Annotated in this window: 48 protein-coding genes and 5 pseudogenes (1 of these 53 running past the window's edge); 19 read left to right on the top strand and 34 right to left on the bottom strand. The window is 45.6% G+C overall.

The features are described 5' to 3' along the window. Positions 1 to 191 precede the first annotated feature (191 nt). The 5 genes from DW769_RS07890 to DW769_RS07870 form a co-directional block, all read right to left on the bottom strand. Positions 192 to 1151 (bottom strand): carbohydrate kinase family protein, encoded by a 960-nt coding sequence (locus tag DW769_RS07890; protein ID WP_118697282.1) that lies wholly within the window; start codon positions 1149 to 1151, stop codon positions 192 to 194. 135 nt (positions 1152 to 1286) lie between these two features. Beyond that, entirely contained in the window at positions 1287 to 2771 is a 1485-nt protein-coding gene (locus tag DW769_RS07885) for a glycoside hydrolase family 32 protein (RefSeq protein ID WP_118697281.1), read from the bottom strand. Positions 2772 to 2796: 25 nt separating this feature from the next. Next, positions 2797 to 4476: an ABC transporter substrate-binding protein gene (locus tag DW769_RS07880; RefSeq protein ID WP_118750214.1), complete on the bottom strand. Its 1680-nt coding sequence runs from the start codon at positions 4474 to 4476 to the stop codon at positions 2797 to 2799. A 21-nt stretch (positions 4477 to 4497) separates the two neighbouring features. Further along, a complete protein-coding gene (locus tag DW769_RS07875) occupies positions 4498 to 5391 on the bottom strand; it encodes a carbohydrate ABC transporter permease (protein ID WP_118697337.1) in 894 nt (297 codons plus the stop codon). Between the two features lie 16 nt (positions 5392 to 5407). Beyond that, positions 5408 to 6346 carry an ABC transporter permease gene (locus DW769_RS07870; protein ID WP_118750213.1) on the bottom strand — a complete coding sequence of 313 codons (939 nt, stop codon included), beginning with the start codon at positions 6344 to 6346 and terminating at the stop codon, positions 5408 to 5410. A 222-nt stretch (positions 6347 to 6568) separates the two neighbouring features. On the opposite strand from DW769_RS07870, the gene DW769_RS07865 reads away from it, so the two are divergent. After that, on the top strand, positions 6569 to 7597 hold the full coding sequence (locus tag DW769_RS07865; RefSeq protein ID WP_118697278.1) for a LacI family DNA-binding transcriptional regulator: 1029 nt from the start codon (positions 6569 to 6571) through the stop codon (positions 7595 to 7597). A gap of 75 nt (positions 7598 to 7672) precedes the next feature. Here the strand turns inward: DW769_RS07865 and DW769_RS07860 are convergent, their stop codons facing one another. The 12 genes and pseudogenes from DW769_RS07860 to DW769_RS07810 all read right to left on the bottom strand — a co-directional run bounded on the left by DW769_RS07860 (position 7673) and on the right by DW769_RS07810 (position 16935). Then, on the bottom strand, positions 7673 to 8128 hold the full coding sequence (locus DW769_RS07860) for an Hsp20/alpha crystallin family protein (RefSeq protein ID WP_118750212.1): 456 nt from the start codon (positions 8126 to 8128) through the stop codon (positions 7673 to 7675). Between the two features lie 391 nt (positions 8129 to 8519). After that, the gene (locus DW769_RS17035; protein WP_274422184.1) at positions 8520 to 8648 is read right to left on the bottom strand and encodes a hypothetical protein; all 129 of its coding nucleotides are present in this window, start codon (positions 8646 to 8648) and stop codon (positions 8520 to 8522) included. A 20-nt stretch (positions 8649 to 8668) separates the two neighbouring features. Then, positions 8669 to 9837 (bottom strand): annotated as a pseudogene (locus tag DW769_RS07855) (hypothetical protein). Positions 9838 to 9846: 9 nt separating this feature from the next. Further along, positions 9847 to 10548, bottom strand: a pseudogene (locus DW769_RS07850) (ATP-binding protein); the annotation flags it as partial. A 275-nt stretch (positions 10549 to 10823) separates the two neighbouring features. After that, on the bottom strand, positions 10824 to 11540 hold the full coding sequence (locus tag DW769_RS07845; RefSeq protein ID WP_243105433.1) for a ParM/StbA family protein: 717 nt from the start codon (positions 11538 to 11540) through the stop codon (positions 10824 to 10826). A 10-nt stretch (positions 11541 to 11550) separates the two neighbouring features. Next, a pseudogene (locus DW769_RS16835) lies at positions 11551 to 11718 on the bottom strand (helix-turn-helix domain-containing protein); the annotation flags it as partial. A gap of 123 nt (positions 11719 to 11841) precedes the next feature. Further along, a pseudogene (locus DW769_RS07835) lies at positions 11842 to 12054 on the bottom strand (TnpV protein); the annotation flags it as partial. Then, positions 12053 to 13066, bottom strand: a pseudogene (locus DW769_RS07830) (fibronectin type III-like domain-contianing protein); the annotation flags it as partial. The pseudogenes DW769_RS07830 and DW769_RS07835, both read right to left, overlap by 2 nt. A gap of 45 nt (positions 13067 to 13111) precedes the next feature. Beyond that, positions 13112 to 13306: a hypothetical protein gene (locus DW769_RS07825; RefSeq protein WP_118750211.1), complete on the bottom strand. Its 195-nt coding sequence runs from the start codon at positions 13304 to 13306 to the stop codon at positions 13112 to 13114. Positions 13307 to 13322: 16 nt separating this feature from the next. Further along, a complete protein-coding gene (locus tag DW769_RS16830; protein WP_243105431.1) occupies positions 13323 to 14471 on the bottom strand; it encodes a cobaltochelatase CobT-related protein in 1149 nt (382 codons plus the stop codon). A 675-nt stretch (positions 14472 to 15146) separates the two neighbouring features. Then, positions 15147 to 16079: an AAA family ATPase gene (locus tag DW769_RS07815; protein WP_118750209.1), complete on the bottom strand. Its 933-nt coding sequence runs from the start codon at positions 16077 to 16079 to the stop codon at positions 15147 to 15149. A gap of 85 nt (positions 16080 to 16164) precedes the next feature. Beyond that, complete coding sequence (locus tag DW769_RS07810; protein ID WP_117762263.1) at positions 16165 to 16935, bottom strand: ATP-binding protein; 771 nt, start codon at positions 16933 to 16935, stop codon at positions 16165 to 16167. A 168-nt stretch (positions 16936 to 17103) separates the two neighbouring features. On the opposite strand from DW769_RS07810, the gene DW769_RS07805 reads away from it, so the two are divergent. Further along, positions 17104 to 17751, top strand: a complete 648-nt coding sequence (locus tag DW769_RS07805; RefSeq protein ID WP_019162593.1) for a TetR/AcrR family transcriptional regulator — start codon at positions 17104 to 17106, stop codon at positions 17749 to 17751. On the opposite strand, the gene DW769_RS07800 is transcribed toward DW769_RS07805, so the two are convergent. Next, on the bottom strand, positions 17673 to 18299 hold the full coding sequence (locus DW769_RS07800) for a DUF3786 domain-containing protein (RefSeq protein ID WP_118750208.1): 627 nt from the start codon (positions 18297 to 18299) through the stop codon (positions 17673 to 17675). The two genes, DW769_RS07805 and DW769_RS07800, sit on opposite strands and share 79 nt — an antisense overlap. A 230-nt stretch (positions 18300 to 18529) precedes the next feature. On the opposite strand from DW769_RS07800, the gene DW769_RS07795 reads away from it, so the two are divergent. The 7 genes from DW769_RS07795 to DW769_RS07760 all read left to right on the top strand — a co-directional run bounded on the left by DW769_RS07795 (position 18530) and on the right by DW769_RS07760 (position 24870). Continuing rightward, complete coding sequence (locus DW769_RS07795; RefSeq protein ID WP_055221751.1) at positions 18530 to 18979, top strand: Rrf2 family transcriptional regulator; 450 nt, start codon at positions 18530 to 18532, stop codon at positions 18977 to 18979. Between the two features lie 575 nt (positions 18980 to 19554). Beyond that, positions 19555 to 20448, top strand: a complete 894-nt coding sequence (locus DW769_RS07790; protein ID WP_118595257.1) for a DegV family protein — start codon at positions 19555 to 19557, stop codon at positions 20446 to 20448. 172 nt (positions 20449 to 20620) lie between these two features. Beyond that, positions 20621 to 21172 (top strand): stage V sporulation T C-terminal domain-containing protein, encoded by a 552-nt coding sequence (locus tag DW769_RS07785; protein WP_117801849.1) that lies wholly within the window; start codon positions 20621 to 20623, stop codon positions 21170 to 21172. Between the two features lie 257 nt (positions 21173 to 21429). After that, positions 21430 to 22374, top strand: coding sequence for an ABC transporter permease (locus DW769_RS07775; protein WP_022462693.1), 945 nt, complete (start codon positions 21430 to 21432; stop codon positions 22372 to 22374). Between the two features lie 77 nt (positions 22375 to 22451). After that, on the top strand, positions 22452 to 23255 hold the full coding sequence (locus tag DW769_RS07770; RefSeq protein WP_022462692.1) for an ABC transporter permease: 804 nt from the start codon (positions 22452 to 22454) through the stop codon (positions 23253 to 23255). Between the two features lies 1 nt (position 23256). After that, on the top strand, positions 23257 to 24135 hold the full coding sequence (locus tag DW769_RS07765; RefSeq protein ID WP_118750207.1) for an ATP-binding cassette domain-containing protein: 879 nt from the start codon (positions 23257 to 23259) through the stop codon (positions 24133 to 24135). A gap of 3 nt (positions 24136 to 24138) precedes the next feature. Beyond that, positions 24139 to 24870, top strand: coding sequence for an ABC transporter ATP-binding protein (locus DW769_RS07760; RefSeq protein WP_118750206.1), 732 nt, complete (start codon positions 24139 to 24141; stop codon positions 24868 to 24870). A 2-nt stretch (positions 24871 to 24872) separates the two neighbouring features. Here DW769_RS07760 and DW769_RS07755 read toward each other — a convergent pair whose 3' ends face one another. Then, positions 24873 to 25856: a dipeptidase gene (locus DW769_RS07755; RefSeq protein WP_118750205.1), complete on the bottom strand. Its 984-nt coding sequence runs from the start codon at positions 25854 to 25856 to the stop codon at positions 24873 to 24875. 286 nt (positions 25857 to 26142) lie between these two features. Here DW769_RS07755 and DW769_RS07750 point away from each other — a divergent pair, with 286 nt between their 5' ends. The 5 genes from DW769_RS07750 (at position 26143) to fucO (ending at position 32164) form a co-directional block, all read left to right on the top strand. Further along, a complete protein-coding gene (locus tag DW769_RS07750; protein ID WP_118750204.1) occupies positions 26143 to 27540 on the top strand; it encodes an alanine/glycine:cation symporter family protein in 1398 nt (465 codons plus the stop codon). Positions 27541 to 27710: 170 nt separating this feature from the next. Then, the gene (locus DW769_RS07745; RefSeq protein WP_118750203.1) at positions 27711 to 28799 is read left to right on the top strand and encodes a phosphoribosyltransferase; all 1089 of its coding nucleotides are present in this window, start codon (positions 27711 to 27713) and stop codon (positions 28797 to 28799) included. A gap of 66 nt (positions 28800 to 28865) precedes the next feature. After that, a complete protein-coding gene (gene codB / locus DW769_RS07740) occupies positions 28866 to 30110 on the top strand; it encodes a cytosine permease (RefSeq protein WP_118750202.1) in 1245 nt (414 codons plus the stop codon). Between the two features lie 136 nt (positions 30111 to 30246). Beyond that, positions 30247 to 30828, top strand: coding sequence for a TetR/AcrR family transcriptional regulator C-terminal domain-containing protein (locus DW769_RS07735; RefSeq protein ID WP_117510038.1), 582 nt, complete (start codon positions 30247 to 30249; stop codon positions 30826 to 30828). 187 nt (positions 30829 to 31015) lie between these two features. Then, the gene (gene fucO / locus DW769_RS07730; RefSeq protein WP_117510037.1) at positions 31016 to 32164 is read left to right on the top strand and encodes a lactaldehyde reductase; all 1149 of its coding nucleotides are present in this window, start codon (positions 31016 to 31018) and stop codon (positions 32162 to 32164) included. Between the two features lie 238 nt (positions 32165 to 32402). Here fucO and tig read toward each other — a convergent pair whose 3' ends face one another. Then, positions 32403 to 33638, bottom strand: a complete 1236-nt coding sequence (tig, locus tag DW769_RS07725; RefSeq protein ID WP_158579809.1) for a trigger factor — start codon at positions 33636 to 33638, stop codon at positions 32403 to 32405. 243 nt (positions 33639 to 33881) lie between these two features. On the opposite strand from tig, the gene DW769_RS07720 reads away from it, so the two are divergent. Beyond that, entirely contained in the window at positions 33882 to 34337 is a 456-nt protein-coding gene (locus DW769_RS07720; protein ID WP_022462142.1) for a hypothetical protein, read from the top strand. Positions 34338 to 34397: 60 nt separating this feature from the next. Here DW769_RS07720 and DW769_RS07715 read toward each other — a convergent pair whose 3' ends face one another. The 7 genes from DW769_RS07715 to ispE form a co-directional block, all read right to left on the bottom strand. Next, complete coding sequence (locus DW769_RS07715) at positions 34398 to 34850, bottom strand: DUF1934 domain-containing protein (RefSeq protein WP_022462143.1); 453 nt, start codon at positions 34848 to 34850, stop codon at positions 34398 to 34400. A 39-nt stretch (positions 34851 to 34889) separates the two neighbouring features. Next, entirely contained in the window at positions 34890 to 35714 is an 825-nt protein-coding gene (gene murI / locus DW769_RS07710) for a glutamate racemase (RefSeq protein WP_022462144.1), read from the bottom strand. 197 nt (positions 35715 to 35911) lie between these two features. Then, positions 35912 to 36658 (bottom strand): stage II sporulation protein R, encoded by a 747-nt coding sequence (gene spoIIR, locus DW769_RS07705; protein ID WP_117510034.1) that lies wholly within the window; start codon positions 36656 to 36658, stop codon positions 35912 to 35914. 96 nt (positions 36659 to 36754) lie between these two features. Continuing rightward, on the bottom strand, positions 36755 to 38491 hold the full coding sequence (locus DW769_RS07700; RefSeq protein WP_118750200.1) for a GerAB/ArcD/ProY family transporter: 1737 nt from the start codon (positions 38489 to 38491) through the stop codon (positions 36755 to 36757). 3 nt (positions 38492 to 38494) lie between these two features. Next, positions 38495 to 40027 carry a spore germination protein gene (locus tag DW769_RS07695; RefSeq protein ID WP_118742328.1) on the bottom strand — a complete coding sequence of 511 codons (1533 nt, stop codon included), beginning with the start codon at positions 40025 to 40027 and terminating at the stop codon, positions 38495 to 38497. A gap of 145 nt (positions 40028 to 40172) precedes the next feature. Next, positions 40173 to 40886, bottom strand: coding sequence for a GntR family transcriptional regulator (locus DW769_RS07690; protein ID WP_243033842.1), 714 nt, complete (start codon positions 40884 to 40886; stop codon positions 40173 to 40175). Next, the gene (gene ispE / locus DW769_RS07685; protein ID WP_118742329.1) at positions 40873 to 41754 is read right to left on the bottom strand and encodes a 4-(cytidine 5'-diphospho)-2-C-methyl-D-erythritol kinase; all 882 of its coding nucleotides are present in this window, start codon (positions 41752 to 41754) and stop codon (positions 40873 to 40875) included. Before ispE ends, DW769_RS07690 begins: the two co-directional genes overlap by 14 nt. 408 nt (positions 41755 to 42162) lie before the next feature. Between ispE and DW769_RS07680 the strand changes: the two genes are divergently transcribed. Continuing rightward, on the top strand, positions 42163 to 42906 hold the full coding sequence (locus DW769_RS07680; RefSeq protein ID WP_022462149.1) for an AzlC family ABC transporter permease: 744 nt from the start codon (positions 42163 to 42165) through the stop codon (positions 42904 to 42906). After that, positions 42896 to 43198 carry an AzlD domain-containing protein gene (locus tag DW769_RS07675; RefSeq protein ID WP_330425664.1) on the top strand — a complete coding sequence of 101 codons (303 nt, stop codon included), beginning with the start codon at positions 42896 to 42898 and terminating at the stop codon, positions 43196 to 43198. Before DW769_RS07680 ends, DW769_RS07675 begins: the two co-directional genes overlap by 11 nt. A gap of 60 nt (positions 43199 to 43258) precedes the next feature. Here DW769_RS07675 and DW769_RS07670 read toward each other — a convergent pair whose 3' ends face one another. Next, positions 43259 to 44788: an alpha-N-arabinofuranosidase gene (locus DW769_RS07670; RefSeq protein ID WP_118750199.1), complete on the bottom strand. Its 1530-nt coding sequence runs from the start codon at positions 44786 to 44788 to the stop codon at positions 43259 to 43261. Between the two features lie 245 nt (positions 44789 to 45033). On the opposite strand from DW769_RS07670, the gene DW769_RS07665 reads away from it, so the two are divergent. Both DW769_RS07665 and DW769_RS07660 read left to right on the top strand, forming a co-directional pair. After that, a complete protein-coding gene (locus tag DW769_RS07665; RefSeq protein ID WP_118750198.1) occupies positions 45034 to 46323 on the top strand; it encodes an L-cysteine desulfidase family protein in 1290 nt (429 codons plus the stop codon). 135 nt (positions 46324 to 46458) lie between these two features. After that, positions 46459 to 48129, top strand: a complete 1671-nt coding sequence (locus DW769_RS07660; RefSeq protein ID WP_118750197.1) for an AAA family ATPase — start codon at positions 46459 to 46461, stop codon at positions 48127 to 48129. A gap of 421 nt (positions 48130 to 48550) precedes the next feature. Here DW769_RS07660 and DW769_RS07655 read toward each other — a convergent pair whose 3' ends face one another. The 6 genes from DW769_RS07655 to DW769_RS07630 form a co-directional block, all read right to left on the bottom strand. Continuing rightward, positions 48551 to 49177 carry a GntR family transcriptional regulator gene (locus DW769_RS07655; RefSeq protein WP_117762094.1) on the bottom strand — a complete coding sequence of 209 codons (627 nt, stop codon included), beginning with the start codon at positions 49175 to 49177 and terminating at the stop codon, positions 48551 to 48553. A 215-nt stretch (positions 49178 to 49392) separates the two neighbouring features. Beyond that, positions 49393 to 49824 (bottom strand): RrF2 family transcriptional regulator, encoded by a 432-nt coding sequence (locus DW769_RS07650; RefSeq protein WP_055226207.1) that lies wholly within the window; start codon positions 49822 to 49824, stop codon positions 49393 to 49395. A 147-nt stretch (positions 49825 to 49971) separates the two neighbouring features. Continuing rightward, the gene (locus DW769_RS07645; protein ID WP_243038225.1) at positions 49972 to 50340 is read right to left on the bottom strand and encodes a prenylated flavin chaperone LpdD; all 369 of its coding nucleotides are present in this window, start codon (positions 50338 to 50340) and stop codon (positions 49972 to 49974) included. Then, on the bottom strand, positions 50334 to 50909 hold the full coding sequence (locus DW769_RS07640) for a UbiX family flavin prenyltransferase (protein WP_118640861.1): 576 nt from the start codon (positions 50907 to 50909) through the stop codon (positions 50334 to 50336). The genes DW769_RS07645 and DW769_RS07640 overlap by 7 nt, the downstream gene beginning before the upstream one ends. Positions 50910 to 50927: 18 nt before the next feature. Next, on the bottom strand, positions 50928 to 52328 hold the full coding sequence (locus tag DW769_RS07635) for a subtype B tannase (RefSeq protein ID WP_118750196.1): 1401 nt from the start codon (positions 52326 to 52328) through the stop codon (positions 50928 to 50930). Positions 52329 to 52402: 74 nt separating this feature from the next. After that, positions 52403 to 53306, bottom strand: partial view of a UbiD family decarboxylase gene (locus tag DW769_RS07630; RefSeq protein WP_055226200.1) — the 3' portion only. Its footprint extends 566 nt past the window's final position; 904 of the gene's 1470 nt are visible here — the last part of the coding sequence; the start codon falls outside the window, past its right edge — the gene reads right to left on this strand; the stop codon is at positions 52403 to 52405.

The raw sequence follows: 53306 nt of genomic DNA, 5'->3' as shown, positions 1-53306 counted from the left end.
CGTGTTCGGGACTTTCACCCATTAGAGCGCGCCCATGGCGCGCAAACCAAAAAGGCCGGGATCCTTTCGGATCCCGGCTATATATGGGGAGAATAAGCAATGGAAGTTAACCTTCAATTGCGATATAACCATCTTTTTCTTCAACGACTTTCGGTGCTTTCTTCGGAACAGAAAGTTTCAGAATGTCATCTTCACATTTCACATGTTTTCTGAATTTCATCCCTCGTCGGCATTACACGCAATGCTCCTTTTCTTGTTGTGATCACAGATGCTGCTGCATTTGCAAAAGTCAACATTTCCTTTAGTTTATTTTCATCTAAACCTTCCATTCCGTGTTCACAAATATAATGTAATACACAACCACAGAATGTATCTCCTGCTCCTGTTGTCTCAATTGTATTTTTCTGAAGGAACGGTTTTACTTCTACCATCGTTCCGTTATAGTATGCACGACTTCCTTCTTTCCCCATAGATACAAGAATCAACTGAATCTGATATCTTTCTCTGATCCAGTTTACCCCGGCAGTATAATCTTCTTCACCTGTCAGCCACTGAATCTCATTATCTGAAATTTTCAGAATATGACAGTGTGCTAATCCATATAATACCTGTTCCTTTGCCTCATCCAAAGAATTCCAAAGAGGTGGACGTAAGTTCGGATCAAAAGAAATAACTGCACCAGACTCTTCTGCAATACGGATTGCTTCTTTTGTTGCTTCACGTACTCCTTCATGTGTCATAGACAATGTTCCGAAATGGAAGATTTTTGTTTCTTTAATAAGTTCTGCCTGAACTTCCGTTTTATTCAACATCATGTCTGCTCCCGGATTTCGATAAAATGAGAAATCTCTGTCTCCATCCGGATAAGTATGCACCATTGCCAGTGTTGTATGGATTTCCTTGTCTGTACATAATCCTTTTGCATCAATCCCTACTTCTGTTATCACATCTCTCAGCTGTTCTCCGAAAAAGTCTTCACCTACTTTTCCGATGAATGCCGTCTTATGTCCTAGTTTCGTCAGCATTGCAAGTACATTGCAGGGTGCGCCTCCTGGATTTGCCTCAAAAAGTGGGTTTCCCTGATTACTTTTTCCATTTTCTGTAAAATCAATTAACAATTCTCCAAGTGCCACTACATCATATTTTTTCATCATATTCTCCATTCTGCCGCAAAAAACGACATTTCTTCTATCATTGATACTATGCTCCTATATGCAAAAGGGATTCCCGTTTCAGGAATCCCCTATCATTATCCATGCATCTTCAATTTCAATATAATTTTTGTCCTAAACCAGATTGTATTTCACTATATCGATTTTAGCTGCACCTTCAGCAAAGAATGAAATTCCTTTTGCCTCTTGTTCTGTAAATATAACAGCAGACATAACCTGCTCACCGTCATTAATAAATATTTCAGCACTGAATCTATCCAAGATCACACGAAGCTTTAATTCATTGGCATCGCCATTTACCAGACACCTTCTCTGATGAACTAATGCTCGTTCGGTTCCTGAAAATTTTCTGTCAATTTTCAGGACAGACTCATCCGGGCGGAAACTTAATTCTGTATAAAACTTCTCATTTTGTGCAAAACGTAATACAAATTTCTTATACACATTTTCTTTATCTTCCGGACGTATCACAAGTTCCATATCTATAGTTCGTCCTTCGATTTTGTCTAATGTGATCGCATCATTATCTATTACTACATCGTTGTACTCAACTCTGTCTTTACGCATTGCATCGAGTTCTTTGATCGGAGTCTGATAAAGTCTTCCGTTTTTGACAGACACTTCTCTCGGCAGACTCATTTGCGCAAACCATTTTGAGTCATTACAACGATGAGCAGTCGTATCCCAGTTCTGCATCCAGGCAATCATAATTCTACGGCCATCCGGTGCAAGCAAAGTCTGCATTGCATAATAATCCATTCCATAATCGACGCTTTGTACTGTCTCTTCTTTTAAGGTATGTGTCTCCGGATCCATCTCTCCGATGATACATAAGGTCCCATTTCCATTATGGAACTCCAGTCCTTCCGGCAACATGTCCTGTGGACTTGTCAGAAGAACATGTTTTCCATCTAATTCGAAAAAGTCCGGACACTCCCACATCTTTCCATAACGTTTTTTATTTTCTGCCAGTACACTGACAAATTCCCATTCAAATCCATCTGCACTTTTATAAAGAAGAATCTGTCCACTTCCATCTGCCGGACGGCTTCCGATCACACAATAGAAGTACCCATCTTTTTCTTTCCAGATCTTTGGATCCCGGAAATCCACTTTACTTGCACCTTCCGGCAAGTCTTTAGCTGTCAGAACCGGATTCTTTTCATATTTCTTATAATTTTTTCCATCTCCAACAGCCACTGCCTGTGTCTGAATATCCCTTGCCGTTCCATCTTCAAGCGTCTCCTGATCTACAGCAGTATAAATCAGCAGCTGTCTGCCGTCGTCCAGTTCTATTGCACTTCCTGAAAAACATCCTATCTTATCATAATCTTCATCCGGTGCCAGAGCTGCCGGAAGATATTCCCAGTGAAGCAGATCTTTACTTACCACATGGCCCCAGTGCATACTGTTCCAATGTGTATCATATGGATTATACTGGTAAAACAAATGATACTCTCCCTGATAGCAGGAAAAACCATTTGGATCATTCATCCATCCAACATATGGACTCACATGAAAAGCCGGTCGATCCTCTGCTTTTATCTGCAGCCCCTGTTCAGCTTCATATTTTCTAGCCTTTTCTAACATCTCACTCATGAAAATTCTCCTGTTGTTTGTATCGTTATTTTTCTTCACTCAACGACTTCTGATACTCATCAAAGTATTTCTGTTTAATTGAAATATAATCAGAAAGTCCATACTGTTCCATTTTCTTCAGATAAGAATCCCACTCTTTTTCAATTCCGCCATTCAGGATCCAGTCTGCTTTCTTCTGTTCTGCATATTTTTTGATATCTGTATCATACTGAGATACTTTATTGGTATCATCAATGCTCATGAATACGTTTGGATAAACATATTTACTGTTCATATCCTGTAAATAAGTTTCATGCATATTGTCCAGACGCCATTTTGCATCCTCTGGCTGTGTTACATAGACGTCATAATATTCATTCAGAACTGCAAGAGGACCATTTACAGATTGTGCTTCACGTACTTCTACCGGAGACTGATCCCCCAGATCCATGTGTTTCAGCATTTCTCCACCATCTTTATTGGTAGACAGTTCAAAAATGTTAAAGGAATCCTTCTCTCCATAAGTTCCCCAGTTATTCTGCGGTGACTGAAGTGGTGCATACATCTGATCGATCCATGCAGCAGCAAGTGCTGTGTTACGGCAGCTGGATGTAAGAACACATCTTCCACGATCATATCCACTTGTTTCACTGTTATTCTGTCTTGTAATGTTCCGCATACCATCTGGTCCTGTCAGAGCCGGCAGCATAACATAATCTTCATTATTATCAATATTGGCGATATCCCATGTAAAGCAGAGACCATAGCGGTGATTCTTTCCTTTGGCGACATAAGTAGACCACTCTTGTGTAAATGCTTCCGGGTCGACCAGATCCTCTGTTACAAGTTTATGTAACCACTCAATTCCTTCTTTGTATCCTTCCTGAACGGTTGTATAAATAACTTTTCCTTCGTCCGTTACAGCGAAATGATCTCCTGTATCTCCATAGCCTTCTCCAAATCCATTGAGCAGAATTGCCGGATCCTGGTCACCATTATTGATGATAAATGACATTGGAATCACAGCACCTTCAATCGAAAATTCTTTTTCAAGCTCATCTGCATGATCACGGAATTGAATCAATACCTGTTCCAGTTCATCTGTTGTTGTCGGAATCTCGAGTCCTAGATAATCCAACCATTTTTTATTAATATACGGAATATCTCCGATTGCCTGAATGGCTTCTTTCCCAGAACCAAGCTGTTCAATCCATGGGAAGGAATAAATATGTCCATCTGGTGCGGTGCACATTGTCCTGTATTCTGGATATTTTTCAAACACTGCCTGTAAATTCGGCATATATTTATCTATCAGATTTTCCAGCGGAATGATAATCCCCTGTTTTGCATAACGCAGCAGATCATAATCACTCATTCCGGCATTGAATAATCCATCTGGCAGATTTCCAAATTGTGCAAGCGCCAGATTCTTCTTATCAGAGAACTGATCCGATACAAAACAAGTCCAGTCAATATGAACATTGGTCTGCTCTTCCATTCGCTGAAAAATTACTCGTTCATTCGGATCCTGTGTTGATGTAGCCGGTGCACTTGTAATAAAGGAAAGCTCTGCAGTTTCCTTTAATGGAAACTGCACCTCCGATACAGGTGTACCCGGATCAATTTCAGCCTCAAGCTGCTGCTTTTTTCCACATCCTGCAACTCCCACCATCATCGTCAGGGACAGTACAATTGCAAGCAATGCATTTACTTTTCTTTTCTTCATATCTGTATCGTTCCTTTCTTATTAGCCTTTTACCGATCCGACCATAATTCCTTCATCAAAGTATTTCTGGAAGAATGGGTACATTACTAACAGTGGTAAACTTGATACTACGATCGTTGCATATTTCAGCTGTTCTGCTACTTTTGCCATTTCTGCTGTACTCTGAATATCAGCGATCATTCCAGGCTGTGGTGTATTCTGTACCAGGATGGAACGGAGTACCAGCTGTAATGGCTGAAGATTTGCATCATTCAGATAAATCATTGCATCGAAATAACTGTTCCACATTCCAACAAAAGACCAGAGTGCCAGTACTGCGATGATTGGCTTACATACCGGAAGCATGATTTTAAAGAAATGCTGGATCTCATTTGCACCGTCAATCGCAGATGCTTCTCTTAATTCTGTCGGGATTGACTGATAATAAGTTCTGGCAAGAATCATATTCCATACATTAAATGCTCCTGGAATCAGGATTGCCCACACTGTATTAACCATGTGCAGCTGATTGATCAGGATAAATGTAGGAATCATTCCACCACCAAAGAACATTGTGATCAGGAAAATAACATTGAAAAAGTCTCTTCCTACAAATTCCTTCTTTGACAGTGGATACGCAGCCAGTAATGTCACAAAAACAGAAATTACTGCAAATGCAAGTGAATACAGGAAGGAATTCAAAAATCCACGCCAGATCATTTCGTTCTCTAATACTCTTCGATATGCGTCTAATGTCCAGTCCTTGGTGTTAAAACTCAATCCCTGGTTATTCAAAACAGTAGGATCCATAAAGGATGCGAGTACTACATAAATAATCGGTATCGCTATAGAAAGGACGAATAAACCAAGAATAGTAAATCCGATTCCAAGGATTACTTTGTCTGTCCTTGAATATTTTCTCTTTTTTTTCTCCATCTCTTCTCCCTCTTTTCTATAATCCTTCTCCATCATTCAGTTTCTTAACAACCCAGTTCACAAAGATCAGCAAGATAACATTTACAACTGAATTGAAAAGACCTACCGCTGTCGAATATCCATAGTCTCCATTCAGAAGTCCAATACGGTATACATATGTAGACAGGATTTCTGATGCCGGAAGGTTCATATCTGTCTGTAAAGCATAAGCTTTTTCGAAACCAATACTCATGATATTTCCAGCCTGCAAAATAAACTGAATTACAATGATATTCTTAATTGCCGGCAATTCTACATACCAGATCTGCTGCAGAAGATTCGCTCCATCCATGAGGGCTGCTTCTTCCAGCTCCTTGCTGGCATTCGCCAGTGCTGCTGTGTACATGATAGATGCCCATCCTGCGGTCTGCCAGATTCCACTTGCAATGTAAATTGTCCGGAATGCAGAAGGCATTGTCATCCAGTTTGTACTGATTCCTAATACTTTATTCAGTGGGCCTACAGGAGATAAAAGCATACGAACCATACCACAAAGCACGATGACTGAAATAAAGTTTGGCATATAGATCAAAAGCTGCACTTTCTTCTTAATTCCGGTCTTACGAATACGATTCAGAAGCAATGCAAGAATGATTGGAACCGGAAATCCCCACAGTAATCCATAGATACTCAATTTCAACGTATTCATCAGATAGTTCATAAAATCTGGTGAAGATAAGAATCGTCTGAAATGCTCAAGCCCTACCCAGGGACTACCAAGAACTCCTTTTATTACATTGTAATCTTCAAAAGCAATCAGAAGACCTCCCATCGGGAGATACTTAAAAATAATTGTCAGTAAAAGTCCTGGCATCAGGAAAAAAAGATATAACTGCCAGTTTTTCTTCACATAAGTCATCTTTTCTCTCCACGTTCGCTTGCTTACGGACTTTGCTTGATTTTGCATTCTTTTCATGCACTTCTTCCTCCATTCCATTGATTTTATGAGAACCGGTTACGTAACCGGTTATTTTATGATTTGATATTACTATATCCATTTCTTTCTGTCAACACTTTTGTATACTAAAATAACCGGTTACGTAATCAGTTATTTTATCGTTGCGTTTTTCCATCAAAATTGCTATACTGAAAAATATTATTAACCGTCAGCCATCATATTGAAGGAGATTCAACTTTTATGAGTAAAAAGAAACAGGTAACTTTTGCAGATATTGCGGAATACACCAATTTTTCAAAAACTACAATATCAAGATACTTCAATCATCCTGATTCTCTTACCTTGGAAAACCAGGAAAAGATTTCACAAGCTCTTGACACACTTGGATATAAAAAGAATAAGCTGGCAAAAGTTCTGGCAAATGGAAAAAGTGAATTTATTGGAATCATTGTTCCGAATCTTTACCTGCACTATTATTCTGAGATGCTGACACAATTCCTTTCCAGCTACCGTGATTATCATTATAAGTTTCTTGTTTTCGTCAGCGAACATGGCGCAGAAGAAGAACAACAGTATATTGAAGAACTTCTGTCTTATCAGATTGAAGGACTGATTGTTTTAAGTCACACTCTTCCATCTGAGAAACTCGCTTCCTACCAGATTCCTGTCATCGCAATTGAACGCGAAGCAGAACATATCAGCAGCGTCAATACTGACAACTATATGGGAGCACTTCAGGCTACTTCTCTGTTGATTCGAGATAAATGTGATATATTAATTCACATAAATGTCAATGTGAATAAATCCGCCCCGGCTTATGACCGAATCTGGGCCTTTCAGGCAACTTGTGAAGAATATCATGTGCCATATGATATAGATTTGAGTGTAAAAGGTGCTTCTTATCATGAGCTTTTGGATGTAATCCGAGAGATTTTCAATAAGATAGAATCAAAATACCCCGATCAAAAAAAAGGTATCTTTCTTGCGAACGATACCTATGCTAATATGTTTCTTAATTTAATTTTCCAAAAATACGGGACATTTCCTTCCACTTACGAGATTGTTGGATTTGACAATTCTCCGATTGCCAGCGAGGCAATCCTTCCGATCACAACCATCGGACAGCAGATCGATGTGATTGCAAAAACTGCCATGGATCTTCTGGTCCAGCAGATGGAGGAACAGAAAAAGCGTGTTCCCAAACCATTGGGTGAACCCATCCATAAACAGATTACACCTATATTAATTCGCCGCAATACAACAGAATAATTTATTTCTCATGTAAAAAAGGCCGGGATCCTTTCCGATCCCGGCTATATATGGGGGGAGAATAAGCAATGGAAGTTAACCTTCGATTGCGATGTAACCATCTTTTTCTTCAACGGCTTTCGGTGCTTTCTTCGGAACAGAAAGTTTCAGAATACCGTCTTCATATTTCGCATGGATATCTTCTTCACTGACTGCATCACCAACATAGAAGCTTCTGCTTAAAGTACCAGCATAACGTTCACGTCTGATGTAGTTGCCCTTCTTATCCTGTTCATCTTTATCAAGACCTTTGGCTGCTGACAGTGTCAGATAACCATCCTTCAGCTGAACCTTAATCTCGTCTTTCTTAAATCCCGGAAGATCCACATCCAGTTCATAACTGCCATCAGTTTCACGGATATCCGTTTTCATCATGTTCTGCGCATGTTTACCATAAAGCGGATTCTTCTTGCCCCAGAACTCATCTTTAAACGGGAAGTCCATCCAGTCATCATCAAATAAGTTTTCTCCAAAAATACTAGGCATTAACATAAGTCATCTCTCCCTTTTCTTTTATGATCTATCTTGAAATAAGTTTTAAGTTCTGAACTCGGTTGGTATGAAGGATATTCAAAAGATTTTCTTTCAATCTTTTTATCTCATATCCCTCTTCCTTTGTTCTAGTTGTAATAGAACACTTATTATTAGCACTATCAAGAGGCGAGTGCCAATTATTCTGTGAAAAATTTGTGAAGCCTTGATTTTACGGGCTTCACAGGGATTTTTCACTTGCTTTCGCACTCTATTTTCTTGATTTGACCACATTTTTACGACAAATCTTTGGAAAAATATATTCGTCTAATTTTCTTACCACATTTTACGACAACGACTTATGGTTTATACCACAGCAGGTACGGTTTCCGGCAGATTCATTTTAGACATCTCATTTTCCACGTGAGACTTCTTTAATTTTCTTTGTCAGGTCTTTCCGAACAATCTTACCGTCAAAGTTCTGACGGAGCTTGTTCTTTATTTCTTCATGGGTACTTTCACCCTCTGCAAATTGCTCCATCTTTCTCTCCTCCTGCGGCATTAACTAAAAAAATCAAACTCGTCCACCGCAAAGGCGATGTCAATCTGAAATGGCTCCCGCTGTGGCATCTGTAATCCCTGTTCATCTGCAATTACCAGATAATAAGTAGCTGTATTGCTGTATTTTAGAGATTTTAGATTAAACTGACAACGGAAAGTTCTTTCTGCACCGTTATCACTGGTCTTATCTGCAATAATCTTCTGAATATCACTAATCTGCTTGCCGTCCTCATCTGTAAAGTAAACCTGATGGTCACTAATCTCTGTCATTAGCTTTGTCAGAATTACTTCGTTAATACACGGAAAGCACTCTGTTCCTACCAAATCTTCTACTGTCAGCTTTTCAAAACGCTGATACAGACGAGCTTCATCCTCAACATAACGTGCCACATCATATAATTGCGGAATGTTGTCACTATGAAGCCATTCAGAAATAAAACCGTCCAGTCCGGCAAGATATTCCTGCCGCATGGTACGGGTCGCCGCGGTTAAAAGCAGATGAATTGCCAACCGCCCAAGATCTGGTTCTTCCTCCACAAATCCGCATCCCTGACGAACCATCGCCCAAAATGCTGCGTCTGCATGATATTTTACAAAATCCTGATAAACCGTATTATTATTCAAATCCAGTCCCGCCTGGAACACACTACGGAGAATCATATTAGGCTGTGCATCTTTCAATCCACAGATTGCCGCCATGACAGCCATGTGTAACTGTGCCGGTGTTTCCGGAACTTTATTCTGCGTGCTAGCTTTCAAACGACGGTCTTTCGCATTGAAATAAGCACGATAATTCTTAACCTGTTTCCTCATTGCTGGATTTGATATAAGTCCCATCTCATCCATCCAGATAGAAATCAGATCCGCCCGAAACTCTTCGCTGTAAAGCTCCACATCCAGAAGCCAGTTATCATCAGGGCGGTTATAGACACACGGACTGTAAACCAGATAATTTGTGCTCAAATCATCTACTGAAAGCAGTTTTTTACAGAAAACGCATTATTTCCAGTCAGTGCAATCACCTTTGCATTTTCTAAAACCACTTCATCCAATTTATCCTCAAATTCCTTATCTTCATCGTACCAGAAAATGATACGACGCTGATAAAACTCAGGAAGAGGTGCAGCAAACCTGCGATTTAAATCTTGTATTATTTTATCTGTATCCATGCTGTCCTCCTACCTTATAATTTTCCAATTTGCTTTTCGTTTTGTTCCGCTCTGTACCAATCTACCTTTTTCCTGTAAAGAAGCGAACATTCGAGAAACCGTTCTTTTCGATATACCCATTTTTTCTGCATAATAGGCCTGTGTTGCAGACGGATTCTTCTCTATAATCTGCAACAATTTTTCTATCTGCGTCTGTTCCTTATTAAGCGGCACTTCAGCGCCATTAGTGCCATTATCGGAGCCACATTTAACGCCATTAGCGCCATTTTTAGTGCCATTGGCGTTAATTATGGCGTTATTGGTATCAACCTGACCTCGATAAATATTAATACGCAAATCAACTTCGCCACCAATAAACTCCAGCTCCCGCAATCCGGCAGCTTTTACTTTATCAATAATTCTCGGGATGCCGCTTCCCCAATGCTCAATCAGGTTCATATAGGCAAACGCATGGGCAAGGGCTTCATTTCTGATTTTGGAATAGCCTTCTTTCATACGCTCCATCGTTTGTCCCATTGGCAGCTTTCCTGGAGAAGTAATTTCCAATCGGTTGTCATATACCGCTACCTGTATCGTACCATGATCCAGATAACTACGATGTACCATAGCATTTATAATCAACTCACGAATGGCATCCGGTGGAATCTCATAAACATCCTGGCGATAAATTCCCACAATTGTAGCACCCAGATGAATATTTCTCAGGTTCTTCGCCATAGCCATCGGAACGGATTCTTTTACTCCATCCCGGATAGCTGTTTCCACCCTTTCCTGAAAAGCATCTTCCTTTTCTCTGGTTTCCAGATACGGATCTGCTTCATTCCTGTACTCTCTGGAAAAATAATCGTTTAAAGCAACTACAACTGCTCTGGTGTACGATTTATATTTTTCCCTGTCCATCGTCTGCAAATATTCCCATGCCTGCCTGTCCTGTTCATCACAAAGGTTCAAACGGATATTGGTATTGATGATTTTCCGTTCTTTTCTCATCCAAGCATCCCTCCGTTTCTCTGGATCTTCCTTACGGTCATTGCTTCATAACCTTTCGCTGTGGCACAGATGTCCCGTACAATCGTCACTCGGTTCTTGTCATATTCTCCGAAGTTCTGTATCATACAACCGCCACCGCCCACTACATACAGACGCATCAGTTCTGGATTGTATTCCCGTTCCCTCAGCTTATGAAAGATTTCTTTCGTATAATCTCCGGCAGTTTTACGAATCACTGTCAGATATTTCTCACCAATATCTGCTGTACCGATACGGATCACCTGCTCAATCACTAGATCGTCCACTACTGTTCCCAGTTCTTTCAGCAGGGATTCCCTTACAGCAAGCACACACTGATGTGTTCCATATTTCTCTGTAAAGCATTTCTTCTCTAATGGACGGGAATTGTTGATATACATGATGTTCATAGTTCCGTTTCCAATATCCACAAGCATGTTGATTCCTTTGAAATCCTGTAAGCGGTAAAAGGCTGCTGCAAATCCCTGTGGGTAAATATCAGCACCTGCAAACTCCACATGATACTCTTTATTACGGAATGTAAAATCTACACATTCATTCTGGAGAAGATATTTCTGAAAGTCTTCTTTCTGTGTAGCTACCCAGGTAAGGGGAAGTCCGGCAGCGATATGTACCGTTGCCCGGTTCATACATTTCCCATCCAGTTCCCTTGCGATAGCCGCCAGTGTCAGCACATAATAGTCCTCTGCTCAATGTTGCCAGTACTTGCATATTGTAATTCCAGTCATCTGGCAAACTTAACATCAGCGATAATAGACCTTTCGCTTTCAATGTCAGATTCTTATTCTTGAAATGATGATTACTCATTACCGTAAAATTCTTAGTTCTCTCTACACGAAAAATCTGTGCCATGCTCCCATCCTCCTTTCCAGTTCAAAAGAAAAAGACGCAAGCCATATCTTATGACTCACGCCTTACTTCGCTCACAATATTCTATTTTTATCAGTTACCTGCCAGATTAGTTACTGGCAATCCTTATACATAAATCAATTCTTTCAGGATAATCTCTTCTGCAATCGCTCTGTGCTGATTGGCAGCTCTTACCCATGCCATCTGATCTTTCTCCTTATCCGGCAGTGGTTCTTTTTCTTCCAACTGTTTCAGAATCACTTCTTCCCGTTCCCTGGCTGCCTTGTCTACTTCCAGAAGATGCTCTCCAATGGTGTTCTGCAGAAGCATCACCTGATGTAGTCTTATCAAAGTTGCTGTTCAGATGATATTCAGAAATATATGGCTCACCCAGTTCTGCAGATGCCGGCGCTTTTGTAGCCTCTTCATAATTTGCAAAATGATCTGCTCGTGAAAGATATGTCACATCGCCTTTTGCATTTTCAAATACATTTGATGCTGCAATATCATCTGATGCTCTTTTATTTTCTCCCTTATATACTACATCATCACCTGCAGTATAAGTTTTCTGATCCAGCACAGTGTGTGAATCGCTGTTGATTGAAATCACATAATCCCCTTTTTCAAGAACATATGCTTTTGCATTATTCTCATCATAAGAAGCCATATCTTCTATACTGAATGTAACTGTAACAGTCTGAGTTTCTCCCGGCTGAAGCAGATCTGTTTTTGAAAACTCGATCAGATTTGCAGAAGATTTCTCGATTCCGCCATTTGTATATGGCGGTTTATAATACACTTCTACTACATCTTTTCCGGCAACATCTCCGGTGTTGGTTACTTCTACATCTACAGAAATCTGTCCGTCTTTCTCCTCCAGTTCACCCATTTTCTGTTCAAATTCCGTATAACTCAACCCATATCCAAATGGATACTGTACAGTCTTATCGTAATCAATCGAACCTTCCTGTGCAGCTGTTTCATAATACTTGTATCCTACATAAATGCCTTCCACATAATTTGTAAATGCCGGAGCATACACCTGAGCGGTTCCTGCGTTCATTCCTTCAACGGCCATATCTGCCAGATTTGTATACTCCGTTTTTTCTGCATTATTCCACCACGGTGCAGTCGTCATATCATAAATGAATGTATCCGGTGTTTTTCCGGAAGGATTGACTTCACCTGAAAATACTTTACCGAGTGCATTAAATCCCACATTTCCCGTTCCTGGGCACCATACAACAGATTTAATCTGAGGATATTCATCTACGAAACCAAGTTCAAACTGATTTGCTCCATTATAAATTACGATCACATTGTCAAAGTTTGAGCAAACCATATCCACCATATATGTCTATTTTGCCATTACATCAAATATCTCCTTAAATGCTTCTTACTCCACTTCCTCCAGTTCTGTTCCTTCTGGAAGAATATATCCGCAGTTATCACATACTCCGTCCTCTGCAAGTATCCCGTCTTTCACAAAGGCTTCAATGCCTCCCGGTTCATGACAGCGTGGACAATCTAATTCCTGTATCCTTTTCTGATTTCTTACATCCTGGCAATTGGCAAATTCAATTTTACCCATAGTGATTTCTCCATTTTCATTCCATATCAATTTGTCTTCGCAAAAAAGTTCCTACCATACGGGAAAAATCGCTGATATTACGAATATAGGCAAAGTCTTTTCCATAGATTCTCTTTTCCACGGAGAGCTCTTCTTCATTCCCTGCAAAAATACCAATTACGAAAATTCCCTGATTTCTAGCCCGACGTACCTCATATGCAGTATCTTTCACAGCTTTTTCTCCGTCATAGATCTTGGGCTGGCGGGTTCCTGGTCGTTGTATGCTCATATCACAGGGTTTTCCATCACTTAATACGATTAAAATCTTATTTTTTTCCGGTCGCTCCATGAGAGAGGAACCGACTGTTTTCAGAGCAAGCCCATCTCTGTTATTGGCATATGCACGAAATTGAAAGATTCTTTCATTTGTTTCCCTTGGATCTTCATAATCCCGAAATCTCTGAAGTACTGTATATCCCCAGAAAGCACAGTATCCTGTCACCCGATGAGGAATTCCTGCCTGGCTTAATGCTTCACTGATAATATATCCCTGCGCCGCTACCTGAGCCTGTCTGTCAGCCTGGGAACCACTGGAATCAATCAGGACGTCTATTACAAACTCAGAATCTTCTGCTCTCTTTTTTCTATTAAATAACTTGTCATCGTCTGTTCTTCCAATTTTCCATAATCTCTCAGGAACAAGCTGTCCTGCATCAGATCTGCTGACAAAATCATCCTTTCGGATTATAAAGGCCCGTTTCAGTGACTCTGCCAACACAGAAATATTTCTTTTAATGATCCAGTGATTATTTCCATAATAGGCTTTATTTTTTTCAAACTGAAGCTGAGAAAAACGGTATTGATTATTTTTAATCACAGGGCTCTGTAATATTCCATCTGTAAGATACAGGTTACAGTTTTTATGGATTCCTGTACAAAATTTCCGGTTGACTCTGGCCTGCTCCGATTCACTTAGATACGATTTTCCGTAATTCAGTTCCACATATTCCCGTATCCGTCGCACTGCCTGTGGATTTATATTCTCCGAGCTTTCCGGAACTTCTTCATTTTCCGGAGAGAAATAAAATCTTTTTTTCTTTTTGTTTCTGATATCCAGACTCATCATCTTTTTTTTGAGATTAGAAAGATATTTTTGAATGATGTCTTCCATCTGTTCATCTGTCATGCATTCCTGCCACGCGTCATTGGTCAATGCCATATCCGGTAAATTCAGAATCTTCTCCAGATTTCCATTCTTTTTTTCAAAAGAGGGATCCAGAACATGATTATAAATCTCATCTATCACGTTTATGACATCTTCCGTATTTTCTGCATCCTTCAGAGAAAGAATCTTGTACAATGCAATCTCTGCCTGTGGATCCATTCCCTTATCGTCTGTGTTCTCCAGAACATGCCTTATATACAGAAGCCTAATCCTGTGAATCAGGTCTGTTCCAGCTTTGTCTGATACCTGTTCTTCCTCGGCCTTTTCCAATTCTCTGAACGCCTGTTCTCTGATTTCCTTTGTTCCCAAACGTTCTCGAATGATAAAACGATTCACTGCAGCATCCATGCATAATCCAGCAAGAGGCAAAAGCATATCTTCTCCAGCAGAAAAATGTATTTTTTTCATCAAATACATGCCAAGTTTCTTCTGATCAAAATATCGTGCAAAGGCACCCTGCTTCACTGCCTCATACAGAACCGTTTGTTTTGAATAAACATATTTTTCTGTATCCGGTTCAAATTCCGTATCATAATCACCACTGACTGTCCAAAAAAGATTTCTGATACGATTGCTGATCTCCAGATGATGTTCTTCCAGTTGTTCCGCCGGCCATCTGACATCCTCCATACAAGTTTACCCCCATATGTCTTTTCCGGTCCAGGAAGATGGGATTCTGGTAGAAACCACATCTTCTACGATCTCTTTTTCAAATACATCAAAACTTTTATTTATGATTCCCATCTGGATTGCATCAATTGGAGAAAGTCCGCTTCTTGTTGCTTTTACAGCAGAAACCAATCCTCTCAGGTCAAGAGATTTTGTTGAGATTTCTCCATGATAAGCTTTGATCTGCAAATCCAGAAACAGTCCTGCAAAAGCTTTCAGTGCACTTTTTTCCCCATCCGGAAAATGTTGTCTTAATATAAAAAGGACACTATCCTCATCCATTTCAGGCATATCAATTACCATAAACCTTGAAACCAATGCTTCATTTAGCTCTCTGGTACCTGCGTAACCATAATTCATCGTGCCGATAAATCGTGTTGCCGGATGAAGTAAAATCCTGTTATATCCTGGAATATCAATTCTGCGCCGATGATCCAGTGTGGCATGCAGTACAGAAACCGCATCATTTTTTGTCATATTGATTTCGTCCAGGATTCCAAATCCTCCAAATTCCGCGCATTGGTAGATGGGGCCTTTCCGAAGGCGAACCTCATTATTTATAAAGGTATCCGTTCCAATCAGATCGGCACTGTCTGTATTTACATGAAAAGAAATATCATATTCCGGTCTTCCGAATATCCATGCCAGTGTCTCACATAGTACATTTTTTCCTGTAGCTTTCGCGCCGGAAAGTAAAAGGTTATCTCCCTGAAGAAGCGCTGCTATTGACATTTCCAGAATCTTTTTCCCATAAAATAAGATATCCGGTTTTTCTACTCGTTCCTTTACCTGATCCTCTACCGTATAACGCATGTGAAAATCTCTCAGTTCTCCAATCAGTTCCTGCGCTATCTTCTGGTCTTCTAAATATTTTTCTATTTCTGTCCAATGATTTCTCATGAAGATTTTCCTTTCTTTGCAATTGGTTATATCAAATCAGATAATATTTCTGTTTACTCAATCTTCAAACTTTCAATCCTCCAACTCACAATCCTAACTTCTTTACAATTTCTCCCAGTGCACTTCTTACAGGAGAATCTTTCGGAAGCCGTATGATCGGCTTTCCATCACAGTCATACTGATATACCTGGTCATCATGTGGTACAACGCCTAACAGTTCCAATCCCTGATTTCGAATTTCTTCCAGAGTTCCGGCATCCAGTTTTCCATCCGGAACACGATTCACGATTAATCCAGTTTTCTGTGGTTTAAAGTTTAATTCATTCATCAGCTTTGCAATACGTCCGGCTGCCTGAACACCTCTTCTGGAACAGTCACTCACAAGAATCGCAACTTCCATCATTGGCAGAATTCCTCTGCTGATGTGTTCCATACCCGCTTCGTTATCAACCACAATATATGGATAATGGCTTTGCAGTTTCTGAACCTGGGTCTGTACAAGGCCATTTACAAAACAATAGCAGCCCTGTCCCTGGGTTCGTCCCATTACCATCAAATCATAATCGTCTTCTTCTGCAATCGCATCAGAAAGACGCATTTCCAGATATGCCTGTTTTGTCATACCGGAGGGAATCTGATATCGTGGGTCTATGCCTGCCCGCTCAATTTCTTCTCTCAGCTCCCCAAGTGTGACCTCCGGCTCAACACCGAGCACTTCGTTCAAATTTGCATTTGCATCTGCATCCACCGCTAGGACCGGACGTTTTCCGCTTTCACATAAATACTGGATCAACAATCCACAAAGAGTTGTTTTTCCTACGCCACCTTTTCCTGATACTGCAATTACATGTCCCATGTTTTTCCTCCTAAAATTCTGAACAATCTGTTGACTTTTTCTTTAAACCTCATTATAGTTGTTACTATATAAATTACAATAATCAATCTGTGAGATTTGTATGGTTACTCAACACATCAGAAAAATTGTTGAGAAATTATATGATACTAACTAATACAGGAGTATATAATGTCAGAAAAAACGAGAAAACAAGATCGCCGTACCCGCTATACCAGGCAAACCATAAAAGATACGTTCTTAGAGTTGTTAAATCAGAAAAGTTTTACGAAAATTACAGTTACAGAGATCTGCAAAAATGCTGAAATCAACCGTGGCACTTTTTATCTTCATTACTACGATATCCATGATGTATTATCAGATATTTTTAATGATATGACTCAGGATATGTTAACAACTGTAGATCATTTATTCTGTCTAAATCAAAAAAGCTGTTCCTATCCGTTCTGTCAGAAAATACAGATGGAATCACAATACAGGGCACTGTTTCTGGATGATGCAATTGCCCCTATTCTTCTGGAAAAAATAGCAGAAAATACAAAAGAAGGCTATGTGACCTGGCTTATGTCACACAGCCTCCTGACCTTTGAACAGGCAGAATCGGTTTTTTATTTTCAAATGAATGGCTGCCTTTCCATCAACAGACTGATGCTCCGCAATCACTGTAATGACTGGAAACAGATTCAGACAGTAATCGACAAATTTATCAAAGCCGGGTTGGAAAGTTTTCTGATTCATGATCAGAGAGAAGAAAAGGCTTCCGATAATTTTTGCAGCAAAATTTCTCCAACTGTTACCGCATCTTCTACACTCAGATAACGATCGGCATGATCCTGAAGAAATATTTTGCCAGATGCAGGAAATTCTTCATCTGCAAACCATATCTTTAAAGTTACCGGATATCTTGGCAGAACTGGAAAAACAGCACACAGATCCGCCTTTGTCTCTGTGAATTCTGCACCCAGGTTTTTACATGCTTTCTGAATTTTCTCAGGATCTTTATCCTGCAAAAGCTTTTCCAGTTTCTGCTCTGCAGTCCGGTCAAACTTGGTTCCCCGTATCAATCCATCTTTCAGGTTACCAAAAGTAATGAGCTTCTGTGAGCCTTCTGTGCCATCGGCCATATCCAGATAATGCAGCAACGTCAGATAATGCCATTCATCTATGTCTGAGTTAATATAGAATTCAGGAAGTTGAATTTCAATCGTTTCATAAAAACTCATTATCTCAAGTACATTCCGGCTGCTATGAAAAACAGCCCCGCTTTTTGCAGCAATCTCCTCTCCGGAACGATTTTGCAGCCGTTTTACTGCTGCCTGCAACATTTCATGAAATGCACGATTTTCTGTTTGATTTTTGTATTCCATAAGTTCTCCTTTGTGAACATTTATAGTATCTGTGTTGACTTTTCCTTTAATCTCCATTATAGTTGTAATTATATTATTTACAATCATCAAAGCATTAAAAAATGTACAGTTTATCAACACATTAAAAAGAACTGTTGAGAACTTAGGATGTTTTAAACAAACCAGAAATATTTTCATCCCAAAAACGTGAAAACAAGATCATTATATCATACTACAAGGAGTTTCTTATCATGAAATATTCAACGAAATTAAGTGATACTGTTCATGTGATGGTTCTGATTGCTATCAACCAGGAAAAATCCCTCTCCAGTGCCTCAATTGCAGAAAGTGTCCATACAAATCCCGGCTTTGTACGCCAGCTTATGTTAAAACTAAAAAAAGCGGAACTTATGACAAGTGTAGCCGGACATGCCCGTCCTTCTCTTTCAAAACCAGCCGATCAGATTACATTGCTGGATATTTATAAAGCAGTTGAAGGTGATAAACCATTGCTTCATTTAGATACTCATACCAATCCAGATTGTGGCGTTGGCATTAACATTCAGTTATCTTTGCAGGGATTTTATAATGAAATTCAAAAGGCTGCCGAAGAAAAAATGAATACGATTACTTTGCAGGATATCATAGATACCTACTATCAGCGGATATCTATAGAAAATAACTTACAGAATATTATTTAACAGGAGAACACTTTCATGTACCTTCAGCAAATACGAAATGCTACCAAAACACTGTGGGAGAAGTAGACTATGAGAAAACAATCTGGTCAAGTTCATAGCAGGGAATCTTCTGCAACTCTCCAACTGACAGTAAGTTTACTCTATCCTTAATTGCTTAAGCTGGTTGTATATGAATAAAGAATGATGTATAGTATTTGCAAGAGGCACCTTCTTTCGTAAATGTTGCAAATGTTTGTTTCGTCACTTTCATTATACAACATCAAGAATCAAGGTGTCTTTCTTTTATGCAAAATCACGAACTTGCTCATTTATAGATAAAACGATTTTATTTCAAAAGCGGTTTTTACTAAAAATACGTCTGCTGTTTTTGGTCATTATTACTATGCATTGATACCTGGTCAAATTTCTTCCGAAAACAGATGATTTCAGGAATCAACTTGTCGGCACACTCCTTTGTAGTATGTTGTCTATCTTCCATTGAAATCTCTCTTCTTTGGTGATACAATGTGCTACAATGCTTATCAAAAGTTACATCATTTTGGGGGACATTTACACTACAAAGGAGAATTTTATTTATGTTTCAGGTTTTTGTTGATTCAGCGGCAAATCTGCCTGCTGTTACTGCGAAAAAATACGATATCCATGTCGTTTCTTTCGTCAATCTTGTGAATGGAAAAGAGCTGGTCTGCTTCGACCCGGATCTGTCACCGGAAGAGGAGCTTTCAAAAGGAAAAGAATATTACAATGCCATGCGCACCGGCTGTGAAATCAAGACCGGACTGATCAGCACCGCAAATTTTGCGGATGCGTTCCGCACCGCTCTTGAGGCAGATCAGGATGTCATCTATCTTTCCTTAAGCAAAAACATCAGCGGAACTTATAACTCCGCAAGACTTGCTGCCGAGGAGCTTCTTGAGGAATACGGCGGAAAACGTAAAATCCGCCTCGTCGATTCCCTGAATGCCTCTCTTGCACAGGGCATCCTCGCCATCTATGCCAGCGAAATGCGCGATCGGGGCATGAACGTAGACGAAGCGGCAGATCTTCTGGAAACCTACGTCGGCAAAATGAACGGCATTTTCACCGTCGGCGATCTGAAATATCTTTCCCGCACCGGAAGAATCAAGGGAAGTGTCGCTGTGGTCGGAAATATGCTGAAAATCAAACCGATTCTGCGTGGAAATGAAGATGGCTATATCGTTTCTTATAAGAATGTCCGCGGACGCAAGGCCGTTTTAAATGAACTGATTCGTCTTTTCTGTGAAACGATCGAAGACCCGGAAAACCAGATCGTCGGAATCGCACATGCAGATGCCTATGAGGAATCTCTTTATATGATGGAAGAAATCCAGAAAAGAGTGAAGGTGCGTGAATTTATCAATACTTCCTACGATTACTGCACCGGAAGCCACGTCGGACCGGATACGATCGCTTTGTTCTATCTCGGAAAAGACCGCAGTCTTCTGTAAAAGGAGCAACCAGACTAACCACTGCTGTTCCACTGTATTTTTTCCGAAATTGCTGCAAACAGCGGAAATACTGTTTCTTTTTTCCATGCATAATTCCACCTGTTTTTCCACATACTACCCATACAGTACAAATTATGGAAAGTACATTGCGGAAACAGGAGGAATTTTTCATATGAAAGCGACGGGAATTGTTCGAAGGATTGATGATCTGGGGCGTGTAGTGGTTCCCAAGGAAATCCGGCGCACGATGCGGATCCGGGAGGGACAGGCCATGGAAATTTATACCGGACGGGAAGGTGAGATTATCCTGAAGAAATACTCACCGATCGAAGAGCTGGCGGAATGCGCAGCAGGGTTTACAAAATCGATTTCAACGGTGACCGGATGTCTCGTCTGTGTTTCGGATCAGGAACAGATTGTAGCGGCAAACGGGCCGGAACAGAAAAATTATCTTGGCAAGTCCATCAGCAGCCGGCTGGAGGAGGCGATTCTGAACCGGAAAACAGTACTTGCGCGTCCCGGTGAAAAGGCTTATTTTTCAATTTTGGAAAACACAGACAATACTACTCCTCTGCCGGAGCTCATTTTTCCGATTCTCTCCTCCGGTGATGCCATCGGTTCGGTCATTCTCTGCGGCAAAGACAGGGAGTCCCTGCTGGGCGACACGGAAAAGAAGCTCCTCCAGGTAGCTGCAACGTACCTCGGACGGGAAATGGAAAACTAAACAGGGGATTTATCGAAGGCAATTTATCAAAGGCTTTTTGCATCATCCGCACCGGTTATGCAAGAGGCCTTTTCCTGTTATTCTGTAATTCGAGATATTCCAATTTTATCTTGCTATTTACACCTGCATTGTCTACAATAAAAATGACGTGCACGAAAACCTTCAGCCGATACGCCCGAAGCTTTTCTGTGCCTGCTTTTATAAGCCGGGAAAAATTCCCGGAGTATCCTACATTACACAAGGAGGAATTTCCATTCATGAAATACATTGCAAAGAAATTCGGCTCTCTCCTTCTTACGCTGCTTCTTGTATCCTTTTTATCGTTCTTTGCCTTTTCCGTCATACCCGGAGATGCGGCAAAATCGCAGCTTGGAACGGAGGCGACGCCGGAGCGGATTGAGGCTCTGCAGAAGGAAATGGGGCTGGATCGGCCGGTTCTGGAACGGTACGCTTCGTGGGTAACCGGCTTTTTTCATGGAGATCTCGGCACCTCGTATTCATACTCGATGCCGGTCGGAGAACTGATCCGCGATAAAGTTCCGATTACCATCGCTATCACCGTTATCGCATTCCTGATGATCCTTGTTGTCTCGATTCCCATCGGCATTTTCACAGCACAGCACGCCGGAGGCCATCTGGACCGGCTGATCATGACGATCAATCAGGTGATCATGTCTGTGCCGGGATTTTTCATCGGTATTCTGATCACGTATCTTTTCGGTCTGATTCTCAAATGGTTTCAGCCGGGCGCCTATGTGCCGATTTCTGAAAATTTTTCCGGTTTTATCGGTTATCTTGTTGCACCGTCTGCCGCCATTGCACTTCCGCGCTGTTCCATGGCTGTCAAAATGCTGCGCAGCTCTGTGCTCTCGCAGCTCGATGCCGACTATGTGCGCACCGCCTATTCCCGCGGAAACAGTACACGCCGTGTTATGTATCACCATGTGCTGAAAAACGCCCTGATTCCGGTACTGACCTTCTGGGGCATGACAATCGCAGATATTGTGGCAAACAGCATTATTCTGGAACAGGTTTTTTCGATTCCGGGCATGGGCAATCTTCTGATCACTTCGATCTCCAACCGCGATTACCCCGTGGTTCAGGGCATCCTTGTACTGATCGCCGCCCTCATTATTATCATCAATTTCGTGGTAGATCTGCTGTATGGCAGAATTGATCCGCGTATCCGCGTAAAAGACTGACGGGAGCTTTCGATCATCAGCTCCCGCGACCGAAAGGTCATGGGGAGCCGCCCACGACAAACGAAAGGGTTTTCATTATGAAAAAGAAACGCAATCTCACGCTGATCATCGGAGCTGTTCTCACCGCTTTTATGCTTCTGTTTCTTCTGATCGGCTTTTTCTACACACCGTACGACCCGGATGCAATGAACGGCGCAGCCAAGTTTGCTGCTCCCTCTCTGTCGCACCCGTTCGGCTGCGATCACTTTGGACGCGATATTTTCAGCCGCGTCTTAAAAGGAACCGGTACAACCTTCTTCGTCGCTTTCGCTACTCTGCTGCTCGGCGGAACCATTGGTGTCCTCGTCGGTGCGTTCACCGGGTATTTTGGCGGATGGATTGACGAAATCCTGATGCGCATAAACGATGTCATTGTTTCCTTTCCGGGAATTCTGCTGGCGCTGGTATTTATCGCGCTGCTTGGCCCCGGCAAATACAACGTGATCCTTGCACTCGGTATCGTATTCATTCCGAGCTTTGCACGTATCACCAGAAGCGAATTTCTCGCACGCAAAGATATGGACTATGTCAAAAGTGCCCGTCTGATGGGTGTTTCCCATCTTCGGATCATATTTGTACATATCCTGCCAAATACGGTCCCGTCCCTTCTTTCGATGGCAGCAATCGGTTTCAACAACGCCGTTCTCTCCGAGGCCGGCATGAGCTTTCTCGGCATCGGTGTCCAGCCGCCCGATGCCTCGCTTGGACGGATGCTCTCAGAATCCCAGACGTATCTGATGACTGCTCCCTGGGGCTCTGTTTTCCCCGGTCTTGCTGTCATTTTACTGGCGCTTGGCGTATCGCTCCTCGGCGACGGATTACAGAAGAAAGGCGGTAACTGATATGGCACTTCTCGATGTACGTGACTTAAAAATTGCATTTTACGATACCACGCCACCGACCGAAGTGGTAAAAGGCATCTCCTTTTCCTTAGAAGAAGGTGAGACGCTTGGCATTGTCGGGGAATCCGGTTCCGGCAAAACCCAGACGGCGCTCTCCATTCTGCACCTTTTAAAGGAAAATTCCGCCGTATCCGGCGGAGAAATTCTCTACGAAGATTCTTCCGTTGCGCACGCTTCCAGCCAGGATCTGCAGCGCATCCGCGGAAAAGAAATCAGCATGATTTTTCAGGAACCGATGACCTCTTTAAATCCGGTTCTGACCATCGAAGAACAGATTGCAGAAGGACTGCTGATTCATGAGAGCTGCACACCGGCAGAACGTCATGAAAAGGTTCTTGCCATAATGCATGAGGTCGAACTTCCCGACCCGGAAAAGCTTTGCAAAAAATACCCGCACCAGCTCTCCGGCGGTCAGCGCCAGAGGGTGATGATCGCTGCGGCACTCATTACAGGACCGAAGCTTCTGATTGCAGACGAGCCGACAACAGCTCTTGATGTGACGATTCAGTCGCAGATCTTAAAGCTGCTGAAAAAAATCAATGAACGCCATCACACGGCGATTCTTTTTATCTCACACGACCTCGGCGTCATCCGTTCGCTCTGTGACCGGGTCATCGTCATGAATCATGGGACGATTGTGGAATCCGGCAGTGTGGACGATGTCTTTTTCCACCCGAAGGAAGACTACACCCGCCGCCTGCTCGATGCAATTCCGAACCGACGAACATCGCTGCGAAAGCGAATCAAAATCGCTCCAACAGCTCAATGGCCGACAGGCTCTGACAAAAAAGCTGCTCCGCCTGCGGAAAAGGAGGAATAACCCATGGAAGAAATCAGTCCAAACAACATTCTGAAAGTCAGCCATATTTCTGCCTCCTATCAGGAGGGAAAGCAGAGAAAAACGGTGCTTCATGATATCTCTTTCGAGCTTCATGAAAATGAAATTCTCGGTCTCGTCGGAGAGAGCGGATGCGGAAAATCGACACTCTCCAAAGTGATCTTAGGATTTATCCGCCCAGATGAGGGCGAAATAATTTCGCAGGTCGACCATCCGCAGATGATTTTCCAGGATCCGTTTTCTTCCCTGAATCCTGCGAAGAAAATCTCCTGGATTTTAGAGGAGCCGCTTCGGATGCAGAAGGTTCCAAAAGAAGAACGAAAAAAACGGGTTCTTGCGATGGCCGAAAGAGTCGGCCTCTCCGCAGAGCACCTGAAACGCCGCCCGCATGAGCTCTCCGGCGGCCAGCGCCAGAGAGTCAGCATCGCGGCCGCACTGATCCAGGGCTCACGCCTGATCCTTGCCGACGAACCGGTTTCCGCTCTCGATGTGACGATTCAAAAGCAGATCATGGAGCTGATGGTTCAGCTTCAGGAGGAGCTTCAGCTCTCGATTCTCTTTATCTCACATGACCTCAACGTGATCTATCAGATATGCGACCGGGTCCTCGTGATGAAAGAAGGCCGGATTGTGGAGAACGCGGAGACGGAAGAACTGTTTGCGCATCCGCAGAATGATTATACAAAGGAGCTTCTGGCGGCATCACCGGAGCTGTAGTTTTATTTCCAGCATTCTCTAAACACCCGAAGTACATTCTTGGAAAAGACCTTCTCGATCTCTTCATCGGTGAAACCGTCGTGGCTCATCACATCTGCGAGATGCTGCATATACGCGGTATCCGGCACATCCGTCTCGCCGCTGAAGCCGTCAAAATCGGTTCCAAGGCCGATGATATCGATGCCGCCGACGTTGCGCAGATATTTCATATGGCGTACCATATCCATCGTCGATGCCTTTTTCGTTGCCGGCTCCTCCTCGCGCAGAAACGACGGACAGAAATTGATACCGGTGACGCCGCCACGCTCTGCGAGCTGACGAATCATTTCATCTGAAAGGTTTCGCAGATGGAAGCACGCACCGCGCGCATTGGAATGGGATGCAATGACCGGACCTCTCGTATGTGCAAAAACATCGCGGATTCCGGCATCATTTAAGTGTGATAAATCGATCACTATGCCGAGCCGCTCCATCTCCTCGACAAAGGTAATACCGGTCGGTGTCAGCCCGTTTTCAAGATCCGGAAGATATGGCTTTCCCTCTTCCTGCGCCGGGTTCGGGAATCCAAGCTCATTCGGAAAGTTCCAGGTCAGCGTGGAAATCCGCACACCGAGATCGTACAGTGTGTGCAGTTTTTCGATACTGCCTTCGTAAACACCACCCTCTTCGACGGTCATCACCGCACCTATTTTTCCTTCCTTCTGTACCTGCATCAGATCCGCATACGTTTTGATCTGACAAATGCGGTCCGGATACCGTTCCACCTCTGATTTCCAGAGATCAGCCAGCTTTCTCACATGCTCAAACGGTGTTTCGTCTTTCAGTCCCTTCAGGAACGTAAACAGAGAAAAGCACTGGCAGAGGCTGCCGCCCTTTTCCAGCTTATCCAGATTGATCTGAAGATCCGCATCCGCAAGATGCTCCTGTTTTTCCTTCCACTGCAGCGCCGGGATGGTGTCGCAGTGCATATCAATTACCTGAAACATGGCAATAATCCTCTTTTCTGTTTTTTTTCTATTCTATCATATTTCGCTGCATTCCTTCACAAAAACTGGAAGAAAACGTAAAAAACCGCCTGGCTCATGGTAAACCCATAAGGCTAGAGAAAATATATCTTTCCGGAATCGCAAAAAATTTGGGGGTTCCGCGTTTTTTCTCGAAAAAAACTTGCAAATCTCGTCTGAGATGATATACTTTTTGCATTGTGTTACTTTATGAAAGCACTGATCTTCCAAAAAAGTGCTTCTGCTTATGAAAAAGAAAGAGGTATCTATGCTCCAACTGATTGAAACCATCAACAATGCCGTGAACAATTTTATCTGGGGTGTTCCGGCTATGATCTGTATTTTCGGTGTCGGTCTTTACCTGAGTCTGCGCACCCGTTTTCTCCAGATTCGAAAATTCCCGTATGCGATCCGCACAACGCTCGGAAGAATGTTCCGCAAACGAGATGCTTCCGATGGCGCAATTACACCGTTCCAGGCGGTCTGTACAGCACTTGCCGCCACGGTCGGTACCGGTAATATTGCCGGTGTTGCCGGCGCTATCGCCATCGGCGGACCCGGTGCCGTGTTCTGGATGTGGATTTCCGCCCTGCTCGGCATGTGTACGAAATTTGCCGAGGTAACACTGGCTGTTTTCTATCACGAGAAAAACGCCAACGGAGAACTCGTCGGCGGACCGATGTATTACATCAAAAACGGTCTCAGCAAAAAATGGCATTTTCTGGCCTATCTTTTCGCTGCTTTCGGTGTACTGACTGTGTTCGGAACCGGAAATGCAACGCAGGTCAACACCATCACAACCGCAGTCAACTCCGCACTGATGAATTACCATGTGATCTCAAAGGACGCGATCCCGACCTCCAACCTGATTCAGGGTATCATCATTGCGGCACTCGTAGCGCTGATCCTGCTCGGCGGTGTCAAACGGATCGCACAGGTAACAGAAAAGCTCGTTCCGTTTATGGCTCTGTTTTATATTGTCCTTGCCATCGGTGTAATTTTGCTGAATCTCAACCGGATTCCGTCTGTTTTCGTATCGATCCTTGAGGGCGCCTTCCGTCCCTCTGCTGTTACAGGCGGTATCGTCGGAAGCATGCTCATGAGTGTGAAAAAAGGTGTGTCCCGCGGTATTTTCTCAAACGAGGCAGGTCTTGGTACCGGTTCGATCGCGCATGCCTGTGCCGACACAAAAAAGCCGGTCAAACAGGGTATGTTCGGTATCTTTGAGGTATTTACTGATACGATTGTGATTTGTACCTTAACTGCACTTGTTATTCTCTGCAGCGGTACTTCCATCACCTACGGACAGGCTGCCGGCGCAGAGCTGACCATCAGCGGTTTTACCCTTACATACGGAAACTGGGTTTCGCTGCTCACCGCGTTCGCGATGTGCTGCTTCGCCTTTTCCACGATTCTCGGATGGGGACTTTACGGTGCACGCTGCATCGAGTTTTTGTTCTCCGAAAGAATCACAAAATATTTTATGGCCGCCTATGCGCTGGTTGCCATCCTTGGCGCCACCGCAAATCTTGGCCTGATGTGGAGCATTGCCGAGACCTTCAACGGCCTCATGGCAATCCCGAACCTGATTGCGCTCTTCCTGCTTTCGGGCAAGGTTGTGGAGCTTACAAAGGAATACTTTTGCGGAGAAGGCAAAACCCGGTAAAATTTCTTTTCTCGCGGCGCATTCCCTTCTTCTGCAAGAAAATCATGTAAATTCGCCTTTTCCCTTGACAATCAGGTTGCTACACCTTACACTGTTAAAAGTTTATAGCAAACAGAATGAACTACCTATATGATGTTTACCAAAGAGGGAAAATCGGGAGGAACTTTTGAATGGAAAAATGGAATGAAGTAAAACTGGTGCCGGAGTTTTCGGAACAGGGCGTGGACTGCTACCGCCTCGCAGGCGGCGATTATGAAAACGAATACTATGTCGTTTCCGAAGCAGAGACAAGAAAACTTCTGAACACACCGGAGGTTGTCGGGTATGAGGTTTATCACTGCCTGATCCCGTCCACTTCACAGATGCTTTATTATTTTAAAGAGCAGGGAAAAGTAACCGCAGCCAACATCCTTTCCATCCTGCGCGGCGCTTTGAATTATCCGCTGGAGGAAAGCTGCTACCGCGAACACATTCGTGTACATGACATCAGCTTTCTGTCAAGTGAGCGTGTCTTTAAAGAGGAAGAAATCGCAGGACTGGAAATCAAGTACAGCAAGCTGACGATGGTTCCGGGAAGCACACTTCTGATCGGCGATATCATCGCAACGGGTGAGACGCTGATCCACTGCCTGCGCTACGTAACCGATTTCTATCGTGAGCATGGTGCTTCCCTTCGCAACATTATCATCTTTACGATCGGCGGCACAACCGGAATCAAGATTCTGGAACGTCTCACCAAAGAAATCCGTGAGTTCTGGCCGGAGTTTGAAGGCTTTATCACCGTATATTACGAAGGAATCTTCAGCACCTATCAGGACAAGGGCGTATCCGGAATCAATCTGCCGGATGTCGATTTCTACTGGAAAGACGGTATCATTGCACCGGAGTTCCGAAGAGAAACTCTTTCCATGCGTGATCCGCTGTTTGAAAAATGCATCATCTACGACGGCGGTGCAAGACGCTATGAAATCCATGAGCATGTCGAGGAGGTTCTCGACTTCTGGAATAAAATGCTGGAGAGGGCCGACCGGATCGACTTTACCAGACTGCTCGAGGAGAAGCTCGGCTGCCCGCTTGACGCATCCTACGAAGAGTGGATTCACATCAATCACTACGAAGAAATCGACGAACGCGTAACCAAATGGCTGTACCGCCAGGAAAAAGGCTATATCGCAAGTCTTGGCGACGCTGCTTTGAAAGAAATTGCGACGGAACGAATCGAAGAGTTCACCGCAGCACTTCGCAAATACATGCTGTAACAAAAAACCATTTCTTACGGTTCGCTGAACTTCGGCGAACCGTAATCACAGTTTTCAGGAGATATTATGGAAAAAGAAAAGAAAGTAAAAGATGTTGACTTCGCGGACAGCGCGGTTCCGGCTTCCGCCCGGAAAAATGTAGTAACTATGTTTATGATCATGCTTGGCTTCACTTTCTTCTCAGCAAGCATGTGGGTCGGCCAGCAGCTCGCTGACGGCCTCGATTTCTGGGGCTTTTTGGGATCACTGATCCTCGGTGGAATCATCCTTGGTATTTATACCGGTCTGCTCGGCTACGTTGGCGCAAAAACCGGTCTGTCACTTGATCTTTTGTCCCAGAGAGCCTTTGGCGAAAAAGGTTCCTATCTGCCGTCAGCCATGACCAGCTTTACGCAGATCGGATGGTTTGGTGTCGGCCTTGCCATGTTTGCAATTCCGGTTTCCAAGGAGCTGCTCGGCGGAAGCACTGCGGCACAGTGGGGACTTGTTATTCTTGCCGGCGTCTGCATGACCGCCTCTGCCTATTTTGGTATTGAATCTCTGACCATCGTCAGCTATATCGCTGTACCAAGTGTTGCCATTCTCGGAACGATCGCCATGGTCATGGCCGTAATGAGAGGCGACGGAACGATCATCGATCAGTTTGCCAAATCCAGCGGATCTCTGACTATCATCGGCGGTGCCGGTCTTGTCATCGGCTCCTTCGTTTCCGGCGGAACCGCAACCCCGAACTTCGCACGTTTTGCAAAGGACGGAAAAGCGGGTGCCATCACCACGGTTGTGGCCTTCTTCATCGGAAACTCCCTGATGTTCTTCTTCGGTGCCGTTTCCTCGATCTTTGTCGGCGGAAACGATATCTTCGAGGTTATGGTCCGCCTGAACCTGTTCTACCTGGCTGTTCTCGTTCTCGGTCTTAATATCTGGACTACAAACGACAACGCTCTGTATACCGCAGGTCTTGGTCTTGCCAACATCTTCCATCAGAGGAAAAAACCGATGGTTCTCCTTTCCGGTATCATCGGAACGGTTGCCTCCGTATGGCTGTACTACAACTTCTGCGGCTGGCTCAACATTCTGAATTGTACCCTGCCGCCGGTCGGCATGATTCTGGTGCTCGCCTACTTCATGAACAAAAAGGACTTTGAAACCGATCAGCCGAATCTTAAAACCGTAGACTGGTTTGCGGTTGCCGGTGTCATTCTCGGTGCCATTGTTGCGAACCTCTTACACTGGGGCATCGCTTCCATCAACGGCATGGTTGTTGCCGCTGTATGCTACTGTGTCGGACAGGCCGTAAACAAAAGAAAATAGGCAAAATCGTCCTGAATATGTTCCTGTATCTTATCTCCGGAACATGTTCAGGGCTTTTTATTTTTTCGGATTCGCGTTATAATATATGCATAACTCTGCATAGTTACAATTTTCGAAACGAAAGGAAACTGCCCGGATGATCCATTCCACCGTATCTGCTCCCAAAGGAGAAAAAACAAAATACCGTCTTGCCGAATCCATGAAGGAGTGCATGAAAACAACGCCCATCGAAGAGATCACCGTACGCCAGATCTGTGAAATCTGCGGTGTTACCCGCCAGACCTTCTATCGTAATTTTCTCGACAAATACGATCTGATTAACTGGTACTTTGATAAATTACTGACAAAATCCTTCGAACATATGGGGCGCGGAACGACCGTTTTTGACAGTCTGGAAAAGAAATTTACCTATATTCAGAAAGAAAAAGCTTTTTTCGCCGCTGCCTTCCGCTACGACAAACAGAATTCTCTGCGTGAACACGATTTCGATCTGATTCTCGCGTTCTACGAAAATCTGATTCACGAAAAAAGCGGCAGTCCGGTTTCACCGGAAATACATTTTCTTCTCGAAATGTACTGTCAGGGTTCCATCACCATGACCGTAAAATGGGTGCTTACCGGCATGGATCTGACACCTTCCGAGTTTGCCGCTCTTCTCGTCCGGGCAATGCCGGAGGACTTAAAAAAACTGTTCCGGAATCTGCAGCTGCTCTCTTAGAATTTCCCGCAAACAGCTCTTGTTATTTTTCACAAATTTTGTTCTGTTGTTTTTGTCACAATGGCGATTTTTTTTAAAGTGTTACACTTCGCTTCTTCTGTCACTTTCTTTTTCCCTTCCGGATTTGTTAATATAATAACAAGTTCAGTAAAACCATTTATTCATTTTAGAAGGGAGTTTTTCAAACATGGCAAATCGTATTAATTTAAATGCAACCTCTTATCACGGAGCAGGCGCTATTGCCGAGATCGCAAATGAAGCAAAGGCACACGGCTTCAAAAAAGCATTCGTATGCTCTGACCCGGATCTGATTAAATTCAACGTTACTTCCAAAGTAACCGATATTCTGACCGCAAACGGACTCGACTATGAGCTTTACAGCGATATCAAGCCAAACCCGACCATCGAAAACGTAAAACACGGCGTAGAAGCTTTCAAGGCATCCGGCGCTGACTATCTGATCGCCATTGGCGGCGGTTCTTCTATGGATACCTCTAAAGCCATCGGTATCATCATCGCAAACCCGGAGTTTGAGGATGTCAGAAGCCTTGAGGGCACCGCACCGACCAAAAATCCGTGTGTACCGATCATCGCCGTTCCGACTACAGCCGGTACTGCTGCAGAGGTTACCATCAACTACGTTATCACCGACGTAGAGAGAAAACGTAAATTCGTATGCGTTGACCCGCACGATATGCCGATCATCGCAGTTGTTGACCCGGATATGATGTCCTCCATGCCGAAAGGCCTGACCGCTTCCACCGGTATGGACGCTCTGACTCACGCAATCGAAGGCTACACCACAAAAGCTGCATGGGAAATGACTGACATGTTCCATCTCAAAGCCATCGAACTCATCTCCAAATCTCTGCGCGGTGCTGTCGCAAACACCAAAGAGGGACGCGAAGGAATGGCTCTTGGCCAGTACATCGCAGGTATGGGCTTCTCCAACGTAGGTCTTGGAATCGCTCACTCCATGGCACACACCCTTGGTGCTGTTTATGATACCCCACACGGTGTTGCATGTGCCATGATGCTTCCGATCGTTATGGAATACAACCAGGAGTGCACCGGTGAGAAATACCGTGAAATCGCACGTGCCATGGGCGTTGCAGGTGTAGACGAAATGTCTCAGGAAGAGTACAGAAAAGCAGCGATTGATGCTGTTAAGAAGCTGTCCACAGACGTTGGAATCCCATCTGTTCTCGAGGCAGTCAAAGAAGAAGATCTGCAGTTCCTTGCAGATTCCGCACACGCAGATGCCTGCGCACCGGGCAACCCGAAGGATGCAAGCGTAGAAGATCTGAAGGATCTGTTCCGCAAAATCATGGCGTAACGAACACAATTCGTTTCCCACATGCGAAGCGGATATTCGCAATCCGCTTCGCTACTTGCTCATAACCAAATAACTGCTCCGCAGTTTATCAGAAGGAGCTTGCACTCCTCCTGATACAAGCAAGTCCCCACCCACTGCTTATTGCTTTTCGCAATGGAAGCAGGGGACTTACTTGATTCGGTTAAATCACCCCGGAAAACAGAAATTTTTATCCTGTTTTCCGGGGTGATTTCTCTTTTTATTCTACTGTATTTCCGTCTGCATCCACAGTCACAGTATTGACCGTTGCATTATCGAGAACCATATTGATCATGCGCTCCATCATGATATTGCGCACTACCGTATCTTCCCCGTAATAGTCATTGGCTGCTTTCAGGAAATCTTCCTGCGACATATTGGCATTGGCTGCCTCGTCGTTTAAGATCTGCTGGTAATCCTGGTCATCTGTTGTCCAGCCTTCTGCCTCTTTTACGGCATCCAGAAGGAGGGCACTTTTTGCCATCGTTCCTGCATACGTTGCTTTCTCCTGATTGTAGGTCGCTCTGTCCGCATACTGCTCCAGATAGTCGTCCAGGGAAATGCCGTAATTCTGAAGATAAGCGGTATACCGTTTATCGTAATCTTCTTCGCCAAGGGTGATATAGGATTTCGAAATTTTGTGAAACGTACAGCCGTCTGCCACCTGCTGCATCGCGTCATTCTGCAGATTATTTTCCGCTGTCGTCTCATTTGCAGCCTCCAGCTCTGCGCGTTTTCCGGCACGGTATTCCTCCACAGTACTGTAATCTGTATTCTCTGCTACCCATGCATCGTCGAGTTCCCATCCGTCAATGTTTTCTGCCGGGCGGGTAAACGCATTTACCGTAACGGTAAACACAACATCTTTTCCTGCCAGATCGGTACTCTGATAGCTGTCAGGGAATTTCAGGTTCAGATCCTTTGTCTCCCCTGTTTTCATTCCAATGACACCATCCTCAAATCCATCGATGAAGGTACCGGATCCGATCACCAGATTGTAGGAATCACTGCTTCCGCCGTCAAACTCCTTGCCATCAACTTTGCCAACATAGGCAATATCGGCGGTGTCGCCTTTTTGTACGGTGGCGTCCGGATCGTCCATGGTGACAGCTGTCTCTGCCATAATTGCCGTCTGTACGTCATCATCCGTTACCTGCTCTACTTTCTTTTCCAGTGTCAGCTTTTTGTAATCTCCAAGCGTTACACACTCTGCCGGATCAACTTCCTCATCGACAACCGGAATCCCGTCTACATCACTCGGGGAAGCGTATTCCTCAGAAGCTGTGCTGTCGGACGATGTGCTGCCTGCGCTCGACGCATCGGATGCTGAGGAAGCGCTTGTGCTGCTTGCGCTTGATACGGAACTGCTGCTTGTTGTATTGTTTTTTCCACATCCGCTCACACTGGCTGCTCCCAGTGTCATGAGCAGAAGCATGACTGCTGCTTTTCTTTTCATTCTTGAATTTTCCTCCATACTACGCCGTTCCCGGCGCGTTGTAAATCTCATTTTACCATACTTGTCTGGTAAAAAAAAGGCTGGGGCTCCGATTTTAGAAATTCTTATGATTTTCGACCGTAAAATCGCCTGGATTGCGCTAAAATGTGTTTGCGTTTTGCCGAAATCAATGTTAGAATGTTCATAGACTGGCATTGTATGTTCCGATGCCCACATTATTTTTTGCAGAGGAGGAATAGAGGGATGAAACCCTGGATTATCGTATTAATCGTATTAGCTGTCATCGCTGTCATCCTTGGTCTGCTGTATTACTTCGGTAAAAAAGCACAGACAAAACAGGCCGCACAGCAGGAACAAATGGAGGCCATGAAACAGACTGTCTCCATGTTGATCATAGATAAGAAAAAGCTTCGCATGAAAGATTCCGGACTTCCACAGATGGTCATCGACCAGACACCGAAAATGATGCGTCGTGCAAAACTGCCGATCGTCAAAGCAAAAGTCGGTCCGAGAATCATGACCCTGATCTGCGACGCTGCTATCTTCGATCAGATCCCGGTGAAAAAAGAAGTCAAGGCTACCGTAAGCGGTATCTACATCACCGGAGTTCGCGGCATCCGCGGTTCGTTAGAGCAGCCGGCAAAGAAAAACGGCTTCTGGCAGAGAATGCTCCGCAAGGCACGCGGCGAGGAGAAATAAAATTTCATCTGAAAATGCAGATACCCGAGTTGAATGATTTTCATTCTTCCCGGGTATTTTTTATAAATTCAGTTTTCCGCCTTCCCGCGGTCTTACTTCGATATCGATTACGCAGTCCCCCACGTAGCTGTCGTTGATGTCGAGCGCGTATTCTGCCTTCAGTAAAATCTGATCCGGCGTCTCTTTCATTCTGACCTTCGTCGCCGCAACTCCCATGTTGATCATGCCATATGGCGTGTGATAAAACGAAATGTTCTTTTTATCCTCCTCAAAAATCATATGGACATCAATGAGGCCGCGCTTGCGCACCTCGAGGGCGTTTTCCGTAAATTTGATCATGTTGTGCGTCATCATGTCAAAGCCTTCGGTTGCCTCGTCGTAGATCAGAAAGTGATGGCCATTTTTCTTGTAGTACGAACCCGTCGTCATAACCTCCACCGGTTCTTGTTCGCCGGATTCCTCATCCATCAGATACTGCAGTCCGCGGATGCTGATGAGTACGTCTTTTTCCATCCTTTTCTGATGTTCCTCTCTCTTTTCTGTATGTCGTTTTTAATAGTTTTCAATCTGTACCTGTTTCGTATCGCTGATCTGCTCCGGCAGAACGGAATGTGCGAAGGCATTGAACCGCTCCACGCCGTCGCTTGCGAAGAACTGGTATTTCTGACGGCCCAGCTCATCGTTTCCAGGATTCTCCAGATCCAGCTCCCGCAGCAGTCTGCACAGTGCCTGTGAGGTTTCGTATGCCGGGTTGACGAGTGTTACTTTTTCTCCGACTACTTTCCGCAGCAGAGAACGCAGCAGCGGATAGTGGGTGCATCCCATAATCAGCGTGTCGATGTCTTTATCCAGAATCTCTGCCAGATAGCGGCGCGCCACTTCCTCGGTGATCGGATCTTTTGTCCAGCCCTCTTCCACGAGCGGCACGAACAGCGGACACGGTTTTCCGTAAACGGTGATCGCCGGATCTGCCTCGGTAATGAGCTGCTGGTAGAGGCCGCTCTGAATAGTGCTCTCGGTTGCGATGACGCCGACGCGCTTGTTCTGCGTCGTCTCGACGGCCATCTGTGCGCCCGGTTTTACCACGCCGATGATCGGGAGATCAATCTCTTTTTCGATCGTATCGAGTGCCAGCGCACTTGCGGTGTTGCAGGCGATGACGATTGCCTTGACCTGCTGGGTTTCCAGAAAGTGTACGATCTGGCGGGAATAACGGATGACGGTGTTTTTCGATTTGGAACCGTACGGCACACGCGCGGTATCTCCAAAATATACGATTCGTTCATCGGGCAGGTTTCGCATAATCTCACGCACTACGGTCAGTCCGCCGACACCGGAATCAAAGACGCCGATCGGCGCCTGTCTGTCTGCTTTCATACTTTCCTCCATTTTTCATCCGGCATTACTTTTTTGTCATGCCGAATGGGGTTCATTTCTATATTTAATATATCTGAATTTTTACATTTCTTTTTTCATTTCACGACCCTGGTTAAAATAGGTCACTGATACATTATTTTAACCCGAATGGAGGAATATTGCAATCATTTCTCTTGAAAGTCTTTCGAAAAATCCGCTTAACGCCAGAAAAACCGGAACGAAATCCGGTCACTTTTCAGGATTTCGCGGTAGGCGGCGTCACTCAACAGATTCTGCAGCGGAATCCGGCTTTTTTCGACTTTTTCTGCACTTTCGCCGTCCTCGTTTACGGGGCGCAGGGCATCCGAAAAGCAGATGGACGGGTACAGCATGCACCACCAGTTGTGCCCTTTGGCTCTGCCGATGTTGATCTGAAGAGCGTCGTACGTTCCGGCGGGGAGAATATAATTGCCCGTTTCTTTTTCCTCAAAACTGGCTTTTCCGTACGTTACGGTGATATCGTCAGTACTGCCTCCTGCGCGCAGCGTCTGAAGGGCGGCGGCACGGATGGAGGGCTCGTTTTCACGCAGGATTTCTTCGGTTTCTGCTTTTGTTTCGGCTCCGTGCAGGATCGTCTGCAGTTCTTCGGCAACGGCATCGCGTACCTGAAGCTTGATCTGCTGGTCGGAGGCGCAGTCGCTGTTGGCTCTTACGTGAAAGCGCACGATCTTTGCAGCGACTTCCTGCTGCAGACGGGACTCGCGGAGAAGATTGGCGGTTCCGGAAAGGATCAGCGCCGCAATGCAGACGGGGAGCCAGCGGCGGCAGAAAATTTGAAATGCCGCCTGGAATTGACTTCTATGCTGGTTCCCAAATGTATTTCGGGGCTGCGCCTGCCTGTCCCTGGATTTCTTCTGTGTCTGATTTTGATTCCGTTTCCGGCTCTGTACTTTTTTCTCATTCATATGCTGCCTCCTGTTTTTTCCAGTTTTGCCGGATTTCAAAACTTTTATACACAGACACTCACTACCCGCTCCGATATTCCATACACTTTAAACCTTTTACGGCGCTTTCGGAATCCACGAAATGCTCCTTTCGTTTTCCCACGCATAGCGCAAGTCCGCCAGTGTCACCGCCTCTTTTCTTTTCACCCGGTTGTCATAAATTCCGCACAGGTACTCACCGACGGACTCCACCTGTTTTCCGTTCTGCTCCATAATATCTTCTGGTTTTTCTGCGTGAAACAGATAGGCACTGTGCCCAAGCGCACGGTCCTGTTCCAGGTACTTCAACAGTTCTTCCATCCGTCCCCGGTCACTGAGCAGTGCATCGGAAAATACAATCGCCTGGACGTGTCCGGTGTCGAGATCATATTCCTCTGTGCTGTCATATTGCTGCGCAATCTCCTCAAACGTCTCCGCTTCAAAGAACAGCGATGCGGGGTCCTCGTCGGTTCCCTCCTCCTGCTCATCCTTTCCCTGGCCGGTCACCACCGCAAGATTCGCAGGCGCATACCAGACGCGCCATTTACCGCCAGCCGTCTCCTTTTCTCCTCCGCTCTCACTGACCGCCGTCCCGGTTTCTTCCCCAGTTTCACTGTTTTCCGGCGCAGTCGCCTCTTCCGACATATAATCAAAGGCAACCGCCAGTGGATACAGCCGCTTTTCCGGCTCTACTGCCCCGCAGGATGACAGGAAAATCATACTGCCCAGCGCCAGACACACAAGCCGCAGTTTTTTCATATGCTTCTGGCAGAAGCCGAGCAGCACCGTGATGGCAAGGAAAAACGGAAAGTAACCGTATCGGACCGACCAGCCGCTTTCCGCGCATGACAGCAGCCATATAAAAAGCACTGTACCGATCCGTACATAGAGATTCTGCGGTTTCCACAGTCCCGTCTTCTCTCCGATCAGCGATACGTAAAACAGCAGACTTCCCAGTGTGAACAGCAGTCCCATCAAAAGAAATGCCATCCACAGAATATCAAACCGCTCCAGAAATCCACCCGGCAGGCTCGTTCCTGCCATTAACAGTAAGAGCGGGTCCTGCGCCGCAGCCGTGCCGCGCCGGCCGAAAACGCCGAGCAGCGCCATGCTTCCTGCAATTACAAGAAGCCCCGTTTTCCAGATACTCTGCGTCACCGGAAGAATGACACTCCTGTGCTCTTTCTGCACATGCCCCAGTAAAAACGGCAGCAGCGCAATCGGTGTTCCATTTTCCAGTGTTCTCCACACATTCCACCCAAAAAGTATTCCGTTATCCACAATTTCAACAGACTTTGCTGTCTTCCAGGCATCCTCAAACGAGGAAAAATGCATCTGCGGAACCGTCAGCAGAAGCAGACTCAAAATCCCGCCCACAATCCACGGATAGAGTGCTTCCGCCAGCCGTCCTCTTTTCTGTACTTCACTGCCGACACCAAACCCGGCCGCCGCGAGCAGAAACAGTCCGCAGAGCTCCTGCGGTACACCCGCTGTCAGATACGCGGCGGCAAGCTCCGCCATTCTGCGAAGCAGTGTTCCGCCGAGGAAAAGCAGATAACACAGATACATCACTGCCAGAAGGAGTTTCCCAGCCTTTCCCATCACGCTTTCCAGGCGGCAGTAAAGCCCGCCAAGGCGCACGAGATAAATGCACCACACCGCCAGCAGCCCATATCCAACGAAAATCCCTGCCATACCGGGCAGGCCGTCCGATGCGCCGTACGCCGCGAGCTGCCAGAACGCCGGGCAGAGCAGAACGAGCACGATCTGGCGTTCCATCTGGCGCTGTGAAATTCTGTCATTTTCCGAAAACATGCGTCACTCTCCCCTTTCCTGTTTTTCTTCCGGCTCCGCAGCTTTTCTGTTTTTCCGCAGCCGCACTCTCTGATTGCGCTTTGTAAAGACCGGCCGCTCCCGCATCTGATGCAGCGGCGGCCGCCATACGGAATCCTTCGGCGCATGGTAGCCCGCAAGTCCTTTCCCGACGAACGGCATCAGATAGGGAATGCCAAAACTCGTAAGCCCGGCAAGATGACCCGCGAGAAGAAACGTGCCGAGCACCATGCCGAAAATGCCGAGCCATCCGCCGAGCAAAATGAAGCCGAACTTCAGCAGCCGGAACGGCGCACCAAACTCTTCGTTCGGAATCGCCAGCGAACAGAGCGCCGAAACCGCAACCACAACGACGGTCATCGGGCTCACCAGATTGGCGGAAACCGCTGCATCTCCGATGATCAGCCCGCCCACAATTCCGATCGTCCCGCCAAGCGGCCCCGGCATGCGCACACCGGCCTCGCGGATCAGTTCAAAAGCAAATTCCATCAGAAGAATTTCCAGAATGCCGGGGAACGGAACGCCTTTCCGCGCTTCGGCGAACGCCAGCAGGAGTTTGGTCGGAAGCACCTGTGTGTGAAAGCCCGTGACAGCCAGGTATCCGCCCGAAATCCACAGGGTGAGAAAGACCGCCGCATACCGCAGCAGCCGCTCAAATGAGACGATCAGAAAATGATGATACCGGTCCTCACTGACCTTTAAAAAGCTGTCAAATGATGCCGGGAAGAGAATCCCGACCGGGGAATTATCACATAAAAGCAGGATTCTTCCGTCCAGAATCTCCATCGCCGCGCGGTCCGGCCGTTCGGTCGTCTCGAAGCGCGGGAACGGCGATTTCCACTGCGGTTCGCAGAGCTGCTCGACCATGCCGCTGTCAAAAACGCCGTCCACCTCCCAGCCGGCAATCTGCTGTTTTACCTCTTCCAGAAATTTCGGATAAATCAGCTCTTTCTCATACACCAGAGCCAGAACCGTATCAGAACGCGCACCAAAATGTATCTCCTCCACTTTCAGATCGGTGGTCCGCAGACGCTTGCGGACGAGTGCCGTGTTGGTTTTGACAGAGTCGGAAAAGCCCTCGTTTGAGCCGCGCAGCACTTTTTCGGACTCCGCTTTTTGCACTCCTAAATTTGGATAACCCTTCGATCCGATCTTGACTGCACGGTCATAATGATCCACAAAAAGAATTGCATTTCCCGCAAGCATGGAAGCGAACGCAGCTTCCATAGTGTCAAATTCCAGTGCATCCGAAATTCCGAGCTGATTTTCCGAGAGAACCCCCGGGATATCTGCCTCGGGAACCTCCATCAGACGGTTCAACAGCTTCCCGATCACGGAATCCTTCAACATAACGCAGCTCACCGCCACTTCTACGTAGATCAGCAGCGCACCGGTTCCGCCCGTTTTGCCGAGTTTCATCGGGCGGATCTGAATATCATCGCAATTTTCACACCATGTACGGATCACGCTTTCATTTTCCGCCAGTGTGAGTGAAATCTGCGTCTTCTCTTTTTCCATGCCTGCGTCCCTCCTTCTCCTCCTTTTGAAAGCTTCCGAAAAACCATCTGGAGAAATATACTCTGCAAAATTCCATAAAAAAACATTCTGTCACGATTTTTTTACTCTGTAACAGAATGTTCCTTTTTCGAAATTTTATACGCTTTTATTTTTCTTCTACACCCGTCATGCTCTGGTGATGTACGGTCTGCATAATACTCTCCTGCTGTCGCTCGATATGCTCGCGGATCATCTTCTGTGCGCCTGCAAGATCCCGATTTTTCATACGTTCATAGAGGGCATCGTGCTCCTCGACCAGGGAACGTCGGGATTTTACATCCTTTAAATATTCAATCCGGTAACGGTACATTTGCTCCCGCAGATTGTTCAGCAGCTGAATCAGGCGCTCGTTGTTCGTCGCCTGATAAATCACATCATGGAATGCCACATCTGCCTTTGCAAGCTTCTGCAGATCATCCGTCTCTGTTGTCTCCAGCATTTGTTCAAAGCTGCGCGATGCCTGATAAAGCTTCTGCAGTTCGCTCTCTGTAATCCGCTGACACGCCAGTTTTACCGCCAGCTCCTCGAGTCCGAGCCGCACCTCCAGCACATCGTTCAGATCTTTTTCCGTGATCTGCGCCACCTGTGCACCCTTTCGCGGCACCATGATTACAAGGCCATCCAATTCCAGCATGCGAATCGCTTCACGGATCGGCGTACGTGAAACGCCAAGCTGATTTGCCAGCCGGATCTCCATCAGCCGTTCACCCGGCTTTAACTCCCCGCGCAGAATCGCCTGGCGCAGTGTGCGGAACACGACATCGCGGAGCGGAAGGTACTGATAATCCTCCATCTGCAGGTCTAACTCATTTTTTGCCATACTTTGTACCTCCCGGTTTTGATACTGTAGTCAGGAATGTCTGTTTCGACAGTCCGCTTATTTTTAACTGATCGCGGGCAAATTCTGCCTTGTCCGGATCGTCGAAAATGCCGAATACGGTCGGGCCGCTGCCGCTCATCATCGCATTGACCGCACCGTTTTTCATCATCTGTGCCTTGATCTCATCGATCACCGGATACGCCGGACACGTCACGGATTCCAGCACATTTCCCATGCGGTCCGTGATGCCGTACAGGTCATGATTTCGGATCGCCTCTACCATGCCGTCGATATCCGGATGCTCCGTCACCGCATCAAGATGCAGGTTTCCATAGACAAATTTCGTCGAAACATTGATGCCCGGTTTTCCGATCAGCACGTAGCACATCGGTACGCCGGGAAGGGATGTCAGCTTTTCGCCGATTCCTTCTGCCAGCGCCGTACCGCGCATCACACAGTACGGAACATCCGCTCCGATCTGCACACCCCGCTCCATCAGCTGGCGTTTGGTCAGACCAAGCTGAAACATGCGGTTAATTCCTACCAGTGCTGCTGCCGCATCCGAGCTTCCGCCCGCCATGCCGGCCGCTACCGGGATAAATTTTGTCAGGTTCATATCAACGCCCTGACGGATATCAAATTCATCCATCAGAAGCTTGGCCGCTTTGTATACGAGATTTCCGTCATTACACGGAAGGAACGGCAGATTGGTTGTAAGCCTTATGCCGGGTTCTTTGCTCTCCTTTATTTCCAGCTGATCGTACATCTGGATCGTCTGCATTACCATGCGGACTTCATGGTAACCATCCTCTCTTTTTCCGGTCACATCAAGACCAAGATTTATTTTTGCAAGCGCACGCAGTTTCATCGTAGGCACCACCTTCGGTAATGTTTTTTGTATACATAGATATTAATGGATTTTTCTTCTATTTTCAAGCGTTATCTTCTGTTTTTGTACATAATTTTATACAATTCAGTTCAACAGACTTAGAAACGCAGGCGTAAGCAGTGGCTGCGTGAAACGAACAAGAACAAAATAAGAGTTTACGAACCTGTCGAAACTTGCTATAATTTTCATCAGATATCAGGGGCAAAAGATCAAAAAGCCGGTGCAAGCTCGCTTGCAAGAGGATTTTTGATCTCTTGACCCCAACATTTTTGCCAGATGCCAGAGCATGTCTGAAAAAAACTTTTCGTAAGCTGCGAATCTCAGATTACGGAAATGATTTTTTCAGACATGCTCTAGCTTCTGCGAAAGAAAAGGAAGTAGCTTTTTATGAGTTCACAAAGATCTTATTCATTTTCCCGCCAGGTTCTGGTCAACGGAATCCGCGATGGCATTCCGATCGGGCTTGGCTATTTTGCGGTCTCGTTTTCGCTCGGCATTGCAGCGCGTAAGGCAGGTCTTAGTCCTTTTCAGGGCTTTCTCGCCAGTCTTTTCAACAATGCTTCCGCCGGAGAATACGCTGCCTTTACACTGATTGCCGCCAACGCAGGCTATCTGCAGGTCGCTATCATTACGCTCATCGCCAATGCGCGGTATCTTCTGATGAGCTGTGCGCTTGCCCAGCGCTTTTCGCCGGACACGCCGTTTTTCCACCGTTTTCTCATTGGTTACGATGTAACGGATGAACTGTTTGGCATCACAATCGCGCGCCCGGGCTGGCTGAATCCGTATTATACATACGGTGCCATTCTCGTCGCTGCTCCCGCGTGGTCGATCGGCACGGCTCTTGGTATTATTGCCGGAAATCTGCTGCCGCTGCGCGCTGTCAGTGCCTTAAGCGTGGCGCTGTACGGCATGTTCCTTGCAATCATCATTCCCCCGGCGCGAAAGAGCCGTGTGGTAGCGGGTCTTGTTGCCGTCAGCTTTTTCTTAAGCTTTATCTGCAGCTATCTCCCGGGCATCTCCACTCTCTCCGACGGAACCAGAACGATTCTGCTCACCGTTCTGATTTCCTGCGCCGGAGCTATCCTGTTCCCGGTAAAGACAGAGGAGGAAAATGCTGATGTACAATAATTATATCTATATCGCCGTCATGGCTCTGGTTTCCTACACAATCCGGATTCTGCCGCTGACGCTGATTCGGAAGCCGATTAAAAATCAGTTTATTCAGTCGTTTCTGTACTACGTTCCATACGTGACGCTGTCAGTCATGACCTTCCCGGCGATTGTCCATGCAACACAGAGCCCTGTTTCCGGCGCACTCGCGCTTGTCGTCGGCATCGCAGCCGCATGGTTCGGTGCAAGCCTGTTTCAGGTTTCGGTGGCATGCTGTGCCATGGTGTTTGTGATTGAATTATTTTTGTAATAGAAATGAGCCGCCCTGTGGGAACAATCCTTTTCCCCGGGGCGGCCCGTTTTGTATGTATTACTTTTCTGTTTCTGTTTTTCTGAAATGATAAACGCTGACCGAAGCCGCCGGCAGTGCAATCTGGAAGGAGTCTTTTTCCCGTGCAGGTGCTTTTCCTTCTTTGCAGCGGACTCGGTTCGGATGTTTCGCATCGTTGTAGTTCTGCGGATCTTTGGAGTACAGTGTTTTGGCCTCAACAAATTCCGGACACTGTTTGAATTTCAATTCGATTTTCTTTGATTCGCTGTAGCTTGTATTTACGAGGTTGACGTAGATATCATCATTTTTGATCGAAGCAAAGATGCAGACCTCAGGATCTTTGTTCTTTTCCTCAAAGCCAAGCGTATACGCACCCTGATGCACCTGATACATATCGAACACATCGTAGTTTGGTGTCAGAATACAATGCTCACCATCCGTCAGGAACAGGGAATTCAGGACATTGACAGACTGTGCCACACATGCCATGCGCACATCCCCGGTATTGCGGTGGAAGATGTCGAGCGTCAGTGCAGTTGTAACGGCATCACGCATCGTACACTGCTGATACAGCGCCGGGCGCGCATTAAATGCACTGCTGTGCCAGTTGCCCCACTCACCGACAATCAGTTCACATTTTCTCGGTGCCGCCTGGAACGGACCCTCCGGTTTCGGAAGTGCCTCAAGACCAGCGTCTATCAGGCGGCGCTGCTCGTGAATGACATTTTCCAGCTCTTTGCATCCATTGATCACATCATACCACTGTTTTTCATCAAACTTTTTCTCTGTCTGAAGCTGTTTCAGATTCCAGTTGTAAAAATGGAGATCGTAGCCATAGAGAGACGGCATCCGGTATTTTCCCATTTCCTTAAAGAAATCTTTTGTCCACGCAGCACGTTCTTTCGGCTTATTTCCATCCGGGCCGCTGGCGATGCATTTCATGGAAAATGTCTGATCGCCGCCTCCAAACGACGGACAGGAGGAACTGAATTTCCGGTATTCGTTCGCATACATCTGCGGCGTCATTTTTCCGCCGCCGTCCCATACTTCATTTCCGATACCCCAGTATTCAATCTCGAACGGTTTTTCATGGCCGTTTGTTTTTCGTTCCTGCGAAAGTGCCGTCGGCTCTTTGCGGTTACAGTACTCCATCCACTCTCGCATCTCGGATGGAGAGCCGGTCATCATATTGATATTAAACCATGGCTTCGCGCCGATCATCTCGCAAAATTCCATCATCTCGTGTGTACCGAACTGATTGGGATCCGTCTCGAAAGTACCGAAGTTTTCATTGTATGTAACCGGCCGCTGCTCCCGCGGACCTATGCCGTTCCGCCAGTGATATACATCCGCAAAACATCCGCCCGGCCAGCGGATCACCGGCGGGTGCAGCTTCTGAAATGCATCCACAAGGTCTTTTCGGATTCCATGATAATTCGGAATCTCCGAATCCTCTCCAACCCAGATTCCATCATAAATACAGGAGCCAAGAAACTCGATAAAGTGTCCCTGCAGTTCCGGGTAAATATATTTTTCTCCAGCTAATTTTCGAAACGTAATCTTCTGCATAAAAATCCTCCAAATGAAAGCGTGATGTGTATTTTTGCTACTTTTCAGTATAGGACACTTTGAAAGGAAATACAATTTAATCTGAAAAAAGTCTTATGGATTCCTGTTTTTCACGGTATTTCTCTACATATTGCAATTCTCTGCTTGACATCTAATATTATCAGTGATATATCAATAGTATAATCAGAGCAGATACAAGATTTACCACTTACGAACAATAGAAAAAACTACACAGGAGAATTTTCATGGATCAGAAATTATATGACAGTTATGTAAAGATTTTAAAGAACGAGCTTGTTCCGGCGCTTGGCTGTACAGAGCCGATTGCCATCGCCTATGCGGCAGCCAAAGCACGCGAAGTGCTCGGAGAGATGCCAGAATCGATTGAGCTTTGCTGCAGTGGAAACATCATCAAAAACGTAAAGGGTGTTAAAGTTCCAAATTCCAACGGTCTGAAGGGCATTGATGTTGCGGCAACGCTTGGCGTCGTCGGAGGCTGTGCCGAACGCGAGCTTGAAGTACTTGAAGATGTGACCGAGGCAGATATTGAAAAGACAAAAGAACTGGTACAGCAGGGATTCTGTACCTGTACTTTAAAAGAAGGCGTAGAGAATCTTTACATTGTTGCAAAAGTCATTGCCGGAGAGCACAGCGCGGAGGTAACGATTGTAAACCGTCATACCCTGATTTCACGCATCGTAAAAGATGGTGAGATACTTTATCAGATTGCGGCGCATGAGGATTCCCCTGAATACGTTGATAAAAGTGTGCTGAACGTCAAGGATATTCTTGAATTTGCCGATACTGTGAAGATCGAAGACATCAAAGAAATTCTTGACCGTCAGATCACCATGAACTCTGCCATTTCCGATGAAGGTCTCCGTCATCCATACGGTGCACAGGTTGGCCGCACGCTGCTGAATGAATACGGCAATGACGTAAAAATCCGCGCCCGCGCCCGTGCAGCGGCAGGCTCCGATGCGCGTATGAGCGGCTGCTCTCTTCCGGTCGTCATCAATTCCGGCAGCGGAAACCAGGGCATGACCGTTTCCCTTCCTGTCATCGAGTTTGCAAAAGAATGGAACGTTTCCCAGGAAAAACTGTACCGCGCACTCGTTGTCAGCAACCTGATTGCGGTTCATCAGAAAAAATATATTGGAAGTCTTTCCGCTTACTGCGGCGCCGTCAGCGCAGGCTGTGGAGCCGGCGCCGCCATTACCTATCTTTCCGGCGGATCCTATGAGGATGTTAGCCTGACGATCGTCAATACCATTGGAAACGTCGGCGGTATTGTCTGTGACGGGGCAAAATCCTCCTGCGCAGCGAAAATCGCATCCGCTGTTGACGCTGCTATTCTCGCCCACTACATGGGCCAGCATCACAGAAGTTTTCAGCCGGGCGAAGGTATTGTTCGGGAAGATGTGGAAGATACGATTAAAAGTATGGGATATATCGGAAGAGTCGGCATGAAAGATACCGATACGGAAATTCTGAATATTATGATTGACCGGGTGGATGTGAACAAGGTCTGCTAATAAAAGAATAACTGATTTTGCTCAATTGATACATGCCTTGTTTTATGGTAACATATACATAAGTTTTGATACTATGTCTAAAAAGCCAGCATGCATAGTCTCTGGCGCGTGTTTGACAAGAAAGGAATGACCGAAATGAGCAAATTAAGTATTCCCGTTGGCATCTCAAATTTCGAAAAAATCCGTAATGGTGGATTTTACTACATTGACAAAACAGGTCTGATTGCAGAACTTGTGAGATCATCAGCAGAAGTGACATTAATTACACGACCCCGACGTTTCGGAAAAACGCTTGGCATGAGCATGCTGGAGAGTTTTTTTGACATCCGCAAAGACTCAAAAAAACTATTCGATGGCCTCGAAATTTCACACCAAAAGAATTTATGTGAGAAATGGATGAATCAATGGCCTGTTGTGTTTTTATCGCTCAAAAATGTTGACGGTATTCATTTTTCAGATGCTTACCAACAGCTGGTCTATGAAATTTCCCTTCTTTATCAGCAGCATGATAACCTTTTGAAAAGTACAGCTTTAAGTGATCGGGATAAGTTTCTTTTTAAACAGCTGCAGGAACGACAAGCCGGAAAAACGGATATTATGCGTTCCCTCCAGTTTCTTACGCGGCTGTTGGAACAGCATTATGGAAAAAAAGTGATCCTGCTGATTGATGAGTATGATGTGCCAATCGCCAAGGCGAACAGTCACGGATACTATAATGAAATGATGGATGTTATAAAGGGATTGATGCAGGCATTAAAAGATAATCCATCTCTTCACTTTGCTGTTATCACAGGATGTCTGAAAATTGCAAAAGAAAGTATCTTTACAGGAACAAATAACTTTGTCTCGGATACAATTACCAATTCCCGACTGAATGAATATTTTGGCTTTGTTCAGCATGAAGTCGACCAGCTTCTCCTTTCTGCAGATTTTACAGATAAAGCATCTGCCATGAAGGAGTGGTATGACGGCTATCATTTTGGTACTTTCGATGTTTACTGCCCCTGGGATGTGATGAATTATCTTCTGGAATTGCAGCGAAATCCCCAGGCAAGTCCTGTCAGCTACTGGAAAAACACGAGTGACAATGCCATCATCCGGTCTTTCATTGACTACGCCGGAAGCAGCATTACAAAAAAGCTCGAAACTCTAATGGCTGGCGGATCCATTTTGCAGCGTGTGGATGAAAATCTAACGTATGATTATCTACATTCCTCGGAAGATAATCTCTGGAGCCTGCTGTATCTGACAGGATATCTTACAAAAGCCCAAACTACGATTGATACAGATGAACTGCCTCCAGGAATGATGGAGCTGAAAATTCCAAATGCTGAAATCAAAGAGATCTTTGAGACAACGGTGGTCCGCTGGTTTGATGAAAGTGCAAAAACCTGGAACCGGAAAACACTGTTTGATGCCATCTGGAGTGGTGACTGCGATCGTATTACGCAAGAACTGACGGCTCTTCTTCGAAGAACGATCAGTTATCACGACTATCGGGAAGACTTTTACCATGCATTTCTTGCCGGAATCTTTACCGGGGCCGGTTACATGGTAGATTCTAACAAAGAACACGGCGAAGGCCGCAGCGATGTCGTTTTGTATGATTCCATTAACGGCCGGGTGGCAGTTTTTGAAGCAAAATATACGAAGGCTCTGGAAAATCTGAGTTCCGCATGCGACAGCGCCTTACAGCAGATGAACGAGAAGATGTACGCAAAGGAATACGAGGATGACTACGATCAGATTTTCTGTTATGGAATTTCATTTTTTAAGAAACGCTGTCTGGTAAAAAAGGTACTGTGAAAGATCTCTTCTCCCGCAGAAAAGTTTTCTTTACAGCATGCACAGGTCTCTATCAAAAACGTCAAAAGTACAATTCTATTTTTCCAGATATCATTGGTATATAATAGAATCTTGACTTCTGACGTTTTTTCGTTCTTTTTTAGATCTTTTGTCTTTATCCTGTTTTATTTTACTCTTCCGCTATTCCATTCGGAATTATACCTCATAATTTCAAAATGACATGACCTCTTTAAAAAGCAAGGATGATGTGCTGACGCTGTTCGTTCACCTTGGGTATCTCGCTTATGATAAAAAGACACGGGAAGTATTTATTCCAAACAAAGAAACACTGGAAATTTGCAAAAGAAATAGTCTATATACAAAAACAGTCGTCCAAGCTATATCATAGCCGACGACTGTTTTTCTATGTAATTACGTTTTCTCACCCGCAAAAATCCGCCAGATCCTCTTTCAGATAATTCAGCGTTTTCTCCAGATCTTTTTCCCGAATGCTCTGCATAATATCGGTATGATGTGCAATATCCAATGCCGGATTCACGTTGGACCATGTCTGCCAGTAAAACTGAGCATAAGCACGTTTTAAGACGTTCATAGTTCGCTCGAGTTCCTGATATGCATAAGCATTTCCGGAGAAGGAGATTAATTTCAGATGAAATGCCGTATTCGCCTCCCAGTGATCCCAGACGCTGTCGGTGCTCTGTTTGCATCTCTCATCAATCTCGGCAAGCTCCGCCAGATTTTCTTCGGTGATATGTCCGATCGACTGACGAAGATATCCGCCCTCGAGAACAAGGCGGAAATCCAGAATATTCTGTGCCTCTTCGCGGGACACGCTGACAACCTGGTAGCCGAAGCGCGGGAAGCTGCGGAGGATTCCCTCATTGCAGAGCGTCACAAGGGCTTCACGGATCGGTGTCTTGCTGCAGCCGAATTTCTGTACCAGCTCCTGCTCGTTGATAATTTGATTGGGTTTATATTCATCGGTAAAAATGCCGTTCAAAATGGCCTGATATACCATATTTTTAAGGCTTTCCTGTTGTTTTTTCATAAGGGGAAACTCCTTATCTTTTATTTTCTTCACTTTTGCGCATCCTGATTTTTTTCTTCTCCAAATGCGCCCTGTTTTTTATCTTAACAAATTTTTTTTTGCTTGTAAATGCCGTGCTCCCAGATTTTTACCGGTAAAAAAAAAGGAAAATGATGTTTTCACCATTTTCCCTCTTCTGTTCCCTCATTGGACGTTATCGCTTATTCTGTCTGCCGTCAGATTACATACTCATTCGACTTCTGCATCTGCCATTCCACCAGATCTGCCAGCGTAATATTGTCCACCACACTGTTGATGGCATCGTTCAGTTTTTTCCAGAGCATCACCGTAACGCACTGATCTTCCCTGCCGCAGTCGGCGCCGTCTTCTACACAGTCCACCGGCGCAAGGCTGCCCTCGGTCAGACGCAGGATCATGCCCACGGTATATTCTTCCGGCTTTCGTTTCAGGGAATAACCGCCCGCCGGGCCGCGCACACTTTTTACGAAACCAGCTTTATTCAAAATCGAGATGATCTGTTCCAGATATTTTTCCGAAATCTCCTGCCGCTTTGCCACATCTTTCAAACGCACCGGTTCGCCGGTATTGTTGAGTGCCAGATCCAGCATCAGACGAAGCGCATACCGCCCTCTTGTCGAAACTTTCATTTTATTTCCTCCGAATATATGTCATGATAAAAATACCTTCTTTTATTTTATTCCATATTCTCTACATATTCAATAGGAAATATAACACAAACCCAAAGCATGTCCGAAAAATGCAATGACTTTTTATCCGCTTTCCATGCTTACTTATCATCTCAAATCCTGCGCAATCTCTTCTCCCATCTTCTCTACCGCATCCACAATCTCCCGGATCTGCTCTCCGGTAATTTCATCGATATGCACGCCACCGGTGCAGACGGTCACGGTACGGCAGGCACAACAGATTTTTTCCGCCAGCATCCGGCACAGTACCTCATCTTTATGTCCGGTGCGGTTCCACACCGAGGAAGTCGCACTCCAGCTCCCGTCTCCGGTCAGCGATTCCCGTGGTACGGCCTGCACCACACAGCCGATATGCGGCTTTTCTCCTCCGGCGAGACAGATCTGAAAGTCCTCACCGAGCTTCATTACCGTCACTTCCATCGTGCATCCTGCGGCTGTTGCCTTTTTTGTCAGCATTCTTTCCATCTCCGGTACTCCTTTACTTCCACGCCGAACGGCGAAAGCAGTTTGGCCGCAAGATGTGTCACCATATCGTCGATGGACTCCGGTTTCTGATAAAAGGTCATCATCGGCGGAACAATCCATACATTTGACAATCTCGACAGTTCGTACAGATTCCGCAGATGAATTTCACTCATCGGTGTCTCCCGCGCTGCCAGTACAAGCGGGCGTTTCTCCTTGATCGTCACATCCGCCGCACGCAGCAGCAGATTGTCGGTGTATCCGCTTACAATTCCTGCCGCTGTTTTCATGCTGCACGGCACAATCACCATGCCTTCTGTCCGGTACGACCCGCTCGCCGGGCCTGCACCGATGTTGTCCTGCTCGAGCACTTCATCTGCCAGCGCTTCCACCTGCGAAACACTCCAGTCTGTCTCCTGTTCCAGCGTCAGCTTTGCACTGCGGCTCATCACCAGAAGGGAACGGTATTCCTCACTATCCCGCAGAATTTCAAGGCACTTCATCAGCAGCGGCATTCCACTCGCCCCGGAAGCGCCAACTACAATCCGTTTTTCCACAGCCATCCGTCTCGTTCCTTCCTTTTATCCACAGATTCCATCGATCCATGCGAATAACTCGTCGAGATCGTAGTCGCCCGCATGCGGTGTATTCCATGGGGAATGGTAATTAACCTCACAGCCCGCCTCGCGCAGTTTTGCCGTCAGCATTGCCGAGATCACCAAAGAGGTGTCGCGGTCGCACTCGCCGTGGCGGATGCGGAAATGCTGTGCTTTTTCTGCTTTTTCGTCCATAATGTATTCCATTGGATTCATCATTTTCACAACTTCTGCTTCCGCACACGCGCCCTGTGCTTTCGTGTGTGCTGTGCTGTATTCCGTGAAGTGGCGGCAGTTTGTCGTCTCGTTTCCAAACAGATCATTCTCCGGGCTTTCCAGATCCAGCGCATCAAAAGCAGGTGCCGTTTTCATCCGGGTGATGTCTTTGACATAAGCGGTAAAATCCATGCCCTGCACTTTGCCGTTCTCGACGATCAGCCATGGTTTATCTGATAAATCCACACCCTGGTCAGATGCTCTCTGCGCAGATTCCATCACAACGCGTTTTACATATTCCTTCAGGGATCCTTCTCCCTCTGCATCAAGTGTCAGTGGATCTCCGTTTTCATCCTTCAATCCAAGGCTGTTTATATATGCCGGAAACATTGCTTTTTCCTCTGCTGAAACAAGGATCTGTTCTTTCGTCATCTCGCCATCCACCGGTGTGAAAACCGGGCGGCCGCCCTCATCCATTTTCATGTTGGCACGGTGAAAATCATTTACTCCGCAAAATTCCCATTCATACGCCATGTCTGCGTGTTCAAGGTTTGTGATCGGGCAGTAGCAGGAAGCCGCAAACACGTTATCTCCGGCATCCGCCGCGCCAAGTGCCTGCAGATACGGCTCATAGTCCGGGTGATTTCCCGTGCTTCCCATCAGGGATGACAGCGCACCTCCGGCACTCGTTCCATTGGTGATAATTTTGCCCGCATCGCCAGGCAGCTCATCCGCGAAGAAGTGGAGATATCGCACGGCCGCTTTATAATCAACCACGCAGGATGGTGCTTTTCCGTTGTACCGGCCATCTGCCCCCTTCTGCACTCTGCCGCGGATTGCCGGGGATGCCACAACATAGCCGTGCTGCAGTGCACGAAAAATCGTGTTGGGTCTGCCCTGTAAAAATGGATTCGTTCCAGGCTCATCCGCCGGACCCGGCATGTAGCCGCCGACCGTATTCGGCATGAAAACCGGCGCGCTCCCTAAATCATAGCCATGCAGGGATGCTCCCTCATAATAGCATTCCGGCACAAAAAGATTCATCTTCTGAAACTCTTCATTAACCGGTTTTTCCACATAAATCAGGTCGCGGAACGCCCGAAACCGGATCGTCTCGCCACACAGTGTTACTTCTTCTATTGTATAATCGTTTTTCTCAAATTTCAGCATACCAGGCTACTCTCCTTTTTTGACAAAATATACTTTTTAGAACACAATATAACACTTTTTTGCAAAACATGCTTTTATTCCTCGTCCAGCCAGTGTTTCGGATCAACTTCCAGAAACCTCGCCCGCACAAATCTTTTCTTCTGATCATACGGCACGGTACAGTCAAAAATTGTCTTGCATGCAATTCCGTGATCGCGGATCGATGGCGAACACGTCGGATCGTTTGACGGATCGAGTGGATGACACCGGACACCTGGGATCGTGATGATATCCGCATCGCCCTGGAATCGTGTGTTCATTGCCCAAAGGACATCGTTCATATCGAAGCAGTCCACGTCCTCATCCACGAGAAATACATGTTTCAGTTCACTGAATGCAGAAAAAGCCAGCAGCGCCGCCTGACGCTGTCTTCCCTCATCACTTGGACCAAGCTTTTTAAATTGAAGAACAGCCATATATTTTCCGCCGCCCGCAGAACCACAGTACACATTCCGGAGTCGTCCCGGCATTGCTTTTTCTACCATGCCGTAGATACTTGCTTCCGTCGGAATGCCCGCCATGGAAACATGTTCCTCGCTTGGTCCGATGCAGGTCTGCATGATCGGATTTCGCCGGTGTGTTACCGCTTTTACTTTAATCAGGCGGCACTGATCGCTCGCCGGACCGGTATAACCCGGAAATTCCGGCATGGCGTAACCGGTGTGGCTGTTCTGATCTTCCTGCACACGCACGCCCGGGATAACCTCGCCCTCGATCACATACTCTGCATTCGCAATTGCCATCTCATTTACCGAAACGCAATGGCACAGTTCCACCGGCTCTTTCCGCAGCGCACCTGCAACCGAAAGCTCATCGTAACCAAGCGGTGTTGTCGGCGGCTCAAAGCAGGAACCGATCTCAATCGCAGGATCGACGCCGATGCTGATGGAAATCGGCAGTTTCTGGCCAAGCTCCTCCGCACGGTCTGCCATCGCGCCG

This window comes from Blautia sp. AM29-29 (assembly GCF_003480555.1).
Lineage (GTDB): Bacteria > Bacillota > Clostridia > Lachnospirales > Lachnospiraceae > Fusicatenibacter > Fusicatenibacter saccharivorans.
This window is presented reverse-complemented; position numbering and strand designations above follow the sequence as displayed.

What these genes read in the sequence shown, in the direction of transcription:
- DW769_RS07890 (WP_118697282.1), bottom strand. Translation starts at nt 1,151, where the DNA reads ATGAAAAAATATGATGTAGTGGCACTTGGAGAATTGTTAATTGATTTT.
- DW769_RS07885 (WP_118697281.1), bottom strand. Translation starts at nt 2,771, where the DNA reads ATGAGTGAGATGTTAGAAAAGGCTAGAAAATATGAAGCTGAACAGGGG.
- DW769_RS07880 (WP_118750214.1), bottom strand. Translation starts at nt 4,476, where the DNA reads ATGAAGAAAAGAAAAGTAAATGCATTGCTTGCAATTGTACTGTCCCTG.
- DW769_RS07875 (WP_118697337.1), bottom strand. Translation starts at nt 5,391, where the DNA reads ATGGAGAAAAAAAAGAGAAAATATTCAAGGACAGACAAAGTAATCCTT.
- DW769_RS07870 (WP_118750213.1), bottom strand. Translation starts at nt 6,346, where the DNA reads ATGAAAAGAATGCAAAATCAAGCAAAGTCCGTAAGCAAGCGAACGTGG.
- DW769_RS07865 (WP_118697278.1), top strand. Translation starts at nt 6,569, where the DNA reads ATGAGTAAAAAGAAACAGGTAACTTTTGCAGATATTGCGGAATACACC.
- DW769_RS07860 (WP_118750212.1), bottom strand. Translation starts at nt 8,128, where the DNA reads ATGTTAATGCCTAGTATTTTTGGAGAAAACTTATTTGATGATGACTGG.
- DW769_RS17035 (WP_274422184.1), bottom strand. Translation starts at nt 8,648, where the DNA reads ATGGAGCAATTTGCAGAGGGTGAAAGTACCCATGAAGAAATAAAGAAC.
- DW769_RS07825 (WP_118750211.1), bottom strand. Translation starts at nt 13,306, where the DNA reads ATGGGTAAAATTGAATTTGCCAATTGCCAGGATGTAAGAAATCAGAAA.
- DW769_RS16830 (WP_243105431.1), bottom strand. Translation starts at nt 14,471, where the DNA reads ATGACAGATGAACAGATGGAAGACATCATTCAAAAATATCTTTCTAAT.
- DW769_RS07815 (WP_118750209.1), bottom strand. Translation starts at nt 16,079, where the DNA reads ATGAGAAATCATTGGACAGAAATAGAAAAATATTTAGAAGACCAGAAG.
- DW769_RS07810 (WP_117762263.1), bottom strand. Translation starts at nt 16,935, where the DNA reads ATGGGACATGTAATTGCAGTATCAGGAAAAGGTGGCGTAGGAAAAACA.
- DW769_RS07805 (WP_019162593.1), top strand. Translation starts at nt 17,104, where the DNA reads ATGTCAGAAAAAACGAGAAAACAAGATCGCCGTACCCGCTATACCAGG.
- DW769_RS07800 (WP_118750208.1), bottom strand. Translation starts at nt 18,299, where the DNA reads ATGGAATACAAAAATCAAACAGAAAATCGTGCATTTCATGAAATGTTG.
- DW769_RS07795 (WP_055221751.1), top strand. Translation starts at nt 18,530, where the DNA reads ATGAAATATTCAACGAAATTAAGTGATACTGTTCATGTGATGGTTCTG.
- DW769_RS07790 (WP_118595257.1), top strand. Translation starts at nt 19,555, where the DNA reads ATGTTTCAGGTTTTTGTTGATTCAGCGGCAAATCTGCCTGCTGTTACT.
- DW769_RS07785 (WP_117801849.1), top strand. Translation starts at nt 20,621, where the DNA reads ATGAAAGCGACGGGAATTGTTCGAAGGATTGATGATCTGGGGCGTGTA.
- DW769_RS07775 (WP_022462693.1), top strand. Translation starts at nt 21,430, where the DNA reads ATGAAATACATTGCAAAGAAATTCGGCTCTCTCCTTCTTACGCTGCTT.
- DW769_RS07770 (WP_022462692.1), top strand. Translation starts at nt 22,452, where the DNA reads ATGAAAAAGAAACGCAATCTCACGCTGATCATCGGAGCTGTTCTCACC.
- DW769_RS07765 (WP_118750207.1), top strand. Translation starts at nt 23,257, where the DNA reads ATGGCACTTCTCGATGTACGTGACTTAAAAATTGCATTTTACGATACC.
- DW769_RS07760 (WP_118750206.1), top strand. Translation starts at nt 24,139, where the DNA reads ATGGAAGAAATCAGTCCAAACAACATTCTGAAAGTCAGCCATATTTCT.
- DW769_RS07755 (WP_118750205.1), bottom strand. Translation starts at nt 25,856, where the DNA reads ATGTTTCAGGTAATTGATATGCACTGCGACACCATCCCGGCGCTGCAG.
- DW769_RS07750 (WP_118750204.1), top strand. Translation starts at nt 26,143, where the DNA reads ATGCTCCAACTGATTGAAACCATCAACAATGCCGTGAACAATTTTATC.
- DW769_RS07745 (WP_118750203.1), top strand. Translation starts at nt 27,711, where the DNA reads ATGGAAAAATGGAATGAAGTAAAACTGGTGCCGGAGTTTTCGGAACAG.
- codB (WP_118750202.1), top strand. Translation starts at nt 28,866, where the DNA reads ATGGAAAAAGAAAAGAAAGTAAAAGATGTTGACTTCGCGGACAGCGCG.
- DW769_RS07735 (WP_117510038.1), top strand. Translation starts at nt 30,247, where the DNA reads ATGATCCATTCCACCGTATCTGCTCCCAAAGGAGAAAAAACAAAATAC.
- fucO (WP_117510037.1), top strand. Translation starts at nt 31,016, where the DNA reads ATGGCAAATCGTATTAATTTAAATGCAACCTCTTATCACGGAGCAGGC.
- tig (WP_158579809.1), bottom strand. Translation starts at nt 33,638, where the DNA reads ATGAAAAGAAAAGCAGCAGTCATGCTTCTGCTCATGACACTGGGAGCA.
- DW769_RS07720 (WP_022462142.1), top strand. Translation starts at nt 33,882, where the DNA reads ATGAAACCCTGGATTATCGTATTAATCGTATTAGCTGTCATCGCTGTC.
- DW769_RS07715 (WP_022462143.1), bottom strand. Translation starts at nt 34,850, where the DNA reads ATGGAAAAAGACGTACTCATCAGCATCCGCGGACTGCAGTATCTGATG.
- murI (WP_022462144.1), bottom strand. Translation starts at nt 35,714, where the DNA reads ATGAAAGCAGACAGACAGGCGCCGATCGGCGTCTTTGATTCCGGTGTC.
- spoIIR (WP_117510034.1), bottom strand. Translation starts at nt 36,658, where the DNA reads ATGAATGAGAAAAAAGTACAGAGCCGGAAACGGAATCAAAATCAGACA.
- DW769_RS07700 (WP_118750200.1), bottom strand. Translation starts at nt 38,491, where the DNA reads ATGTTTTCGGAAAATGACAGAATTTCACAGCGCCAGATGGAACGCCAG.
- DW769_RS07695 (WP_118742328.1), bottom strand. Translation starts at nt 40,027, where the DNA reads ATGGAAAAAGAGAAGACGCAGATTTCACTCACACTGGCGGAAAATGAA.
- DW769_RS07690 (WP_243033842.1), bottom strand. Translation starts at nt 40,886, where the DNA reads ATGGCAAAAAATGAGTTAGACCTGCAGATGGAGGATTATCAGTACCTT.
- ispE (WP_118742329.1), bottom strand. Translation starts at nt 41,754, where the DNA reads ATGAAACTGCGTGCGCTTGCAAAAATAAATCTTGGTCTTGATGTGACC.
- DW769_RS07680 (WP_022462149.1), top strand. Translation starts at nt 42,163, where the DNA reads ATGAGTTCACAAAGATCTTATTCATTTTCCCGCCAGGTTCTGGTCAAC.
- DW769_RS07675 (WP_330425664.1), top strand. Translation starts at nt 42,896, where the DNA reads ATGTACAATAATTATATCTATATCGCCGTCATGGCTCTGGTTTCCTAC.
- DW769_RS07670 (WP_118750199.1), bottom strand. Translation starts at nt 44,788, where the DNA reads ATGCAGAAGATTACGTTTCGAAAATTAGCTGGAGAAAAATATATTTAC.
- DW769_RS07665 (WP_118750198.1), top strand. Translation starts at nt 45,034, where the DNA reads ATGGATCAGAAATTATATGACAGTTATGTAAAGATTTTAAAGAACGAG.
- DW769_RS07660 (WP_118750197.1), top strand. Translation starts at nt 46,459, where the DNA reads ATGAGCAAATTAAGTATTCCCGTTGGCATCTCAAATTTCGAAAAAATC.
- DW769_RS07655 (WP_117762094.1), bottom strand. Translation starts at nt 49,177, where the DNA reads ATGAAAAAACAACAGGAAAGCCTTAAAAATATGGTATATCAGGCCATT.
- DW769_RS07650 (WP_055226207.1), bottom strand. Translation starts at nt 49,824, where the DNA reads ATGAAAGTTTCGACAAGAGGGCGGTATGCGCTTCGTCTGATGCTGGAT.
- DW769_RS07645 (WP_243038225.1), bottom strand. Translation starts at nt 50,340, where the DNA reads ATGCTGACAAAAAAGGCAACAGCCGCAGGATGCACGATGGAAGTGACG.
- DW769_RS07640 (WP_118640861.1), bottom strand. Translation starts at nt 50,909, where the DNA reads ATGGCTGTGGAAAAACGGATTGTAGTTGGCGCTTCCGGGGCGAGTGGA.
- DW769_RS07635 (WP_118750196.1), bottom strand. Translation starts at nt 52,328, where the DNA reads ATGCTGAAATTTGAGAAAAACGATTATACAATAGAAGAAGTAACACTG.